At 70.4% G+C, this 55,194-nt stretch carries 51 protein-coding genes and 1 pseudogene (1 of these 52 cut by a window edge); 32 read left to right on the plus strand and 20 right to left on the minus strand.

Features of this window, described 5'->3' with window-relative positions:
- From YWY_RS0107140 to YWY_RS0107150, 3 genes are all read right to left on the minus strand, one after another.
- Positions 1–623, minus strand: partial view of an amidohydrolase family protein gene (locus YWY_RS0107140; RefSeq protein ID WP_038044676.1) — the start only. It extends 694 nt beyond the left edge of the window; the window shows 623 of its 1,317 coding nt (coding positions 1–623); the start codon lies at positions 621–623; the stop codon falls past the left edge of the window.
- 164 nt (positions 624–787) lie between these two features.
- Positions 788–1,582, minus strand: coding sequence for a tRNA (guanosine(46)-N7)-methyltransferase TrmB (trmB, locus tag YWY_RS20755; protein ID WP_425426118.1), 795 nt, complete (start codon positions 1,580–1,582; stop codon positions 788–790).
- Between the two features lie 247 nt (positions 1,583–1,829).
- Complete coding sequence (locus tag YWY_RS0107150) at positions 1,830–2,420, minus strand: hypothetical protein (protein WP_286899980.1); 591 nt, start codon at positions 2,418–2,420, stop codon at positions 1,830–1,832.
- Positions 2,421–2,638: 218 nt separating this feature from the next.
- Here YWY_RS0107150 and YWY_RS0107155 point away from each other — a divergent pair, with 218 nt between their 5' ends.
- The 7 genes and pseudogenes from YWY_RS0107155 (at position 2,639) to YWY_RS0107185 (ending at position 11,453) form a co-directional block, all read left to right on the plus strand.
- A complete protein-coding gene (locus YWY_RS0107155) occupies positions 2,639–4,207 on the plus strand; it encodes a dynamin family protein (RefSeq protein WP_038044679.1) in 1,569 nt (522 codons plus the stop codon).
- A gap of 388 nt (positions 4,208–4,595) precedes the next feature.
- Positions 4,596–4,886: pseudogene (locus YWY_RS24585) on the plus strand (nucleotide exchange factor GrpE); the annotation flags it as partial.
- Positions 4,883–6,757, plus strand: a complete 1,875-nt coding sequence (locus YWY_RS0107165; protein ID WP_051309981.1) for a dynamin family protein — start codon at positions 4,883–4,885, stop codon at positions 6,755–6,757. The pseudogene YWY_RS24585 and the gene YWY_RS0107165, both read left to right, overlap by 4 nt.
- A gap of 122 nt (positions 6,758–6,879) precedes the next feature.
- Positions 6,880–7,572: a DUF6802 family protein gene (locus YWY_RS0107170; RefSeq protein ID WP_245566587.1), complete on the plus strand. Its 693-nt coding sequence runs from the start codon at positions 6,880–6,882 to the stop codon at positions 7,570–7,572.
- A gap of 400 nt (positions 7,573–7,972) precedes the next feature.
- Positions 7,973–9,796, plus strand: coding sequence for a phosphoenolpyruvate carboxykinase (GTP) (locus YWY_RS0107175; RefSeq protein WP_028847050.1), 1,824 nt, complete (start codon positions 7,973–7,975; stop codon positions 9,794–9,796).
- Between the two features lie 301 nt (positions 9,797–10,097).
- The gene (locus tag YWY_RS0107180) at positions 10,098–10,283 is read left to right on the plus strand and encodes a hypothetical protein (RefSeq protein ID WP_028847051.1); all 186 of its coding nucleotides are present in this window, start codon (positions 10,098–10,100) and stop codon (positions 10,281–10,283) included.
- A gap of 270 nt (positions 10,284–10,553) precedes the next feature.
- On the plus strand, positions 10,554–11,453 hold the full coding sequence (locus YWY_RS0107185) for a hypothetical protein (protein WP_051309983.1): 900 nt from the start codon (positions 10,554–10,556) through the stop codon (positions 11,451–11,453).
- A gap of 338 nt (positions 11,454–11,791) precedes the next feature.
- On the opposite strand, the gene rplI is transcribed toward YWY_RS0107185, so the two are convergent.
- The 7 genes from rplI to YWY_RS0107225 form a co-directional block, all read right to left on the minus strand.
- Entirely contained in the window at positions 11,792–12,253 is a 462-nt protein-coding gene (rplI, locus tag YWY_RS0107195) for a 50S ribosomal protein L9 (protein ID WP_028847053.1), read from the minus strand.
- Between the two features lie 11 nt (positions 12,254–12,264).
- The gene (rpsR, locus tag YWY_RS0107200) at positions 12,265–12,513 is read right to left on the minus strand and encodes a 30S ribosomal protein S18 (protein ID WP_028847054.1); all 249 of its coding nucleotides are present in this window, start codon (positions 12,511–12,513) and stop codon (positions 12,265–12,267) included.
- Between the two features lie 47 nt (positions 12,514–12,560).
- Complete coding sequence (locus tag YWY_RS0107205) at positions 12,561–13,040, minus strand: single-stranded DNA-binding protein (protein ID WP_028847055.1); 480 nt, start codon at positions 13,038–13,040, stop codon at positions 12,561–12,563.
- 6 nt (positions 13,041–13,046) lie between these two features.
- Positions 13,047–13,373: a 30S ribosomal protein S6 gene (rpsF, locus tag YWY_RS0107210; RefSeq protein WP_084609082.1), complete on the minus strand. Its 327-nt coding sequence runs from the start codon at positions 13,371–13,373 to the stop codon at positions 13,047–13,049.
- Between the two features lie 581 nt (positions 13,374–13,954).
- Positions 13,955–14,908 (minus strand): hypothetical protein, encoded by a 954-nt coding sequence (locus tag YWY_RS0107215; RefSeq protein WP_156899134.1) that lies wholly within the window; start codon positions 14,906–14,908, stop codon positions 13,955–13,957.
- Positions 14,909–14,985: 77 nt separating this feature from the next.
- Entirely contained in the window at positions 14,986–15,882 is an 897-nt protein-coding gene (locus YWY_RS0107220) for a hypothetical protein (protein WP_028847058.1), read from the minus strand.
- Positions 15,883–16,007: 125 nt separating this feature from the next.
- On the minus strand, positions 16,008–16,454 hold the full coding sequence (locus YWY_RS0107225) for a hypothetical protein (RefSeq protein ID WP_028847059.1): 447 nt from the start codon (positions 16,452–16,454) through the stop codon (positions 16,008–16,010).
- 173 nt (positions 16,455–16,627) lie between these two features.
- On the opposite strand from YWY_RS0107225, the gene YWY_RS0107230 reads away from it, so the two are divergent.
- Positions 16,628–17,398: a deoxyribonuclease IV gene (locus YWY_RS0107230; RefSeq protein ID WP_028847060.1), complete on the plus strand. Its 771-nt coding sequence runs from the start codon at positions 16,628–16,630 to the stop codon at positions 17,396–17,398.
- Here the strand turns inward: YWY_RS0107230 and YWY_RS20760 are convergent.
- The 3 genes from YWY_RS20760 to YWY_RS0107245 all read right to left on the minus strand — a co-directional run bounded on the left by YWY_RS20760 (position 17,356) and on the right by YWY_RS0107245 (position 22,697).
- Positions 17,356–19,080, minus strand: coding sequence for a glycosyltransferase family 87 protein (locus tag YWY_RS20760; protein ID WP_425426120.1), 1,725 nt, complete (start codon positions 19,078–19,080; stop codon positions 17,356–17,358). The genes YWY_RS0107230 and YWY_RS20760 overlap by 43 nt on opposite strands.
- A 169-nt stretch (positions 19,081–19,249) precedes the next feature.
- Entirely contained in the window at positions 19,250–21,772 is a 2,523-nt protein-coding gene (locus YWY_RS20765; RefSeq protein WP_051309987.1) for a transglycosylase domain-containing protein, read from the minus strand.
- A gap of 505 nt (positions 21,773–22,277) precedes the next feature.
- The gene (locus tag YWY_RS0107245; protein ID WP_028847061.1) at positions 22,278–22,697 is read right to left on the minus strand and encodes a DUF5318 family protein; all 420 of its coding nucleotides are present in this window, start codon (positions 22,695–22,697) and stop codon (positions 22,278–22,280) included.
- Positions 22,698–22,912: 215 nt separating this feature from the next.
- On the opposite strand from YWY_RS0107245, the gene YWY_RS0107250 reads away from it, so the two are divergent.
- The 5 genes from YWY_RS0107250 to YWY_RS0107270 all read left to right on the plus strand — a co-directional run bounded on the left by YWY_RS0107250 (position 22,913) and on the right by YWY_RS0107270 (position 27,706).
- Entirely contained in the window at positions 22,913–23,461 is a 549-nt protein-coding gene (locus tag YWY_RS0107250; protein WP_028847062.1) for a PadR family transcriptional regulator, read from the plus strand.
- Positions 23,462–23,516: 55 nt separating this feature from the next.
- Positions 23,517–24,605 (plus strand): inositol-3-phosphate synthase, encoded by a 1,089-nt coding sequence (locus YWY_RS0107255; RefSeq protein ID WP_028847063.1) that lies wholly within the window; start codon positions 23,517–23,519, stop codon positions 24,603–24,605.
- A 148-nt stretch (positions 24,606–24,753) separates the two neighbouring features.
- Positions 24,754–24,957 carry a hypothetical protein gene (locus tag YWY_RS0107260; protein ID WP_028847064.1) on the plus strand — a complete coding sequence of 68 codons (204 nt, stop codon included), beginning with the start codon at positions 24,754–24,756 and terminating at the stop codon, positions 24,955–24,957.
- 146 nt (positions 24,958–25,103) lie between these two features.
- Positions 25,104–25,313: a hypothetical protein gene (locus tag YWY_RS0107265; RefSeq protein WP_028847065.1), complete on the plus strand. Its 210-nt coding sequence runs from the start codon at positions 25,104–25,106 to the stop codon at positions 25,311–25,313.
- Positions 25,314–25,600: 287 nt separating this feature from the next.
- A complete protein-coding gene (locus YWY_RS0107270) occupies positions 25,601–27,706 on the plus strand; it encodes a PhoX family protein (protein WP_028847066.1) in 2,106 nt (701 codons plus the stop codon).
- Positions 27,707–27,837: 131 nt separating this feature from the next.
- On the opposite strand, the gene YWY_RS0107275 is transcribed toward YWY_RS0107270, so the two are convergent.
- Positions 27,838–28,377 carry a hypothetical protein gene (locus YWY_RS0107275; protein ID WP_156899135.1) on the minus strand — a complete coding sequence of 180 codons (540 nt, stop codon included), beginning with the start codon at positions 28,375–28,377 and terminating at the stop codon, positions 27,838–27,840.
- A gap of 117 nt (positions 28,378–28,494) precedes the next feature.
- Here YWY_RS0107275 and purD point away from each other — a divergent pair, with 117 nt between their 5' ends.
- The 9 genes from purD (at position 28,495) to YWY_RS24015 (ending at position 36,741) form a co-directional block, all read left to right on the plus strand.
- The gene (purD, locus tag YWY_RS20770; RefSeq protein ID WP_038044680.1) at positions 28,495–29,784 is read left to right on the plus strand and encodes a phosphoribosylamine--glycine ligase; all 1,290 of its coding nucleotides are present in this window, start codon (positions 28,495–28,497) and stop codon (positions 29,782–29,784) included.
- A gap of 96 nt (positions 29,785–29,880) precedes the next feature.
- Positions 29,881–30,342 (plus strand): PE domain-containing protein, encoded by a 462-nt coding sequence (locus YWY_RS0107285; RefSeq protein ID WP_051309990.1) that lies wholly within the window; start codon positions 29,881–29,883, stop codon positions 30,340–30,342.
- 22 nt (positions 30,343–30,364) lie between these two features.
- Positions 30,365–30,997 carry a DUF3558 domain-containing protein gene (locus YWY_RS0107290; RefSeq protein WP_028847069.1) on the plus strand — a complete coding sequence of 211 codons (633 nt, stop codon included), beginning with the start codon at positions 30,365–30,367 and terminating at the stop codon, positions 30,995–30,997.
- 6 nt (positions 30,998–31,003) lie between these two features.
- Positions 31,004–32,848 carry a PPE domain-containing protein gene (locus YWY_RS23140; RefSeq protein ID WP_028847070.1) on the plus strand — a complete coding sequence of 615 codons (1,845 nt, stop codon included), beginning with the start codon at positions 31,004–31,006 and terminating at the stop codon, positions 32,846–32,848.
- Positions 32,845–33,615, plus strand: a complete 771-nt coding sequence (locus YWY_RS0107300) for an ESX secretion-associated protein EspG (protein ID WP_038044682.1) — start codon at positions 32,845–32,847, stop codon at positions 33,613–33,615. The genes YWY_RS23140 and YWY_RS0107300 overlap by 4 nt, the downstream gene beginning before the upstream one ends.
- Before the next feature lie 138 nt (positions 33,616–33,753).
- Positions 33,754–34,065, plus strand: coding sequence for a hypothetical protein (locus tag YWY_RS0107305; protein ID WP_028847072.1), 312 nt, complete (start codon positions 33,754–33,756; stop codon positions 34,063–34,065).
- A gap of 21 nt (positions 34,066–34,086) precedes the next feature.
- Complete coding sequence (locus YWY_RS0107310) at positions 34,087–35,250, plus strand: lytic transglycosylase domain-containing protein (RefSeq protein WP_028847073.1); 1,164 nt, start codon at positions 34,087–34,089, stop codon at positions 35,248–35,250.
- Positions 35,251–35,326: 76 nt separating this feature from the next.
- Positions 35,327–36,457, plus strand: coding sequence for a pyridoxal phosphate-dependent aminotransferase (locus tag YWY_RS0107315; protein WP_084609086.1), 1,131 nt, complete (start codon positions 35,327–35,329; stop codon positions 36,455–36,457).
- A 107-nt stretch (positions 36,458–36,564) separates the two neighbouring features.
- A complete protein-coding gene (locus tag YWY_RS24015) occupies positions 36,565–36,741 on the plus strand; it encodes a hypothetical protein (RefSeq protein WP_156899136.1) in 177 nt (58 codons plus the stop codon).
- Positions 36,742–36,880: 139 nt separating this feature from the next.
- Here the strand turns inward: YWY_RS24015 and YWY_RS20780 are convergent, their stop codons facing one another.
- Positions 36,881–37,957, minus strand: coding sequence for a threonine aldolase family protein (locus YWY_RS20780; RefSeq protein WP_051309991.1), 1,077 nt, complete (start codon positions 37,955–37,957; stop codon positions 36,881–36,883).
- Between the two features lie 136 nt (positions 37,958–38,093).
- On the opposite strand from YWY_RS20780, the gene YWY_RS0107330 reads away from it, so the two are divergent.
- The 4 genes from YWY_RS0107330 to YWY_RS0107345 all read left to right on the plus strand — a co-directional run bounded on the left by YWY_RS0107330 (position 38,094) and on the right by YWY_RS0107345 (position 42,054).
- Positions 38,094–38,618, plus strand: a complete 525-nt coding sequence (locus tag YWY_RS0107330; protein ID WP_028847076.1) for a SigE family RNA polymerase sigma factor — start codon at positions 38,094–38,096, stop codon at positions 38,616–38,618.
- Positions 38,605–39,363, plus strand: a complete 759-nt coding sequence (locus YWY_RS23145; RefSeq protein WP_051309993.1) for a hypothetical protein — start codon at positions 38,605–38,607, stop codon at positions 39,361–39,363. The genes YWY_RS0107330 and YWY_RS23145 overlap by 14 nt, the downstream gene beginning before the upstream one ends.
- A 46-nt stretch (positions 39,364–39,409) precedes the next feature.
- A complete protein-coding gene (locus YWY_RS0107340) occupies positions 39,410–40,021 on the plus strand; it encodes a TetR/AcrR family transcriptional regulator (protein WP_028847077.1) in 612 nt (203 codons plus the stop codon).
- A gap of 173 nt (positions 40,022–40,194) precedes the next feature.
- Positions 40,195–42,054, plus strand: coding sequence for a long-chain-acyl-CoA synthetase (locus YWY_RS0107345; protein ID WP_211227491.1), 1,860 nt, complete (start codon positions 40,195–40,197; stop codon positions 42,052–42,054).
- 5 nt (positions 42,055–42,059) lie between these two features.
- On the opposite strand, the gene YWY_RS0107350 is transcribed toward YWY_RS0107345, so the two are convergent.
- Positions 42,060–43,268: a hypothetical protein gene (locus tag YWY_RS0107350; protein ID WP_028847079.1), complete on the minus strand. Its 1,209-nt coding sequence runs from the start codon at positions 43,266–43,268 to the stop codon at positions 42,060–42,062.
- 30 nt (positions 43,269–43,298) lie between these two features.
- On the opposite strand from YWY_RS0107350, the gene YWY_RS0107355 reads away from it, so the two are divergent.
- On the plus strand, positions 43,299–44,333 hold the full coding sequence (locus YWY_RS0107355; RefSeq protein WP_028847080.1) for a DNA polymerase IV: 1,035 nt from the start codon (positions 43,299–43,301) through the stop codon (positions 44,331–44,333).
- On the opposite strand, the gene YWY_RS0107360 is transcribed toward YWY_RS0107355, so the two are convergent.
- Together YWY_RS0107360 and YWY_RS0107365 are read right to left on the minus strand one after the other, a co-directional pair.
- Positions 44,319–45,095 carry a hypothetical protein gene (locus tag YWY_RS0107360; protein WP_028847081.1) on the minus strand — a complete coding sequence of 259 codons (777 nt, stop codon included), beginning with the start codon at positions 45,093–45,095 and terminating at the stop codon, positions 44,319–44,321. The two genes, YWY_RS0107355 and YWY_RS0107360, sit on opposite strands and share 15 nt — an antisense overlap.
- Before the next feature lie 270 nt (positions 45,096–45,365).
- Complete coding sequence (locus YWY_RS0107365) at positions 45,366–45,569, minus strand: cold-shock protein (protein ID WP_028847082.1); 204 nt, start codon at positions 45,567–45,569, stop codon at positions 45,366–45,368.
- A gap of 126 nt (positions 45,570–45,695) precedes the next feature.
- On the opposite strand from YWY_RS0107365, the gene YWY_RS0107370 reads away from it, so the two are divergent.
- From YWY_RS0107370 to YWY_RS0107385, 4 genes are all read left to right on the plus strand, one after another.
- Positions 45,696–45,977: a metal-sensitive transcriptional regulator gene (locus tag YWY_RS0107370; protein WP_028847083.1), complete on the plus strand. Its 282-nt coding sequence runs from the start codon at positions 45,696–45,698 to the stop codon at positions 45,975–45,977.
- Positions 45,978–46,502: 525 nt separating this feature from the next.
- Positions 46,503–47,909 carry a hypothetical protein gene (locus YWY_RS0107375; RefSeq protein ID WP_028847084.1) on the plus strand — a complete coding sequence of 469 codons (1,407 nt, stop codon included), beginning with the start codon at positions 46,503–46,505 and terminating at the stop codon, positions 47,907–47,909.
- A complete protein-coding gene (locus YWY_RS0107380; protein WP_038044683.1) occupies positions 47,906–48,874 on the plus strand; it encodes a glutamate ABC transporter substrate-binding protein in 969 nt (322 codons plus the stop codon). The genes YWY_RS0107375 and YWY_RS0107380 overlap by 4 nt, the downstream gene beginning before the upstream one ends.
- A gap of 1,053 nt (positions 48,875–49,927) precedes the next feature.
- A complete protein-coding gene (locus YWY_RS0107385; protein ID WP_245566589.1) occupies positions 49,928–52,408 on the plus strand; it encodes a serine/threonine-protein kinase in 2,481 nt (826 codons plus the stop codon).
- A 750-nt stretch (positions 52,409–53,158) separates the two neighbouring features.
- Here the strand turns inward: YWY_RS0107385 and YWY_RS0107390 are convergent.
- Together YWY_RS0107390 and YWY_RS20790 are read right to left on the minus strand one after the other, a co-directional pair.
- Positions 53,159–53,740: a PaaI family thioesterase gene (locus YWY_RS0107390; protein WP_028847087.1), complete on the minus strand. Its 582-nt coding sequence runs from the start codon at positions 53,738–53,740 to the stop codon at positions 53,159–53,161.
- Between the two features lie 9 nt (positions 53,741–53,749).
- Positions 53,750–54,448: an Ig-like domain-containing protein gene (locus YWY_RS20790; RefSeq protein ID WP_156899137.1), complete on the minus strand. Its 699-nt coding sequence runs from the start codon at positions 54,446–54,448 to the stop codon at positions 53,750–53,752.
- A 404-nt stretch (positions 54,449–54,852) separates the two neighbouring features.
- Here YWY_RS20790 and YWY_RS0107400 point away from each other — a divergent pair, with 404 nt between their 5' ends.
- Positions 54,853–55,056: a cold-shock protein gene (locus YWY_RS0107400; protein WP_028847088.1), complete on the plus strand. Its 204-nt coding sequence runs from the start codon at positions 54,853–54,855 to the stop codon at positions 55,054–55,056.
- Positions 55,057–55,194 lie beyond the last annotated feature (138 nt).

Raw genomic sequence — 55,194 nt, forward strand, 5'->3', positions numbered from 1 at the left:
TGCCGCGCCGACTCGGTGACCAACCGCAGCGCCTCCTCCGGCAGCAGGTAGGCCGAGTGGGCGCCGTAGCTGAGCTCGACGCGGTCGTGCGGGCCGAACCGCAGCCCGTCGCTGTCGATCCACTTGCCGACCTCGTCCACCACCGGCCGCCACGGTAGGCCCGGCAGGTCGATGATCGACACCCCGAGCACCACGCGGGCTCCGGTGGCCAGCACGGCCTCGGCGATCTGTTCGGCGTGGAAGTACATCTCGGCGCTGGTCGTCACGCCGTACCGGAGCATCTCCACCGAGCCGAGCACCATGCCTGCCCGCACGTCCTCCGGCCGCATCCTGGCTTCGGCCGGGAAGATCACCTCGTGCAGCCAGCGCAGCAGCGGCAGGTCGCCGCCCATGCCGCGGAGCACGGTCATCGGGCTGTGCGCATGCGTGTTGATCAGCCCGGGCAGCAGGATCCCGCTGAGCCTGCTGACCGGCACACCGGGGTCGAGCGCGGGCGCATCGGCAGCAGGGCCGCAGTAGCCGATCCGGCCGTCCGCGGTGATGTCGACGGCGGCATCCCGCACGACGCTGCACTCCGGGTCACAGGGCAGCAGCACGGGCGCGGTGAGACGACGAGCAACCATGACCGCGATCCTAGGCCGCCCGCCGAGCGAGCCGGATTCCCGAGCCCGCCAGGTGTGGGCCGTCGCTCGTCACCGGGACCGATCGGCGGCAGTGGTCGATCGGTTCGCCGCATCGCCCGGGCATCCACCGGGGACGAACGAAGGATGCGGGCACCCGCCTGGCGTCAGTTCGACGCCTCGGCGCGCACGTCGGCGGCGGCACCGCCATCACCGGCAGGTAGGCCGCCCCCTTCGGTTCCGGCCCGCTCCCCGCCGGCCGGCCCGTCGTCATCGGACGCCTCGGCGACCCGCTCGAAGATGAGGTCGCGGGACACCCGGCCTTCCCGCTCCGCCCGGGCTTCGAACTTGGTCACCGGCCGCCACTCCGGCCGCGGCGCCCACCCCTCGCCGGGATATCGGTTGCGCAGCAGCGGCTCGTTCGAGCAGACCTCGAGCATCTGCTCCGCGTAGTTCTCCCAGTCGGTGGCCAGGTGCAGCGTGCCGCCCGGCACGAGCCGTTCGGCCACCAGGCGCACGAACGGCGGTTGGATCAGCCGCCGCTTGTGGTGCCGCTTCTTCGGCCACGGGTCCGGGTAGAAGATGCGCACGCCGTGCAGCGAGCCGGGCGCGATGTGGTGCTTCAGCAGTTCGACCGCGTCACCGTGGATCAACCGGAGGTTGGTCAGCGCCAGCCGGTCCGCGCGCAGCATCAGCTGACCGAGGCCCGCCTCGTAGACCTCGACGGCGACGTAGTTCAGCTCCGGCGCGGCATGCGCCAGCTGCGCGGTGGTCTCCCCCATGCCGGAGCCGATCTCCAGCATCACCGGGGCCTCGCGGCCGAACCAGGCGGCGAAATCGAGCGGGCCCTCCGGCAGATCGTGCACCGAGCGGCCGTAGAACGGCCACCGTTCGTCCCATGCCCGTTGCTGGCCGACCGTCATCCGGCCGCCGCGCCGCACATAGCTGACCACGCTGCGCATGCGGGGTTGCTGCTCACTACGCACGGGAATCGACCCTACTGAGCGCGCCCGCCGCGGCGCTGACCAGGGCTTGCCGGCACCGTCGGCGGCTGGCACGGCGATGCCGCCCGGCCCGACCGTACGGCGGGTGCGGACGCGAGGGAAAGGGGATCCGCCTTCCGGGGGGGGCTCGCGCCGGACGCTGCTGCGGTGATCCCCTGGGAGGACGGTGCGCTGACCCTCGGTGCGAGGACAACCCGAGGGGTGCTCAGCGCAAAGCTTCGATGTTGCCCAGCTGGGCGCGCAGCCCGGCAAGGCCCTCGATGGCGATCGGTTCCGGGGTGGGGCCGCTGTGCGCAGGCAGCACGTCGATCCAGCCGTCGTGCCGGTCGGTCAGCAGCAACGTGGTGGGCACCCGGTAGCCGGACGGGCCGTGCTCGGACGGCACGAACTCCCAGTACCCGGATTCCCCGTCGGCCGCCCACGGCACGAACTCCCAGCCGGTGCGGGGCTGCAGCAGCTGCGCCACCCGGTCCTCGATGCGGAACGCGGTCACCCGGGAATCGATCGCCCCGCGGTGCAGCGCGCGCAGCCACCACGGCGCGGGCACGCTGCTTGCGGCATCCCCGGCCGCCCGGCACGCCTGCCGGTACAGCGCGAGCACCTCGGTCTGCGGGGCGCGGTGCAAGAAGGCGCGGCGGATTCCCGCTGGGGTCGTAGCACTGGCCGCACTGCTCGGTACTTCGACTGCCTGAAGCCATTGCAGTGCCGCGGTCGGCTCCACGTGCAGTCGTGGGTCGGAAAATTCTTTGCTGTCTGTCTCAGCAGGCGGCAATCGGGACACCTCCAGCGGGCTCATGTCACGCCCGTAAGTCCATTTGACCTGGTCAGAGGCGGTACAGCCGCACTTCGTGAGAGGTATCACAGACGCTTTACGCAGACTTAACACCACTCGCGCGCGGCGCGCCCCCCTACCGCTGTCGGGCCGACCCGTTAATCAGTTACCGGGACACATGGCATGCTGCTGTCTGGCAGGCGCCCAGCCACGGTCGAACGGGATGGGGGACACCACACGTGATGGAGCAGGGCACCCTCGCAGGGCCGCTGTCGACGTCGGTGGCGAACCTGTGCAGGCGGCTGCAGCCGCAGGTCGGGCCGCGCACTGCCGCCGGCTTCACCGAGGTGTTGCGCAGGCTGGGAGCTCCGCTGCAGGTCGCCGTGGCCGGCCGGATCAAGTCGGGCAAGTCGACGCTGGTCAACGCGCTGATCGGGCGCCGGGTGGCACCGACGGACGTAGGCGAGTGCACCCGTCTGGTCACCCGCTTCCAGTACGGCACGGTGGACCGCATCGAAGTGGTGATGCGGGACGGCAGCAAGGAGGTCCTGCCGTTCTCCTCCGACGGGATGATCCCGTCCACGTTGGGCATCGACGTCGAGAAGGTCTCGCACATCGAGGCGTACTTGACCAACGCCGTGCTCCAGGACATGACCGTCATCGACACCCCGGGGCTGGGGTCGCTCGATGCCGCGTCGGTGCGCAGGACGGAGAACCTGCTGGGAGCCACGGGCAAGCACCGCAGGCCCGGCGACGACGAGGACGATGCCGAGCCCGCCGTCACCGAGCTGGACGACGTGTCCCGGCACGCCGTCGCGGGAGCCGAGGCGGTGCTGTACGTGGTGACCCAGAGCGTGCGCGCCGACGACCAGCAGGCTTTGGCCGCCTTCACCGCGGCGACCGCATCCAGGGAGGCCGGGCCGGTGAACGCCATCGCGGTGTTGAACAAGGCCGACACCATCGCGGCCGAGTCCGTCGCAGGAGCCGACGGCGACGTGTGGAAGGCGGCGTCGATCCTGGCCGAGCGGCAGGCCGCCACGCTCAAGCCCCGGGTGGCCGACGTCCTGCCGGTGATCGGACTGCTCGCCGAATCGGCCGAAACGGGCGTGTTCACCTCCACCGACGCCGACGCCCTGCGCGAGCTGGCCGAGCTGCCCGACGACGTGCTCGAGACGATGCTGCTGTCGGCGGACATGTTCACGTCGTGGGAGTGCGACGTCTCGGCGAGCACCCGCGCGCGGCTGCTGGAACGGCTGGACCTGTACGGGATCCGGGCCAGTGTCCGGGCCATCCGGGCGAATCCGTCGATCACCGCAGGTGGACTGCGGCGCACGATCCTGGACGCGTCCGGGCTGGACGCGGTCCGGGCCCGGCTGAACACCGTGTTCGCCGCGCGCGCCGACGGCATCAAGGCGGCCGCCGCGCTGGCGTCGATCACCGCGCTCGCGCATGCCGCGGAGGACCCGACCGAGCGAGCGAAGGTGCGGGACGCGATCGAGGTGCTGCTGGCCAAACCGGAAGCCCACCAGCTCCGCCTGCTCGAGGCGCTGACGCTCATCACCAGCGGCGCCGTGGACCTGCCGCCCGATCTCACCGAGGAGGTGCTGCGCGTCGGCAGCAACGCGGACGTACGCCAGCAGCTGGGCATGCCGGACGCGGACCGGGCCGCGCTGGCCGAGCGTGCCCTGGAACGGGCGGGCTGGTGGCGGTCGTTCGCCTCGTTCGGCGCCACGCCCGCGCAGAGCCGAGTAGCGCACGTGGTGCATCGCGCGTACTTCCTGATTTGGCAGCAGCTGCGCGAAGGCAAGTGAGGAGGGGGCCATGGCCTGGTTCGGTAGGAAGCGCGACACCGTCGAACACGACGACGTAGCCGGAGACGACAGCCCGACCGGGCAGATCGCCGCGCAGGTGATCAGCAACGCCGATGCGGCTGCGCAAGCGGCCTCAGACGCGCCTGCCGGGCAAGCGGTGCCGGAGCATGCCACCCAGGTGACACCGGTGCCGAACGCGGCCGAGACGGCACCGGCCGAAAGCGCCGCGAACGTGGCACCGGCGGAACACGCCAGCCACGCCGCACCGGCGGAACACGCAGGCCACGCGGCATCGCCGGAACACGCCACCCACGCCGCGCCGGCGGAGCAAGGCACTCCGGCCGCCGACACCGCGCAGAACGCGGAGATCGACCGCCTCCGAGCGGAGCGAGCCGAGCTCATCAGGCTGTGCCTGTACGCGCTGGACCGGGCGCGCAGCGGCGGTGTGGTGGAACGGCTGGAGGAGGGCCTGGCCGGCGTCGGGGTGACCGCGCTGCGGCCGGACGGCGAGAAGTTCGATCCCGCCGTGCACGAAGCGGGCGGCACGGTCCCGACCACTGATCCGGACCTGGACGGCACCATCGCCGAGACCGAGCTGGTCGGCTTCCGCGACGGCGACAAGGTGCTGCGCGCCCCGATCGTCACGGTGTACTCGGTGAAAGCGGGAGAGACCGGATGACGATCCCGGATTTCCTGGCCGCCAAGGTCAAGGACGCGCTTCCGGACGCGCTGCGCAAGACCACCGACACGCTGCTGGGCAAGCTCAGGGAGATCGACCCGGAAGCCGCCACCTGGGTCGCCGGCGTGCGGAGCAAGCAGGAGACCAAGCCGTCCGTCGTGGTCGTCGGGGAGACCAAGCGGGGCAAGAGCTCCCTGATCAACGCGCTGCTCGCCATGCCGGGCCTGTCTCCGGTGGACGCCGACGTGGCGACCGCGACCTATCTGATCTTCGACCACGCCGACGACTGGCGGGCGCAGGCGTGCTACCCGGGACGGCAGCCGGTGCCGTTCGAGCTTGCCGAGCTGCCCATGTGGACCTCGGCCGCCCACGAGCTCCCGGCGAGCCAGACCCCACCGCGCTACGTGGAGGTCGCCGGCCCGTGCCCGTTGTTGCAGCGCATCTGCGTGGTGGACACCCCGGGGGTCGGCGGCCTGGATTCCCAGCATGGTGAGCTCGCCCTGGAGGCGGCGTCGTCGGCCACCGCGCTGCTGTTCGTCGTCGACGCCTCGGCGCCGCTGACCTCCAGCGAGCTGCACTTCCTGACAAAGATGAGTGACAGCGTGGAGACGGTGCTGTTCGCGCTGTCCAAGGTGGACGCCTTCCGCGGCTGGGAGCAGATCAGGGACGCCAATCGCGAGCTGTTGCGGCAGCACGCGCCCCGGTTCGCCGACGCGGAGTTCCACCCCGTCTCGGCGCGCCTGTTCGAGATGGCGGGCAAGGCGCCCAACGAGCAGGCGGCGGCCATGCTGCGGGAGAAGTCCGGGATCATCGCGTTGCAGGAAGTGCTGCAGGAGCAGCTGATCGGCAAGGCGGAACTGCTCACCGGCGCCAACACCATGCGCACGCTGATCACGGCGTTCGACGAGCAGGAAGCGAAGCTGCAGGCCGAGCGGCGCACGCTCACCTCCGGCGAGTCCGAAGCCGATGCGCTGCGCGCCAGGCGGGACGAGCTGAACGCGGAACGCAAGTCCTCCACCCGCGGCTGGGTGCTGAAGCTGCGCAGCGAGGTGCAGCACGCCCGGGTCGACCTCAACCACGAGGTCGCCCGGCAGATGCGGGACGTGCAGGCCTGGTTCCGGCATCAGATCGACGGGGCCGACGCGGACCGCCTCGAGCAGCTGCCCGCCGAGGTCGACTCGGCGCTGCAGGTGGTCTCGGCCCGGCTGACCGCGCTGCTGTCGCAGCGGCTGAACGAGGTGGCGGGCAACGTGCTCGCCGAACTGTTCACACCGGAGGAGCTGCAGCAGTTCCGGGCTCAGGTGGCTCGCACCGGCCGCCCGCACGTGGTCATCCGGCCCCCGGACCGCAAACCGTCCACGGCCGAGGACAAGCTGATGATCGGCATGGGCGCCTACATGGGGATCGGCGCCAGCAGCATGGGGCTGAGCCTGGCCACGGGTGGCGCGGTCACCCTCGCCACGGCGGGCCTGGTGGCCGCGCCGGTGCTGGCGATCGGCCTCGGGGCCGGCTGGTGGATCGGCCGGACCCGCAGACACGCGGCGAACAAACAGCACGTCAAGACGTGGCTGGCCGACGCCATCGCCGACGCCCGCTCCACGATGGATCAGCTGGTGCAGGAACAGATCATCGAGGCGGAACACCAGCTGCACATGGCGCTGGACGAGGCGCTGAGCAAACGGGTGGAGGCGATCGAGGCCGAGCTGGCCAAGGTCGACGAGGCGCTGAAGATGACTGCGGTGGAGAAGTCCAAGAAGCTCGGCGCCGTCGGCAAGAAGCTGACGCTGGCCGGTGACGGACGGGCTCAGGCGGCGGCGATGCTGGAGAAAGTCCGTGCCCGGCTGGGGGGAAGCAGGGCGAGCAAGTTGTGATGGGGAACCGAACCGGCCTACGGTGAGTCAGATCTGGTGTTGACACCGAGCGGACGGATGCGCCGGCACTAAGGGGATTGAGGGCTATGTACGTCGATGAGACTGGCGGTACCGAACCGACCGTGACCAGCAACGAGGAGATGACGGTCACCGTCGACGGCACCGAGTACGCCACCGAGATGAACATCGACCTCGACCATGACGGGACCCCGGACGCTGCGGTCGTCAACAACGCGGACGGTTCCAAGAGCGTCTACGTCGACACCGACGGCGACCGGGTGGCGGACGAGTACGCCGAGGTCAGCGCGACGGGTGAGCTGGTGGCCGAGGCCCGGTTCGACGAGACCACCGGCGAATGGGTGGCGGTCGACCCCAGCTTGCCAGGACCCGCACCGGAGCCGACGGACGGTGCCGAGCCCGCGCCCGCCCCGGAGCCCGCCGACGAGACGTCGACGGTGGGCGGCGGCGTCTTGAAGGCCGAGCTGCCCGACGGGCAAGAAGTCGAGGTCGGCACGCCGACGATCGACACCAACTCCGACGGCGTCAACGACACCGCGGTGAGCGAGGACCAGGCGGGCAACACCTACTACTTCACCGACGTGGACAACGACGGCGAAGCCGACTACGTGGTGATCGTCGGCCAGGACGGCAGCACGCAGGCGCTGGAGCACCAGGGCGGCGGCCAGTGGACGAAGGTCGACGGCGTGGACGGCACGCCGGGCGGGGCACCGGCCGACACGGGCGGGCCCAGCGGCTTCACCGAAGGCGTGGTCAAGATCGACGCGAACACCGGCCTGTGGGTGAACATGAACTGACGCTCCTGGTGAGCACGAGGCCCGGCACGGTTGGGGGAGGTGTCGGGCCTCGTTACGTTCTCCCGCCGGGCGCACCGGCCGAGCGATCGATCGCAAGAGGCTTCCGCCGGGTACGACAGGCCCTGCGCAGCACCGAAAATCCTCCACCGAAGAGGGGATTTCGACCCAACTGAATCGATTCCCTGATCGTTCTTGTGAGAGATCCGACAGGTCGGCCCGCTCGCCTGCGCGCGCGTCGCGGTTACTCTCGAGGCAACCCCACACCGCAGCCGCTGGCGGCAGCGTCGCCGTCAGCGGCATTGAGTTTTTCGGTCACCGGCAAACCGCGAGCCCGCCGAGGGGGGGGTCCGTGCTTGTTCCGCGCGCGGACCGCCCGGTTGGAGTCAGGAGATACGAAGAGATGACCGCAGTAGCCATCCCTGGACTGGACGCCGCGCCGACAACGCACAGCAAGGTGCTTGCCTGGGTGCGGGAGGTCGCCGAGCTGACGACGCCGGACCGAGTGGTATGGGTCGACGGCTCCGAGGAGGAGTCGGCACGCATCAACCAGAAGCTCGTCGAGGCGGGGACGTTCGTGCCGCTGAAGTCCAAGCCCAACTCCTACTGGGCGGCCTCCGACCCCAACGACGTCGCTCGCGTCGAGGAGCGGACGTTCATCTGCTCCCAGCGCGAGGAGGACGCCGGCCCCACCAACAACTGGATGCACCCGGACGAAATGAAGGCCACGCTGACCGAGCTGTTCCGCGGCTCGATGCGCGGCCGCACCATGTACGTCATCCCGTTCTGCATGGGGCCGCTGGGGTCCGACGACCCGAAGCTGGGCATCGAGATCACCGACTCCGAGTACGTGGTGGCCTCGATGCGGATCATGACCAGGATGGGCAAGGCGGCGCTGGACAAGTTCATCGCTCCCGACGGCACCGAGCGGGAGTTCGTGCCGGCACTGCACTCGGTCGGCGCGCCGCTCGAGCCCGGCCAGAAGGACGTGCCGTGGCCGTGCAACGAGACCAAGTACATCTCGCACTTCCCGGAGGAGCGGGCGATCTGGAGCTACGGCTCCGGCTACGGCGGCAACGCGCTGCTCGGCAAGAAGTGCTACTCGCTGCGCATCGCCTCGGTGATCGCGCGCGACGAGGGCTGGCTCGCCGAGCACATGCTGATCCTGAAGCTGATCAGCCCCGAGGACAAGGTCTACTACATCGCGGCCGCGTTCCCGAGCGCGTGCGGCAAGACCAACCTGGCCATGCTGCGGCCGACCATCCCCGGCTGGCGGGTGCAGACCCTGGGCGACGACATCGCGTGGATGCGGTTCGGTGAGGACGGCAGGCTGTACGCGGTCAACCCGGAGGCCGGGTTCTTCGGCGTGGCGCCCGGCACCAACCGCAAGACCAACCCGCACGCGATGGAGACGATCGACCAGGGCAACTCGATCTTCACCAACGTCGCGCTGACCGACGACGGCGACGTCTGGTGGGAAGGCCTGGAGAACACGCCCGCGCACGCCACGTCGTGGAAGGGCAAGGACTGGACGCCGGATTCCGACGAGCCGGCCGCGCACCCGAACTCGCGGTACTGCACGCCGATGTCGCAGTGCCCGATCCTGGCTCCCGAGTGGGACGACCCGAAGGGGGTGCCGATCTCGGCGATCTTCTTCGGCGGCCGCCGCAAGACCACGGTTCCGTTGGTCGCCGAGGCGCGCGACTGGCAGCACGGCACGTTCCTGGGTGCGACGCTGTCGTCGGAGAAGACCGCCGCGGCCGCGGGCAAGGTCGGCGAAGTGCGGCGTGACCCGATGGCCATGCTGCCGTTCCTCGGCTACCACGTCGGTGACTACTTCCAGCACTGGCTGGACACCGGCAAGCGGGCCGACGCGGGCAAGCTGCCGCGCATCTTCTACGTGAACTGGTTCCGCCGGGGCGAGGACGGCCGGTTCCTGTGGCCGGGCTTCGGCGAGAACTCGCGCGTGCTGAAGTGGGCCATCGAGCGGATCGAAGGCAAGGCCGCGGCGCACGAGACCCCGATCGGCTGGGTGCCCAGCGCGGACGACCTGGACCTGGACGGCCTGGACGTGTCGCGCGAGGACGTCGAGGCGGCACTGCGCGTCGACCCCGAGGAATGGAAGGCCGAGATCCCGCTCATCGAGGAGTGGTTCGCCAAGATCGGTGACAAGCTGCCGTCGGCGCTGCGCGACGAGCTGGAGGCGCTCAAGCAGCGGCTCGGCTGACGGTGACGAGGCCTGTCAGGACCTGACAGGACCTGGCTGCGGCGAAGCCCGGGAGTGCGTGGCGCTCCCGGGCTTCTTGGCGTGTCCGGCCATGCACCCACGGTTGCGCATGGGTTGCGGAAAGTTACCCTCAGCTGGGGACAACCCTGTGGATAACCTGTGGAGGCAATGCTCCGTTCGGTGGATTACTGGTGGCGGATGCCGGGTAGGGCCCCAACCACTGCAACGGGTACGCGGTCTTGGTCGTCGAAAGTGTGATCGGCTGCACAGCCGGTGATCCGAGGGAAGAAGGTGAGACGCCATGACCGCAGGTGTCGTGATGTTGTTGCTCGCCCTCGGGGTCCTGGTCGTCGTTCTCATCGTCGGGTTCGAGGACGACGACACTGGGGGTAACGGAGCCGGCGGCTCCGCGGACGGTCGGACCGACAACGACATGACGGACCTCGACATCGTCACCACCAGGATTGGCGCGAGCGACCAAGTGTGAACGGTGTGCCGCGCGCGGCACGCCGGGTCGTTCGCGTTCCCGGATGATTCGGCCCGCGGCCTCGAGGCCGCGGGCTTCTTCTTGGTCGTGACCAGTCAGCGCGAACGAGCCTCTACCTGGTCGCGACCAGTCAGCCCGAACAAACCCCTTCCAGGTCGCGACCAGCCAGCCCGAACAAAGCCGACGGCATGGCCTGGGGCGCGGCGGATTCGTCCGAGCGCCCGTTGTGTCCGGCCTGCCAAGGGGTCTCTACGCTGGTCGTTCGTGGGGATGACGACTGTCGCAGACCTGTCGGTGCTGCCGGCCGAGCGGTGGCGGGAACGCGCCGCCGCCCACGCCGCGCGCGTCGACCGCTACCTGCAACCCCACCTGGCCAGGCGCAAGGCGGGCGTGAAGCACCCGGTCTACGACTTCCTCTTCACCTACTACTCCTACCGGCCGGGACAGCTGCGCCGCTGGCACCCGGGGTTCGGCGTCGCGCTCGCCGAGGCCAAGGAATACACCGGGCTGAAGGGGTACGCGCCGGTCGCGGCGGGCTCTTCGGTTCCGAGGCACACGGTCACCATCTCGCGCGACTACGTCACCTCCCAACGACCGCTCGTCGAGTCGCTGCACCGGCTGCTGACCGCAACGGCCCGGCGGCCTGGCAACTTCGGCTGCTTCGGCCTGCACGAGTGGGCGATGGTCTACCGGCTGTCCGAAGACCAGACCCGGCACTCCGCCTGGCCGCTGCGGCTTGGCTCGGCAGGCACCGACGCGGTCGTCGAGCAGCACCGCATCGCCTGCTCCCACTTCGACGCCTACCGCTTCTTCACCCCGGCCGCGCGTCCGTTGAACACCCTCTCCCCGGGCCGCGACGACCGTGCCGAGTTCGAGCAGCCCGGCTGCCTGCACGCCGGCATGGACCTGTACAAGCACGCCTTCCGGCTGTCCCCGATGGTCTCGTCGGACCTGGTCGCCGACTGCTTCGAGCTGGCCTGGGACATTCGCGTGCTGGACATGCGGGCGTCACCGTACGACCTCAGCGACCTCGGGTTCGAACCGGTCCGCATCGAGACCCCGGAGGGCAAGCGGGAGTACGTCCAGGCCCAGCGGACTTTCACCGAACGCGCCGCTCCGCTCCGGCAGCGGCTGATCGCCGAATGCGAGCGGCTACTGGACGTGGCCTGACCGTTCGCAGTCCGTGTCACTACGGCTTCTTCTGCAATTCAGCCGGCCTCGGCTTCTTGGCACGCCGGTGATCGCGCAGGTAGGCCTTGGTGTGTGCGCTCAGCAGCCCAAGCGCGAAGCCGTACCGGTAATCGTGCACGTACGCCTTGGCACGCTCAGCAGCCCGAGCGGGAAACAAAATCGATGTCCCGGCCTGCTGCCCGGCGGATCCGCTCCACGATGGCCTTGACTTCGCTCCGCAAGCAAGTCGTGGCAACCTCGACCTCGGCGCGGGCTCGAAACGACGAAGGCTCCCTCCCGAGGGAGAGAGCCTTCGATCGTGAGCCGAAGCGTGGGCGTCACTGCGCCTGTCCGGTCACCTCGACCTTGATGTTCGCCGTGACCTCCGGGTGCAGCCGGATGGTCACCGGGTGCTTGCCGACGGTCTTGATGTGGCCGCCGAGGTCGATCGTGCGCTTGTCCAGCACCGGACCGCCCGCCTGCTTGATCGCGGCGGCGACGTCGGCAGCCTTCACCGAGCCGAACAGCTTCTTCGACCCTTCGGCCGCCTTGGCGGTCAGCGTGACGGTGCCGAGCTTCTCCAGCGTCTCCTTGACCTCCTTGGCGTGGTCGAGGTCGCGGATGCGGCGCAGCTCCTGCGAGCGGCGGATCGTGGCGATGTTCTTCTCCGCACCCTTGGTGGCACGGATGGCGTACCCGCGCGGCAGCAGGTAGTTGCGGGCGTAGCCGTCCTTGACCTCGACGATCTCGCCGGGGCCGCCCAGGTTCGCCACGTCGGTGGTCAGGATTACCTTGGCCATGACGTCTCCTCTTAGCGGGCGGTGGAGGTGTAGGGCAGCAGGGCCATCTCGCGGGAGTTCTTCACCGCGGTGGCCACGTCACGCTGGTGCTGGCTGCAGTTGCCGGTGACGCGGCGGGCGCGGATCTTGCCCCGGTCCGAGATGAACTTGCGCAGCAGGGCGGTGTCCTTGTAGTCGATCGGCTCCGGGCGGCCTTGCTTCTCCGCCTTGCAGAACACGCAGACCTTCTTCTTCGGTTTGCGAACAGGTGGCTTGGCCACGATGAATCTCCTGATGTGTGTGAAGTCAACCGGTCACGAGGGGTTGGCTAGAACGGGGGCTCGTCGGAGTAGCCGCCGCCTCCAGCCGGGGGCGCGGAACCCCACGGGTCGTCCGGGGGAGGACCGGCCGGTGCACCGCCGTAGCCGCCGCCACCCGAGCCGCGACTGACCTTGTTCACCTTCGCGGTGGCGTAGCGCAGCGACGGCCCGATCTCGTCCACCTCGAGCTCGTACACCGTGCGCTTCTCGCCTTCCTTGGTCTCGTAGGAGCGCTGCTTGAGCCTCCCCTGGACCAGCACGCGGGTGCCACGGGTCAGCGACTCCGCGACGTTCTCCGCCGCCTGACGCCAGATGTTGCAGCGCAGGAAGAGCGCTTCGCCGTCCTTCCACTCGCCGGTCTGCCGGTCGAACACGCGCGGCGTCGACGCGACGGTGAAGTTGGCGACCGCGGCACCGGACGGGGTGAACCGCAGTTCCGGGTCGGCGGTCAGGTTGCCGACTACGGTGATGATGGTGTCACCGGCCATGGGGCATCACGCCTTTGCTTTTGCTCTGACGGCTGCGATGAACTTCTCGTCGCGCCGCAGCACCTTGGTGCGCAGCACGCTCTCCTGCAGCGACAGCTGGCGGTCCAGCTCCTTGACCGCCTCCGGCTCGCAGAAGAGCTCCAGCACCGCGTAGATCCCCTCGCTGTGCTTGGCGATCTCGTAGGCCAGCCGACGGCGACCCCAGACGTCGACGTTCTCCACCTCGCCGCCGGAGTCCCGGACGACCTTGAGGAAGTTGTCCAGCGTCGGCGCGACGGTGCGCTCGTCCAATCTGGGATCGAGGATGATCATGACCTCGTAATGACGTGCCACAACCACTCACCTCCTGTGGTCTCGAGCGGCCACGGACCATCCGTGGCAGGAGGGTTGTCAGCTACCACAGGCTACCTGGCCGGGCCGACAAGCTCAGCGCGGCCCTCCGCAAAGCCGCTGGAAATCCCCCTGCGCGGCGGTCGAAGATCACGTGCCCGGCCCCGGCGGCCGGGCGCACGGGCGGTTCGGGCGGGGCGGTCTCGGGAAGCAACGCAGGCCTCCACCAATCCACACCCGCCCGGCAGATTCGACGGACACACCCCGCCCGCCCGGCGCATCAGCGGCAGGAATCCTCCCCAGGCAACCACCGCAGGCCGCCCGGACAGGAACACCCGGAAACCACCACCAAGCCTCGACCAATCCACACCCGCCCGCCGGAATCGACGGACACACCCCGCCCGCCCGGCGCATCAGCGGCGGAACCGTACCTCGGCGACCGAGTCCGGCTGATCACGGCAATGGACCCGGATGCCGGCCTGGCAGCCCGCCGAACCGGCCACCCGCACGCAGTCAGGCCGGCGTCGGACCAGCGCGGCCAGGCAGCCAGCCGAGCACGGCATAGACCTGGCCCACCCGGTCACTCAAACGCGCCGCAGCACCCACGTGCGGACCAGCGCCGCCGCAACGCACGCCAGCGAGACCACGGCGAGCAGCATGGGCAGCTGGAGCGCCCGGTCGTGCCCCTCGGCCGCGTGAATCTGCTCGGCGTTGCCCGCGTTGCTCACCTCGGGCCCGTCACCGTCGGCGCCCAGGATGCCGATGTCGCCTGCCCCCGGTGCGGAGCCATACGGGGCGGCATCGGGAACGTCGGGCACCTTGTCCGAGCCGATACCGGGCAGCTGGTAGGGCACCTGCCCGTAATCACGCTGCGGGGCGCGCGCGGTGCCGCTTCCGGTGGCCGGAAGCGCGCCGTCCGGCTCCGCACCGGCGCCTTCGGACGCGCTGGACGAGGAACTCGAACCGCTGTCGGCTCCGGACGAATCCGGCCGGGCCGCACCGCTGCTGTTCTCCTTGCCCTGCGACTGCTCCCCGCTGCCGCCCTGCTTCGGCGGCACGTAGTCGGACGCCCGCACGGTCAGGTCCGAGCAGTGCGCCTCCACCGCCTTCAGCACCTCGGCCCGGTTGTTCTTCGCGTCGAGGATCTTCTTGCCGTTCTTGTCGGCGTCGATCGTCCGCACCACGGCCTCGGCGATCTTCTCGTCGCTGAACACACCGGCAGGCGCGTGCGGCACGGTGGTCAGGCTGATCGGCTCGAACCGACCTGCCTCGAACAGCTCGCGCAGCTTGGCCTTGTTGTTCTTGATGCCGAGCAGCGGCAAGTGGACACCCCCGCTGACGGCATCGACCGCCGCCTGTTGCACCGCGGAGGACTTCAGGGTGACGGTCTCGCCCATCTTGCCGGTCACCGTGCCCCCGCACGAGTCGGCGGCCGTGACCGCGACGGCGTCACCCATGCCGAGGAGAATCGTGCTGCCCGCCAGCACGCCGCCGACGGCGAACGCCGCCACCGTCCTGCGCGCAGTCCACCTAGCCACCAACGTCTCCTAACCTGAGTAGAGCGAGGCTACTCGGTAGTAACGAACAATCCTGCCACAGGGTACGCGACAGCTGGTTAGTATCCAGCCCCCGAAGCGGACCGGACGACCCAGGTCCGCACCAGGCCGGCGCTCACCCCGGCCAGCGCCAGCACCGCCAGCAGGACGGGCAGCCCGACCTCACCCTCGGCCGCTCCGAGCGCCCTGGCGCTCCCGGCGTTGCGGATGTCCGGGCCGCCCTGGTCGCCCAGCCCGTCATCACCGAGCTGCCCGAACTGCGGTGCGTATTCCGGCTCGTTGCCGTAGCGCAGCCCCGGGACGGCGAACGACGACGGATCGCCGCCGTGGAAACCCAGCGGGCTGGTGTAAGGCAGCGCGCTGCCCGGAACACCGCCACCGGTCCCCCGGGTCGCCTGCTCGGACGGCCGGACCGTCTGCACGGTTCCGGCACGTGCGGACTTCCCTCCGCCGGACGTGGCGGCTGGTCCGCTCGCCGGAGGCGCAGCCGGGTTCTCGGCCGGGCGCTGCGGAACGGTCGGGGACTCCGCCGACGGCGCCTGCCGGGCGCCGGCCGCCGTGCGCAACGTCTCGGTCGTCCCGGTCACCGCACCGGTCACCGGTTCGGTGACCCGCTTCAGCGGCTCCGGCGTCGCCTTGTCGACACCCTTGACCACCTCGTCGGCGGCCCCGGTCACGGTCACCGTCACGCGGCACAGCAACTTCTGCACCAGGCCGACCGTCTTGCTGAGCACGGTGGTGCCTTCCTGGATGACGCCCAGGTCGACGGTGCCCAGGTTGAGGCCGAGCACCGACGTGCTCGCCTTGACGGTGTCTCCGGGCTTGCCGGTGACCGATCCGCCGCAGTGCGTGCTGATCGTCTCCGCTGCCGCGACGGCAGGCATGCCGAAGGCCGCCGAGGCCGTCGCGATGGCCGTCGCCGCCCCGAGCGCTGCCGCTCTCCGCCAGACCCGCATCCGTCTCGCCCCTGCTCGCCGTCGAGTCCTCCCGCAAGGGAAGTCCCGGTCGTGTGCGTTGCCGTTACACCTGTGCCAACGATCCAACTCGCTGGTCGTGACGTGATTCGGACATTACGGCCTGGTCATGGCGCGAGCAACACGTTCCCAGCGAATGGCCGAGAGCCGGCAGGCACGGCCGCGCGGGTGGAACGGCCCACCGCGTTCACCGCCGCGGCAACGTCGTCGACCGCTGCGCAAAGGGCCGCCGACGGCGCGGCGAGGGGGCCTTCGTTCAGCCGGAGCAGCTCGACCGCGTCACCGACCGGCAGATACCGCGCCGGGGTGTCGCCCACGCGCACGGTGGACGACCCCAGCCGGGCGCTGGGCAGGCCGCCCTCCACCAGGAGCGCGTCCGCGTCGACCACCAGCGGCGCGCCGCGCCCGTTCAACAGGGTGGCCGCGCACCTGCCGTGGACCACGTCGGTGTTGCTGTGCCACGCCATCGGCTTCTCCTCGGCATGGGCGGTGCCCCCGATCATGACCACAGCCGACAGCACCGCCAGCGCCGTGCCGAAAAGTCGTCTCACCATGCCTTCCTCACTGACGGTGTACGCACGCGTACTTACCGTGCGTCGTCCTATTCGGCCGGGCCTGCGCCCCGCGGGCGGACCGGCCGGTGCCTGCCGAATTCACTCGAGCGTGTCGTGCCCGGTCCTTCGCATGCAGGTCTCGGACGGTCAGCTGCGAGGGCTAGCCTGCACACATGCGCATCGGTGCTCACGCCAAGGACGACGACCCGTTGAAGGCCATCCGCGAGCGCGGTGCCGAGGTGGTGCAGTTCTTCCTCGCCGACCCGCAGGGCTGGGCGGCCCCCAAGCCGCACCCGCAGGCGGACGAACTGCGCGCCTCGGATGCCGACGTGGTCATCCACGCGCGCTACCTGGTGAATGTCGCCTCGACGAACAACCGCATCCGCATCCCGTCACGCAAGCTCGTCGCGCAGGACGCCAAGATGGCCGCGGAACTCGGCGCTTTCGGGCTGGTCGTGCACGGCGGGCACGTGCCACGGGGTACCGACCCGCAAGTCGGCATCGACAACTGGCGCAAGCTGTTCGAGCGGGCCGCCGACGCGCCGTTCGAGGTGCCGATCCTGGTGGAGAACACCGCGGGCGGCGACGGCGCGCTGGCCAAGGACTTCGACATGCTGGCCAGGCTGTGGGATGCGATCGGGGAGTTCGGCGCCGGGTTCTGCCTGGACACCTGCCACGCGTACGCGGCGGGCTGGGACCTGGAGACCGCCGTCGACAAGGTCAAATCCATCACCGGCCGGATCGACCTGGTGCATCTGAACAACTCGCGCGACGAGTTCGGCTCCGGCCGCGACCGGCATGCCAACGTGGTCGGCGGCGACGGAACCATCGACCCCGAGGTGCTGGCCGGGGTGGCGAAGGAGGCGGGCGCCCCGGTCGTGGTCGAGACGCCAGCCGAGGGTCAGGCCGACGACATCGCGTTCCTGCGCGAGTCCCTGCGCTGACGGCGCCGACCGCCGCGCGGGCGCTCCCGCGAGTTCCCCACCGGCAGCACGCGCACGTCCCGCGCCCCGTCGAGCACACCACCCGCCGGGTCGTCGTCCCCGTTGCGGCGAACCAGATCCCGGTGCGGGTGGTAGATCTGGTAGACGATCACCGCACACAACCCCAGCACCGCCAGATCCCGCACCACCACGGCGCCGAGGAACCATTCCTGCGGCAGGCCCTTGTTGTCGGTGCCGAGGTAGTAGAACATGCGCGGTACCCACACCGCCGCGTCGATCGCCATCCACCCGAGCAGCAACCGCCAGTGCGGCACGGCCAGCGCGGCCAGCGGCACCAGCCACAACGAGTACTGCGGGCTCCACACCTTGGTGGTGAGCAGGAACGCCGCCACCACCAAGAAGCACAGCTGAGCCAGCCGTGGCCGCTTCGGTGCCGACAACGCCACGTAGGCGATCGCCGCGCAGCAGAGCACGAAGACGATCCCGGTGAAGGCGTTGAGCTTCACCGGCACCTCGCCGGCGGCCAGCTGCCCGTCGAACCCCGGCCAGCCGGTCAGCGAGCTGATCACGTTGTAGATCGAGTCGGGGTCCATGCCCCGTTCGATGTTGAGCCGCAGAAACTCGCGCCAGCCGCGCGGGTAGAGCAGCGCCAGCGGCAGGTTGATCAGCACCACGGTGAACGCGGCGGTCAGACCGGTCGCGCGCCAGGTGCGAAGCTTCCCGGTCCGGATGCACAGCACCAGCAGCGGCCCGAGCACAAGCAGCGGGTACAGCTTGATCGCCCCGCCCACGCCGATGAGCACCCCGGCCAGCATCGGACGCCGCCGCGACCAGGCCAGGATCGCCGCCGCGGTGGCCGCCGTGGCCAGCGCGTCGAAGCTCGTGTACGCGTGCACGAGCACCAGCGGCGAGATGGCCACCAGCACCGCGTCCCACGGTCGCCTCCGCGCGGTCTGCGCCACCGCCCACACCGTGGTCAGCCACGCGAACGCCAGGAACAGCGCGCTGATGTTGAAGTACACCGCGACCGGGATGGCCCCGGGCAGGAACCCGGCGTCGGCTCCGGACAGCCACAGGTCGGTGAGCTGGGCGTTGACCCACTGGAACAACCCGGTCAACGGCGGGTACTCCATGAACCGCAACTCGTCGCCCGGGCTCAAGCTCACCGTGCGCCCGCCGGGCAACCGCAGCTGGTCGTCCGGCAGCACCTGGATGCGCTCGCCCGGCTGGAGCTGGAACATCTCGCCCGCCGCATCCAGCGCGGTCACCGGACCGTCGGTGCCCGCGATCCGGTACGTGTCCGCACCGTCGGCCAGCAGGGTCAGGCTCGCCTGGCTGCCGCCCGGCGTGCTCAGCTCCAGCCAGCCGTCACGGTAGACGAAGAAGTCGTCCCGGTTGAGCCGCTCCGCCCCGTAGAGCGGAACGATGTCGGAGTAGCACATCGCCACGTAGGGCCTGCCGGACCGCCAGTCCAGCCCGAGCGTGCCGTCCTCGCGCTCCAGCTGCTGGATGCACGCGGCCTTGCCGAACCAGCCGAACATCAACGCCACCACGGCCAGCAGCAACGCCACCCGCAGCGGGCTGAAGAACCAGTGCGTGCCGACCGCGGCGTGCCTGCCGAGCGGGCCACCGATCGGCCTGCTCGCCTTCGCCGCCAGCGGATCGGTCCAGGTCGGTATCACCCGCCTGGTGCCTTCCAGCGACACCTGACGTGGTCGTTCCGGCGGTAAGCCCGCCGCCCTGGCGCGGGCACGCTGCCTCCGCTTGCTGCCGAGCCCCGACTCCTCGCGCACTCCCGCACCCTAAAGCCTGCGGGATCGACCTGCCGTCAACGTCCCGGCAACACCGGCGTCACGCGGCGTTCAGTCCCCGCTCGGATTCGGGGTTGTCCCCACCGGGCGGCGGCGGGTCGTCCGGCTGGCAGAACGGCGGGCACGGCACCGTGGGATCCGTCGGCGAGGGCTCCGGGCTGGAGGGCGGAGGCTCCTGCTGCGACGGCGGCCCCTGCGGCGGCCTCGGCCGCTCCGGACGGCTGTGCTCCGGCTTCTCCTGCTCCGGCTCTTCCTCTTCCTCCTCGTCCGGCGTGTTCTCCGGCTCCGGAGGAGGAGGCGCCGCCTCGCCGATCACCTCGACCTCGTCGAACGGCAGGTTCTCCAGCTTCTCGTGGTAGGCGTCCATGAACTTCTGCCAGATCTCGCCGGGCAGGCCCCGCCCGTAGATGATCCTGCCGTCCTTGTTCTTGATCGGGTTCAGCGCCGAGTCACCGACCCACACCGCGGTGGACAGCTGGCGCGAGTAGCCGACCATCCACGCCTGCGAGTTCTGGTCCGAGTACGGCTCCCTGGCCTCGTGGGTGCCGGTCTTGCCCGCGCACGCCCGGCCGTTGGCACACTCCAGGCCGGAGTAGGACAGCACCGGCTCCAGCGTCATGGTGACGTTGCCCGCGATCTGCTTGCTCTTCTCCTCGTTCGGGTCGAACGCGGGCTTGCCCTTGGACTTGTCGTGCGCCTGGTACACCACTTCGCCGTCCGGCGTGGTGATCTTCGAGACGAAGTGCGCGTCGCGCTGGATCCCCTGCGCGGCGAACGTCGCGTACGCGGCCGCCATGTCCTTCGGGCTGATCATGTTGTCCCCACCGCCGATGGCGATGTTGACCGACGTCTCGCTCAGCTTCGAGGTGTTCTGCACCCCGGCTTCCTTGAGCGCCTGGACCACCCCGGACGGCTTCACCTCGTTGACGACGATGTCGTAGAAGACCGTGTTGATCGACCTCTCCATCGCCTCCTTGACCGTGCACGGCATCGGGCACTGCACGTTCTCGGAGTTGCGGATCTCCACCCCGACGCCGGGGAAGGTCCGCGGCGAGCTGCCGTCGTAGGCGGCGTAGGGGCCCTTGCCCTGCTTCAGCAGCGGAACGAAGTCGAACGGCTTGATCGCCGACCCGGGGTTGCGCGGCGTGTTGGCCCAGTCCACCTGGTCGGACTTGTCGTTCTCACCGCCGTAGTAGGCCTTCACCCCGCCTGTGTTCGGGTCGATGGCCACCAGCGCTTCGCGCAGGTTCTTCGGCTGGTCCTTCATCACCTCGCGCACGGTCTGCTCGGCCAGCGCCTGCGCGCGCTTGTTGATCGTGGTGTAGATCTTGTAGCCCTCGAGCCGAACCTTGTCCTCGGTGAAGCCGAGCGCGTTCAGCTCCTGTCGGATGCGCTCCTTGATGAAGAACCGCGGGCCAGTGAAGCCCTTGATCCGCCGCTCGCCGGAGACGATCTTCGGGAACTCGGCCTCGGCCGCCTGCTCCGGCGTCAGCCAGCCGTTCTCCTTCATCTGGCCGATGACGTAGTTCCACCGCCGCTCGGCGTACTCCCGGTTGTCGCCCCGGCTGGGCGCCTGGATGATGCCCGCCAGGTACGCGGCCTGGGACGGATTGAGCTTGTCCACGTCCTTGCCGAAGTAGGCCTGGGCGGCCGCCTGGACGCCGTACGCACCGCGCCCGAAGTAGATCGTGTTCAGGTAGGCGGTGATGATCTCGGACTTGGAGAGCTCGTTGCTCATCTTGAAGGCCTTGACGAGCTCCGTCCATTTCCGGGTCAGCGAGTAGTCGTCGTACCCGGTGGCCTGCTTGATGTACTGCTGGGTGATCGTCGACCCGCCGCCGACACCGCCGGTCAGCTGGTTACGCACGGCGCGCAGGATGCCCATGATGTCGAAACCCGAGTTGGTCTCGAACGTCTCGTCCTCCGCGGCGTAGACGGCCTTCTTCACCACTTCCGGGATCTGCTCCGGCTTGAGGATGACCCGGTTGCCGTCCTGCGAGTCGCGGCCCAGCAACGTGGTGCCGTCGGAGAAGTAGTAGTTGACCGTCTTCGACTGCGCGGCGATGATCTCCGCCGGCTTCGGGATGTCCACCAGGAAATAGGTGATGGCGAACGCCACGATGGGCACCACGACGAACACGCCGACGAAGCCGAACGCGAGCCTTTTGATCAACCGCCGCCTGCGCTGCTTGCGGGTCAGCTGCGGCTTGCCGTCACCCTCGTCGGCGTCGTCGGCGTCCGGCTCTGCACCGGCGGACTCGGCGACCATGGCGTTGATTCTGTCCTCGCCCGCCGGATCGTGCTGCTCGAAACCGCTGTCGTGATAGCGGTGGGTGAGCAGTTCCGGCTCCCTGGACGGGGCGATCCGGTAGTCCGCCTCGTCGATCGGCAGCAGCGTCTCGGTGGGACCGTCCGGATGAGCAGGCGACGGCCTGCGGGACGCGGCGGCGTAACCGGCCGCGGCACCGGCGGCAGCCCCTGCGGCAGCGGGACCTGCTTGCCGCGCGGGCGCTCCTTGTGGCTTGCGCGTGGCGTCGTCACGGCGCGGCGGCCTGCGCCGCATCGCGTTCGGGTCACGCGGCCGCTCCTGCCGCGGCGCGCTCGGCTCTCCCGCACGCGGCCGCCGTGCAGCCCGAGGATCGCGGACGGCTCCTGCCCGGCCTGCGCCCGGCTGGCCCGCGGCGCCCGCACCCGGCGCGGCTCGGCGGGCCGTACCCGGGTCACGCGCGGTGCGGCCGCGCTGCGCGTCGCGGCCCGGCGTACGGCGGGGGTCCGGCTGACCGGCGCCGCCTGCCGGGGGCTGCGCGGCACGCCGCTGTACCGGCTGCTGGTGGCGGGGCTGGCCGGTCGCCGGGCGACGGCCGCCCGGGGCGCCCGATTGCCGTGGCTGGGGCCGCTGCCGTGCCGGGTCGCCGGACGACGGCCACTGCGGATCCCGGTCGGCGACCGGCCATCGGGGCTGCCTGGAGGAAGGCCACTCAGGGCGGCGATGGTCGCTCACAGCTCGACCTCCCGGGCGCAGACGTCAACGCGGGTGAGCCAACCCTGCGCGGAGCGGGTGGACAGTGTCACGGGGCGGCAGACTTTCGTGATCGGGGACGGGACCTGGGCGCGCCGGTTCCGGGCTCGCCCGTGCCCAGAACGTAAGACATGGCCAAATGGTTCCACCCGCACGCGTGGCACACCTCCACCACGTAGACGGTGAACTCGGCGAAGAGGTTCGCCATTCGCTCGAGTTCGGCCGAGTTCCGGGCCGAACCGGACGCCATTCCAAGCTCGTCACCATACACCCAGGCCACCAGCGCCAGCTGCGATTTGCCGCACACCGGGCAGTCGTGCTCGGCCGGCTCGCCGTGGAAGCGCGCCGCCTGCCGCAGGTACGGGCCGGCGTCGCAGACGTCCTCGCGGGTCAGGAACCCAGCGCGATAGCGCCGCAGCACGGCCAATCGCTGCAGCCCGTAGTCGACGATCTGACGCTGGTTTCGCACCGTCCTCCTCATTTCGGGCGGTTGTGCCCAGCGTAGAAGACAGTCTCCGTCCGGTCACAGCCCCAACCTCGTACTGCACCCTCGATCGCGCCGTTTGCCCAGTTCACACGTTCGATGGTGGCACTCGATGTATCGGACCGATATACTGGCCTGGCATATCCGGCCGAGACGTCCGTATCGATCGTCGCGGCGTTGAGTTCGTCGGGGAGGTGCTCGTGCTCGAGTTCGCGATCCTCGGGCTGTTGCACGAGGCACCGATGCACGGGTACGTGCTGCGCAAGCGGCTGCACGAGACCCTGGGCACGTTCCGCACCTTCTCCTACGGCTCGCTCTACCCCACGCTGCGCCGGATGCAGAAGGCCGGCTGGATCGTCGAGGAGGACGATCCGCCCGACAAGGACGGTCGGGCGTGGGGGCGCCGAGCGCGCCGGGTGTACAAGCTCACCGCGGAAGGCAAGGAGCGCTTTGCCGACCTGGTGGCCGATGCCGGCCCGCAGACCTGGGAAGACGAAGGGTTCGGCGTTCACCTGGCGTTTTTCTCGCGTACGCCGCGCGACGTGCGTATGCGGATCCTCGAAGGTCGGCGTCGCCGGGTCGAGGAACGGCGCGAAGGGTTACGAGCCGCGCTCAGTCGCGCCGAGGAGCGAATAGATCGATACACCCGGGAATTGCACCGGCTCGGCCTGGAGAGCACGGAACGAGAGGTGCGCTGGCTCAACGAGCTGATAGCGCACGAGCAAGCCGAGCAGCGCGACAGCGACTGACCCGGCTCGCTCCGAATTCCATTCGCTCACCCGATAGCACTAAGGAGATACCGGCATGGGCAAGAACCGAAGTGTGCGCGTGGCAATCGTGGGCGTTGGCAACTGTGCCGCGTCCTTGGTGCAGGGCGTGCACTACTACCGCGATGCGGACCCGGAGACCCGTGTCCCGGGCCTGATGCACGTGGACTTTGGTGGCTACCACGTCGGCGACGTCGAGTTCGTTGCGGCGTTCGACGTCGATGCGAAGAAGGTGGGCCGCGACTTGGCGGAAGCCATCGTCGCCAGCGAGAACAACACCATCAAGATCACCGACGTGCCGCCGCTGGACGTGCAGGTGCAGCGCGGTCACACGCTCGACGGCCTTGGCCAGTACTACCGGGACACCATCACCGAGTCCGACGAGGAACCGGTGGACGTGGTCAAGGTGCTGCGCGAGACCGAGGCGGACGTGCTGGTCTCCTACCTGCCGGTGGGCTCGGAGGACGCGGACCGCTACTACGCCCAGTGCGCCCTCGACGCCGGGGTGGCGTTCGTCAACGCGCTGCCGGTGTTCATCGCCTCCGACCCGGAGTGGGCGCAGAAGTTCACCGACGCGGGCGTGCCGATCGTGGGTGACGACATCAAGTCGCAGGTGGGCGCCACCATCACCCACCGGGTGCTGGCCAAGCTGTTCGAGGATCGCGGCGTCGAGCTGCAGCGCACCTACCAGCTGAACTTCGGCGGCAACATGGACTTCATGAACATGCTGGAGAGGTCCCGGTTGCAGTCGAAGAAGATCTCCAAGACGCAGTCGGTCACCTCGCAGATCCCGCACGAGATGGCCAAGGCGGACGTGCACATCGGTCCGTCCGACTACGTGCCGTGGCTGGACGACCGCAAGTGGGCCTACGTCCGGCTGGAGGGCCGTGCCTTCGGTGACGTGCCGCTGAACCTGGAGTACAAGCTCGAGGTGTGGGACTCGCCGAACTCGGCGGGCATCATCATCGACGCCATCCGTGCCGCCAAGATCGCCAAGGACCGCGGCATCGGCGGGCCGATCCTGTCCGCGTCCTCCTACTTCATGAAGTCGCCGCCGGTGCAGTACAGCGACGACGAGGCTCGCGAGGCCGTGGAGAAGTTCATCCGCGGCGAGATCGAGCGGTGACAGTTCGTCACCCTGGCCGCCCGGCGTGTGCCCCCGCGCACGCCGGGCGGTTCCTTTTCGACCGGCGATGTTCTTTTCTTGCGCTCTGCCTTCTCGTCCGGTGATCCGTTCATGCCCGCCACCGCGTGTGATGGTCATGACACGAAAAATGAACCCTCGCCCCAGCAAGCACATCGGCAAGGCGATCGCCCGGGTGGTACTGGCCGGCGCGGCCGCGCTGACCCTGGCAGGCGCCCTCGGGGCCGGGACGGCGGCCGCCGACATCCGGCCCCAGCACCCGGCCTGCCCGGACTACCCGGCCAGCCCGGTGCTGCCGCCCACCGGCGAGCACTGGGTCCGGCCACTGCCGTGATACGGAACTGATTCCTTGCCCAGCGGGCAGGCCGCGACGACCTCGCGCCCTGCCCGCTGCTTGGTTGCTGTGATCTTTCACGCACTCCTGCCATCCCCGGTGAACTGTTCACATGATCACACCGTGTCAGTGGCATGGCGCACTAGGTGAACACCAACCGCAGCAAGAAGATGATCGTCGGCGAGGCCGCCCGCGTCGTGCTGACCGGCGCGGCCGCACTCGCCCTGGCCGGAGCCTTCGGCGCCGGGACGGCCGCCGCCGCCCCGGCCGACTGGATTCCCGTGCAGCCGGTCAGCCCGGCGCTCCCGGTAGCGCCGAGCACCCCGGGCATTCCCTCGGTCCCGTCGCTGCCGTGAATCACAAGTGACTCCCTTGCCCAGCGGGCAGGCCGGCGTACCCCGCGCGGCCTGCCCGCTGTCTTTTCTCACCCCACCTCCTCACTCCGCCGCGCCGGCCCTCCCGGACGCTCGCGTGCCACTCCCGGCGGTGAACAAGCGGACGAAATTGTCATTCGAATGCCGGTTGCCGGAAATTCGCCGGTCGAGCAGACTGTTCGCGCGAAATTCACCAAAAGGTGGTCTGGACCATACGGTCAACGCATAGCGTCACGTCGTTCCCGTCCGACCTGCCAAGGGAGGCCCGGATGTCCACCCCATCTCAGCGACGCCTACTGCCCCTGCTGACCAGGTACCCGCTCGGCAGGCAGCGGGTGACCTGCACCTACCGGTGCGGTGACCAGTGCTTTCACCCGGCGCCGAACACCACGGACAACGAGTACTTCGGTGAGGTGCTGACCAAGGTGCTGTCCAGGCGTGGCGCGCTGCGCTCCGGCGCGGTGGTCGCGGCCGCGGGCACCGGGGCGGCGCTGCTGTCCGGCACCGCGGCCGCCGCACCCGCCGACCGGCACCGTCCCGGCAAGCCGGGAAAGCCCGGCAGGCCCGCCCCCGGCACCGACTTCGAACCGGTGGAGCCGAACACCCTTGACGAAGTGGTGGTGCCGAAGGGGTACCGCCAGCACGTGGTGATCCGCTGGGGCGACCCGGTGCTGGCGGGCGCGCCGGAGTTCGACTTCGACAACCAGACGGCCGCCGCGCAGGTCAAGCAGTTCGGCTTCAACTGCGACTACTGCACGCTGGTGCCGCTGCCCGGTGACCCGCACCGGTGGCTGATGGTCAACAACCACGAGTACACCACCGAGGAGTTCATGTTCACCGGGTACGACCCGGAGAACCCCACCGAGGAGCAGGTCAAGATCGGCTGGGCGGCGCACGGCATGTCCGTCGTGCTGCTCGAGACCGACAAGCGCACCGGCGCGCTGCGGCAGGCTCCGGTGTCGTCGCCGAAGGCCCGCAAGTACAACCGGCGCGTCACGCTGCACACGCCGTTCACCGTCCAGGGACCGGCCCGCGGGTCGAAGTACCTGCGGACCAACGCCGACCCGAGCGGCACCACGGTGTTCGGCACCATGAACAACTGCTCCGGCGGTCACACGCCGTGGGGCACGATCCTGTCCGGCGAGGAGAACATCCACCAGTACTTCGCCTACGCCGACCAGGCCCCCGACGACAAGACCAGGGAACGGTACGCGCGATACGGCATCAACACCGGCGCCAGCCACCGCAAGTGGGAGCGGTACGACGAGCGGTTCGACCTGACCAAGGAGCCGAACGAGCCCAACCGGTTCGGCTACATCGTGGAGATCGACCCGCTGGAGCCGGACTCGACGCCGATCAAGCACACCGCGCTGGGCCGGTTCAAGCACGAGGGCGCCAACCTCATCGTCACCCCGGACCGGCGGGTGGTCGCCTACATGGGCGACGACGAACGGTTCGAGTACCTGTACAAGTTCGTCTCCGACGGCCGGATGAAGCCGGGCATGAGCAAGCGGGCGCGCGAACACAACAAGCGGTTGCTCGACTCCGGCAAGCTCTACGTGGCCAAGTTCCGCGGGGACAGCCCGGCCGAGGAGATCGACGGCAGCGGCAAGCTGCCCTCCGACGGCGAGTTCGACGGCACCGGCGAGTGGATCCTGCTGGCGCACAACGACAAGTCGTACGTACCGGGGTTCACCGCCGATGAGGTCTACGTGTTCACGCGCATGGCGGCGGACGCCGTCGGCGCGACCAAGATGGACCGTCCCGAGGACGTCGAGCCGAATCTCAAGACGCGCCGGGTCTACGCCGCGCTGACCAACAACTCCGAGCGGGGCGCCGAGGGCAAGGCGGGCCCCGACGAAGTCAACCCGCGGGTGAAAAACAAGCACGGCCAGGTGCTCGAGCTGATGGAGGACCGCAACGACAACACCTCCACCACGTTCACCTGGCGGCTGCTGCTGGTCTGCGGCGACCCGAACGATCCGAGCACCTACTTCGCCGGCTACGACAAGTCGCAGGTCAGCCCGATCTCCTGCCCGGACAACGTGGCGTTCGACAGCTACGGGAACCTGTGGGTCACCACCGACGGCAACGCGCTGGGCAGCAACGACGGCCTGTTCGCCGTGCCGCTGGAAGGCAAGGAGCGCGGGCACGTCAAGCAGTTCCTGACCGTGCCGCCGGGAGCGGAGACCTGCGGTCCGGTGATCACCAAGGATTTCGTGCTGGTCTCGGTGCAACATCCCGGTGAGGTGGACGGCCACAGCGCGGACAACCCCGCGTCGCACTGGCCGGACGGCGGGTCGTCACAGCCGCGGCCTGCGGTGGTGGCCGTCTACAACCCGCACGGCAGCATCGGCAAACCACGCGGACGCTGACCGGCGGCCTCGAGCCCGGTACGGTCCTCGCACGACGAGGCCCCTTGGCATCCGGCACGACCCGGACGGCCAAGGGGCCCTCGTCTTGTCGTCGTCCTTGTCGTGGTCCCGTGCCGGGTGCGGGCAGGTGCTCAGCCGACGTAGTCGATCTTCCAGGTGCCGCCGCTGCGGACCAGGTTGTAGGAGTCGGTGGCCGAGGCCTTGGTGTGGTTGCGCTTGGCGATCAGTTTGTGGCTGACGATGGCTTCGCGGCCTTTGACCCGCACGTCTTCCGGCGCCACCTTCAGTGCGGACATCTTGGCGCCGTTCAGCTGCTCGTGCGTGTACTCCACGCCTTCGGCACAGTTCGACGCTCCGGGGTTCATCGCGTAGACGTCCCGCAGCGTGCTGGTCAGCAGGGCGCACGCCCGCTTGCCGTCGCCGCGGTCCACCGCCCGATGGAAGTCGTCGATGACGCGCACGACCTTCTCCCGGTCGCGCTGCTTACTGTCGACTGTCTTGTTCTGGACCTGTTTGACAGGATCGGCGGCCGCGGCGGCTTCTCCGGAGTCGGCCGCGGTCCGCGCACCATCCGGCTGTTCCGCCGCGCCACACGCGGTCAGCACGCCTGCGATCCCCGCCACGACGGCGAGCCCGATGGCTGGTCCGGTCCTTCGCTGTGAAGTAGACATCGCCAACCAGTGAACCACGACAACCGTTCTGACCTGGGCCGATCGTGACACGGGGCATACCGGCCGGTAACCATGCCCACGCCAGGGACCGGCCCGTCGCCCGCTACGCTGCACGTCGTGCGCGTATTGGTAATCGGCTCCGGAGCCCGCGAACACGCGTTGGTGTTGGCCGCATCGCACGATCCCGCCGTCACCGCTCTGGCATGTGCGCCGGGCAACGCCGGGACCGCCGCGATCTCCGAACAGCTCCCGGTGGATGCCACCGATCCCGCAGCGGTGACCGCACTTGCCAGGGAATGGCGGGCCGACCTGGTGGTCATCGGCCCGGAAGCACCGCTGGTCAACGGCGTCGCCGACGCGGTGCGCGCGGCCGGCATCGCATGCTTCGGGCCCAGCGCCGCAGCCGCCCGCATCGAGGGCTCGAAGGCCTTCGCCAAGGAGGTCATGCGCGCCGCGGGCGTTCCGACCGCCCACAGCGAAGTCGTCGACAACCCCGCGCACATCGACGCCGCGCTCGACCGGTTCGGCCCCATCTGGGTGGTCAAGGACGACGGGCTGGCCGCAGGCAAGGGCGTGGTCGTCACCGACGATCTGGCCAAAGCCCGTGCGTACGCGGTCACGCTGCTCGACGGCGGGCATCGTGTGGTGCTGGAGTCCTACCTGGACGGCCCGGAAGCCTCGCTGTTCTGCCTGGTCGACGGCACCACGGTGCGTCCGCTGCTGCCCGCGCAGGACTTCAAGCGGGTCGGCGACGGCGACACCGGGCCGAACACCGGCGGCATGGGCGCCTACGCGCCGCTGCCGTGGGCACCGGACGGGCTGGTCGACGACATCGTGGCGCGCATCGTCCAGCCCACGGTCGACGAGCTCGCCAACCGCGGCACCCCGTTCACCGGCCTGCTGTACGCCGGGCTGGCGCTGACCGCCGACGGGCCGCACGTGGTCGAGTTCAACTGCCGGTTCGGCGACCCGGAAACGCAGGCCGTGCTCGCGCTGCTGGAGTCCCCGCTGGCGACGTTGCTGCACGCCACGGCCACCGGGAAGCTGGCAGAGCAGCCCCCGTTGCAGTGGGCACCGGGAGCGGCCGTCACCGTCGTGCTGGCCGCCGAGGGCTACCCGGGCCGTCCCCGCGTGGACGACGTGATCACCGGCGCGGACGCCCCGGGCGTGCTGCACGCGGGCACCCGTCGTGCCGAGGACGGGTCGGTGCGGTCCTCCGGTGGCCGGGTCCTGTCGGTGGTGGGCACCGGGGAGGACCTGGAAGCCGCCAGGACAAACGCGTACCAGCTGCTACGTTCGGTGCATCTGCCCGGCGGCCACCACCGCACCGACATCGCGCTTGCTGCGGCCCGCGGCGAGGTCACCGTCCCCGGTGGCGACCAGGCACAGGCCGCGGCAAACGGATAGTTCCCGGCGAAACCGGACCGCTGAGCTTCCCCGAGTTGGTAGCCTGCCCAGAAGCGACTACTGACACGGACCGTGAGCACGGGGGTGCGAGCAGCAATGGTCAGCTCAGCGGGGGGAGCGACGAGCTCGGCAGGCGGCGCGACGGGCTCGGAGACCGGCCCGCCGGACACCACCGGTGACGCCGGTTCCGGTATCGGCAACGACGCTCGCTCGGTAGCCGTCGACGTAGCCGCCGGGGTGCGTATCACGGTCGAGCCCCAGCAGATCCTCGAGGCGGCCAAGCTCGTCGTCGAGCAGGCGGACGCACTGAGCGACGCCCTGCTGCGGCACGGCCCGCTGATGCGCGTCGGCCCGCCATCGGAGAACGCGGTGAGCAAAGCCGTCGCGGACGCCTGGAACAGCGTGATCGTCGACGGGGACGAGTCGTATCTGGCGCGGGTCAAGCAGTACCTCGCCGAGCTGCGTCAGCTGCAGAAGCAGCTGCGGGAAGCGGCCGAGCGGTACCAGCTCGACGACGACGAGATCGCCGCGGCGTTTGGTGAACGACGTGCCGACTAGGCAACGCGCAGCACGCTTCACCGTGCCCGGGTCGTTGCCGGCGCGCGCCGCCGCGCTGGCAGCCTTGGCGTGCGCAGCAGTGGCGTGCACGCCGACGGAAGGCACCGGATCCCCGCTGTCCGAGCCCAGCGAGGGCGCCGGACCACCGGCGGAGGCGCAATTGCCCGGCCGCCCCGCCGAGCTCCCGCTCGACACGGTGGATCCCTGCACGTTGTTCTCCAAGTCGGCGTTGCGCGGCCTGTCCATCGACCGTGACCCGCGAGCAGGCACGGCCGACGGCATGCGTACCTGCACGCTGCACCAGCAGAGCGAGCAACCGATGTACGACGTGCTGGTCACGGCTTACCCCGACGCCGGCGTGGAGACCTGGATCTCCGGCCGCACGGCCCGCCCGGGAGCGGCGGCGGTGCAGCAAAGGGTGATCGACGGGTTCCCCGCCGTGCGCATGACGCCGAGTGAGCAGGCGCCCGGCGAGTGCGATGTGGCCGTCGGCGTCGCGGAGAGCCAGTCGTTGCATGTCCGGGTCAGCGCCTACCCGAGCACACAGTCCTCCGAAGAGCGGTCCGAGGAACCGGACGCCGAGCACCCGCAAGCATGCGAGATCGCCGAGCAGGCAGCCGCCGCGGCGGTCGCCGCGCTACGCGAGAAGGGGTAAGAGGGGATGGACGCGGAGAAGATCCTCAAGATCACCGGCCACCGCTTCGAGGGCTACACCCTCGGGATGCTCGCCATCGAAGTGGAGCTGTTCAAGCAGGGCCCCGGCTCCGGAACCATCGCGGAAGCGGTCGACGCGCTCAAGTCGGTGGCCACCGCGCTCGGCGCGGTCGACGAGGCGCTGCGGGAGGGCTTGCGCAAGATCGGCGCCTCGTGGCAGAGCGCCGCGGGCGAGCAAGTCGCCGCCGTGTTCACCAAGGACGTGGACTTCGCCGCCGACGCCACGAAGAAGCTGAACGACAGTGCGCAGGCCGCGTTCGTCATCAGCGAAGCGTTCACCAGCATGGTCAACAAGCTGCCGGATCCGGAGACGCTGCGGGCCGGGGAAGAGGGCCTGAACCTCGGTGACGTGCTGGCCGGCCTGATCGGGCACGAGACCGACCATGCGGCACGGGTGCGGTCGGCGAAGGCCGCGCGGGATCAGACGGTGGACGCGATCAAGGAGTTCCAGCTCACCGCCGCGAACGAACTGGAGGGCATTCGGCCGCTGGACGAGCCGCAGCAGCTGCACCTGGACGACGGCACCGGCCCGCGCCCGCCAGTGGGCAGTGTGGGCGGTACGGCGACGACGACCTTGGCGAGCGTCAGTGTCCCGCCCGGGGCCGAGACGCAGATCCCGGCCAGTGCGGGTCCCGCGGGCGCGCCGGGTGCGGCGGGCTGGGCCAACGGCGGCCGCGGCACGGTCGGACCCGGCACCGTCCCGGACGGCGCTCCGGCACCGCCACCTCCGGTCACCGACCGGCGGTCCTCGCACGACAGTGGCACGAGCCCGCACGCCAGCGCGCCCGCGACGGACGTGCCGGCTGGCACCTCGCCGTCGCAGGCCGGGGCGACGGCGCCGAGCAGCGGCCACGGCAGCACCGTGATCGGCGCGGTGGGCGCCGTGCCCGTGCCCGGTGGGCAGTCCACCGGCAGCAGGCCCGCCCAGACCGTGCCCCCGGGTGGGCATGGTGTTCCCGGGGCATCAGGCGGGTCCGGTGGTACCGGCGGGTCCGGTGGTTCCGGCGGCTCCACGGGCGGAGCCGGACGGGGCGGAACGAGCACCGGGCCGGGCGCGAACACCGGCGAGCAACCCGGCGGGAAGGGCTCCGGCCCTGCGCCGCGCGGCGGCGCGCAGCAACCGGGTGGTGGCTCGGCGGGCGGGATCGCCGCGGGAACCGGTGGCAGGCCGGGCGGGGGTGCGGCGAGCGGTGGCCGCTTCGTGCCCGGCCCGGAAGGCTTCGCCGGACGGGGTCCCGGAGGCAGCCAGCACGGGTCGAACCAGCCGCCGGAGGGGCCGGGCGGCCGCGGACCGGGCGCCGCGCCGCCTCCGGACAAGCTGGCAGGCGGCAGGATCTCCGGCGTCACGCCGTTCGGCGGGCAGGCCGCCCCTGGTAGCGCCACCACCTACGTGGGCGGCACCCCGTCGGGGGTGTCACCGGCCGCTGCGGGTGCCGCCGCGAGCGGTGCGGCCGCGCTGGCGGCCGGTGGCGCGGTCGGCGCGGCAGGTACGGAAGAGGACAAGCAGCGCCGCGCGCAACAGCTCGGCAAGCACACGGTGGTCGACGGCAGGCAGCTGTACGACTTCGACGCCGGGGAAACCCCGGGTGAGGACGAAGCGCGAGCGGTGGAGAAGGTGGAGCCGGAGCAGGCCGCCGACCAGCCGCGCTACCTGGAGCAGGCCGCGATGCCGCCCCGTGTCACCGAACAGACCCGGGTCCGCACGCACGGAGTCGACGACGTCGACCTGTTCGCCGACCAGCGGCTGGTCGCCCCCGAGGTGATCGGGGACGAGCGGGGAGAGACCCGGTGAGCGAGCAGGCGGTGGTGCTCTCCACCGTCGAGTTCGACGTGCTGTGGGAGGAAGAGCGGCTCGGCACCCGGCACGTCGCGCTGGAAACCCCCAGCCCCGGTGCCACCTACGCGGAACGCGCCGAGATCGTGGAGAAGGCGTGGATGTCACTGGCCGAGCGCGGGCTGGCCAACGGCAGGCGAGCCGACAACGACCTGCTGGACGTGATGGGCTTGCTGGCCGCCCCGGAGATCAGCATCGACGTCTGGGTGTGGGCGCCGGAGCAGCGCGTCTCCGGCCTGGCCGCGTGCAGCGGGAACTACGCCGTGCTCGGCGTGGTGGACGGTGACGAGGTGTGGCTGGTGCCCGCGCAGCCGTCGACGCTGGCGGAGTCGGCCGTCTCGGTCATCGGGGAACTCGGGCCCGGTGTCGGCCAGACCGTGTCGATTCCGCACGACGTCCTGATCGAAGCGGCCGGCATCGCCCGCGGTGACGCACACGCGCTGGTCACCGCGCTCCAGGACCGCGGAGTTCCGCTGTACACCGCGCAGGAACTCGCCGGCATGCTGCTCGGCCAGCAAGCGCGCGGCCAGTGGGGCGCGCAGCGGCGCACCCCGGACGGTGTGACCCGGCGGTGCGAGTACGTGGTGGCGTTCCACGACACCGATGCCGGACGGTATCTGATGCAGGTCGAGCGCAACCCGGACGGCGTGGAGTGGTGCACGGTCACCCCGGCCGACAACGCGCTGCTTGCGCAGCGGGTGTGGGAGCTGCTCGAGCAGGTGTGACAAGCGCGTTCGCACCATGGGTGAAATCCGCGCAAGCTGAGCCGGGCCACAGTGGCCAGTTCCTACAGTTGGTCCCGGAACCACTGCCGGGTCAGCCTCGTCCCAGGCTGCAGGGCAGGCGTCGAGAGGGGTCGATCCGTGACGGACCGGGCGTACAACCCAGACGAGATCCGCGCCGTCGGGAAGAAGGTCAGCCAGCTGAGCCCGAAGATCAAGCAGGCGGGCACCGGCCTGGACGGGCTCGGCGGCGACAGCATGTTCGGAGAGCTGCCCAGCTCGGGCGCCATCTCGGCAGCGCTGAAGAAGTTCGTCTCCGGCGCGCGGAAGGAGTTCGACGCCGGTGCCGAGCAGGCGAGCAGCACCGGCGCGTCACTGGCCAAGATCGCCGGGCGGATGGACGCCGACGAGGAAGAGGGCGCGCGCACCTTCCGCGGCAGGCAGCCCGAGTGACGGTGGGGGGACAAGGAGCACATGGGACTGGGAATGCCGCCCAACTGGGGCGAGGTGACCGAGCGGGAAGCGAAGATCGCCACGGCCGACCCCGGCGCGGTGCGCGCGATCGAGGCCAAGCTGTCCACGGCCGCCGACAGCGCGGACGACCAGAGCAGCGCGTTCAAACGCCTGGCCGGTGAGCTGCGCGAGGCGTGGCAGAAGGGGTCCGATGCGGACGCGCTGATCGGCCACCTGACCAAGCTGAGCTCGGCGGGCGCCAAAGTCAACGGCAAGCTGGAGAAGGCGGCCAAGGCGCTCGACGCGCTGGCCGACGTGCTGGAGAACACCAAGAAGCAGGTGAAGCAGATCCGCGAGAACGCGGAGAAGCAGATCCAGAAGAACAACGCCGAGGCCGAGAAAGCCATGCGGCTCAACGACCCGTACGAGAAGGGCTTGGTGCCCGGCCCGTACGTCCCCGACGCACAGATCCAGGCCGACACCGTCAAGAAGAACGAGAAGGTCGCCCAGGACGCGGCCGAGGACATCCAGCGCAAGCTGGACGAGGCGGATTCGGCGATCGCCGACGCGATGAAGACGCTGGACGACATCGACGGCGGTTACACCAGCGTCGGCAAGCCGGGCGAGTCCGGGACCAGCCCCAGCTCCTCCGAGCCGGTGAAGCACCCGACCAAGAGCGGGCCGGACCTGGGCGGCAACGGCTCCGGTGGCTATTCCGGCGCCTACTCCGGCGGTGGCGGAGGAGGCGGTGGCTACTCCGGCGGTGGCGGCGGAGGGGGTGGCGGCTACGGTCCGTCCGGCCCGCCGCCGACCAGCGGGCCGCCGCCGGGCAACGTCGAGGCGTGGATCCGGGAGGCCATCAAGATCCTGCAGGAGCACGGCGTCCCGGTGACCGAGGAGCACATCGACGAGATCTGGACGATCATCCAGAAGGAGTCCGGCGGCAACCCGCACGCGATCAACAAGTGGGACTCGAACTGGGAGCGCGGCACGCCGTCCAAGGGCTTGATGCAATGCATCGACCCGACGTTCCAGCGGTACAAGCTGCCGGGCCACGACGACATCTGGAACCCGGTGGACAACATCATCGCAGGCGTGCGCTACATCTTCGACCGCTACGGCGGCTTCGAAGGCCACCCGGGCCTGAAGTCGATGGCCCGCGGGGGCGCCTACCAGGGCTACTGACGGGTACTAGCCTGGCGGCGTGACTGCTGCGTTTCCCGGTCCGGCGTCCCGCGCCGACGTCGCACCGTTCCACGTCATGGAGGTGCTCTCGGCCGCGGCCGCCCGGCAACGAACCCACGGCGACGTCGTCACCATGTGCGCGGGCCAGCCGACCGCCGGTGCGCCGAAACCGGTGCTCGCGGCCGCGGCGGAGGTGCTGGCCGGCGGCGACATCGGCTACACCGAACAACTCGGCATCCCCGAGCTGCGGAGCGCGATCGCCGGCCATTACCGGCGAAGCTACGGCGTCGCGGTGAGTCCGGACGACGTCATCGTGACCACCGGCTCGTCCGGCGGTTTCCTGCTGGCGTTCCTGGCGGCGTTCGACGCCGGGGCGCGGGTGGCGATGGCCCGCCCCGGCTACCCGGCGTACCGGAACCTGCTGTCCGCGCTGGGCTGCCAGGTGGTGGAGTTCCCCGTCGGCGCGGACACCCGGTTCCAGCCGACCGCGAGCATGCTGGACGAGCTGCACCGCGCGCAGCCGTTGGACGGGGTGATCGTGGCCAGCCCGAGCAACCCGACCGGGACGATGCTGTCGCCCGGCGAGCTGGCGGCGATCGCGGGCTGGTGCTCCTCCCACGGCGTGCAGCTGATCAGCGACGAGATCTACCACGGCATCTGCTACACCGAGCGGGCCGCCACCGCGTGGCAGACCAGCACCGAGGCGATCGTGCTCGGTTCGTTCTCCAAGTACTTCGCGATGACCGGCTGGCGGCTGGGCTGGATGCTGGTGCCGCACCGGCTACATCGCGCGGTGGACGTGCTGACCGGCAACTTCACCATCTGCCCGCCGACGCTGTCGCAGCGAGCGGCCGTGCACGCGTTCACCGAGGAGTCGTACGCCGAGCTGGACGGCCACGTGCAGCACTATCGGGAGAACCGGGACAAGCTGCTGAACGGGCTGCCCCGCGTCGGGATCGACAAGATCGCCCCGATCGACGGCGCGTTCTACGTGTACGCGGACGTGTCGGAATACACCACCGACAGCCTGAGCTGGTGCCAGCGGCTGCTGTCCGAGACCGGAGTGGCGATCACGCCCGGCATCGACTTCGACCCGGTGGACGGCGGGCGCTTCGTCCGGTTCAGCTTCGCCGGGCCCTCCTCCGACATCGACGAGTGCCTCGGCCGGCTGGGTCGCTGGCTCAGGGAAACCCGGAGAACACCCTGATCTCTCGCCGTCACGCGGCGACAGGTGGCTCGCGCACTGGCACGCTGGAGTCATCGGAGAGCGACGGCACTCGTGACCGCCGCGCTGCGACCACGAAGGACGGAGACATGGAGATGATCCTCAAGATCGCCGGTGCGCTGCTCATCCTCTGGCTGGCCTTCACCCTGATCGGGGTGCTGGTCAAGGGCCTGTTCTGGCTGGCGGTGATCGGCGGCGTGCTGTTCGTCTGCACCGCGGCGTACACCGCGCTCAAGCGCGGCGCCGACAAGCACATCCGCTCGTAGCGGGCCACCACGACCGCGACCAGGCGTTTCCCGCCGGCGGCCGGGCACGCGGGCCAGCGGGCTCGGCAGGCGCGGCCCGAAGGGCTGCCAGCCCTGCCAGGAGCCCCGGCCGAGGGCGCACGGTGACCGCGTGACGGCCTCAGCCGACCTGCGCGGACGGGCCGGGGTCGAGCACCTTGCGGCGCGAGGCGTCCGCCAGCCGGTCCAGCACCGAATCGATGTCGCCTTCCGACACGTCCCGGTGCGTGACGAACCGGATCCGCCCGCCGCCGGAGAGCACCAGGACGCCCAGCTCGGTGAGCACCTGCATGGTGCGCGGCACGTCCGGCACCCGCGCCATGACGATGTTGGTCTGCGGCTCGTCGACGTCCCAGCCCAGCTCGGCAAGCCCGGCGGCCAGCCGCCGGGCGTTGGCGTGATCCATCGCCAGCGCGTCGATGTTCTCCAGAGCGCACAGCCCCGCGGCCGCCAGCACGCCTCCCTGGCGCACGCCGCCACCCAGCATCTGCCGCATGCGGCGGGCCCGCGCCACGAACTCCTCCGAACCGGCGACCACCGAACCGACCGGAGCGCCGAGGCCCTTGGACAGGCACGCCGTCACGGTGTCCGTGCCCACGGTGAGTGCCGCGGGTGGCACCCCGAGCGCGACCGCGGCGTTCCACAGCCTGGCCCCGTCCAGGTGCACGGCCAGCCCGGCCTCCTGCGCCACCGCGACCAGCTGCGCATGCTCGTGCGGCGGCATGACCGCGCCACCGGCATTGGTGTGGGTGTTCTCCAGGCACAGCAGCCGGGTGCGCAGGGCGTAGTACGGCGGCGGATCGGCGGCACCTTCCACCGCCTTGGTCAGCGTCTGCACCGACGGCCTGCCCGGGCCCGCGTCGGTGGGCAGCGGGTGCGGCATGCCGCCGGCCAGCCACGCCCCCGACCCGAGCTCGTCGGTCAGCACGTGGGCCGCCTCCGGCGCCAGGTACCGGTCGCCCCGCTGCAGGTGCAGCGACAGCGCGATCAGGTTGGCCATGGTGCCGGACGGGATCCACAGTGCGGCCGGCTTGCCCAGCAGCTCCGCGGCCCGTTCCTCCAGCTCACGCATGGTCGGGTCGTGCTCGAGCACGTTGTCGCCGACCTTCGCCGTGGCCATCGCCGCGCGCATCTTCTCGTCCGGCTGGGTCACCGTGTCCGAACGCAGATCGACCGGTGTTGCTGCCGTGAAGGTCACGGTTCGATCACATCACACGTGACGGGAGCAGCGAAACCGGGGTGGGTGAACGGGGTTTCGCACTCACCGCACATCCGGCGTGCAACCCTAGGCGGCATCGATTCCGTCCCTGGTGCAGATGCGGAGTGTCCGGCGCGTGGATCAGCGCGATGAGCAGGAGTTCGCGGAGTACTTCGCACGACGTCTCGACGCCGTGCGGCGCACCGCGTACTTGTTGTGTGGTGACTGGCACCGTGCCGACGATCTGGCCCAGGTCGCGTTCGTCGCGTTGCATCGGCGGTGGCGCAAGGTGCGTGACCGGGGCGCGCTCGACGCCTACGTCCGCCGGACGTTGGTGCGGGCGGTGATCGACGAGTCGCGTCGCCCGTGGCGGCGGGAGCGCTTCGTGAACGACATGCCCGAACCGCCGGGGGCCGTACAGCCGGAGAAAGGACTGGACGACACCGTCGTGACGCGAGAGATGCTGCTGGAAGGACTGCGCAAGGTGCCGCCGCGGCAACGCGCGGTGCTGGTGCTGCGCTACTTCGAGGGGCTGGACGTGGCGGCCACGGCGGAGGCGTTGAAGTGTTCGGAGGGCACCGTCAAGAGCCAGGCGGCGCGTGGGCTGGCCGCGCTGCGCGCCGCCCTGGGGTCGGAGGTGAACGCTCATGGACGAGCGTGACCTGCGGCGGTTGTTCCAGGAAGCGCCGGGTGAGGTCCCGCCGCCGAGCTTCGGGCTGGCCGACGTGCAAGCCGCGTCCCGGCGCGCTGCGGCCCGCCAGCGGATGCGGATCGCCATGGCGTCGTCAGCGGCCGCGTTGGTGCTCGTCGGCGGAGGCCTGTTCGCCGCTGTGGGGCCGCTGTCCGGCGGCGGTAACTCCGGCGGCGCAGGCGGCGACATAGCTGCCGAGGCACCACAGATGGGCGTACGGACGAACAAGCAACCTTCCGGCGCGCCGGAACGTCCTTCAGACGGTGGCTTCCCCTCGGGGGGCGAGGCATCGTCCAAGCAGGGGGGCGGTACCTTTTCCGCCCCCGAGGGGAACGCCGCTCGCACCGAAAGGTGCGCAGTGGTCGACCGGAAGCTCGCCACTGCCCTCGCTGGCGAGCTTCCGGTCGACCCTTCCTCCGAGCCGATTCCCGGCGACCTGTCCTGTCCCGCAGGCGTGACGTCGGCCGCCTACCGGGTCAGCGACGGCCCTCGGCGCGGCGTCGTTTCGGTCGCCAGGGTCTCTGCGCGGCTGGCCGCCTCACCCGCCGCGGTCGACCAGCTCAACGCGGACGATCTCCCGGACGCGAGCGCGGAGGCCGCTGACGGGTCGGTGATCGTCGTGGTGTCGCGCGGGGAAGGCAGCAGCGAACCGCCGTACGCATCCCGGTTGCTCCAGATCGCCGAGGGAATCGCCGCGGCGTGGCCAGGGCGGTGATCGACGTGCCCAGCAGACCGGCCGGAAAAAGGCAGAATACGCAGTCGTGACCACGGGCAGCACACCGAAAGGCGAGCGCCGCCGGGCAGCGTTGGTGGAAGCCGGTGCACAGCTGCTGGTGGAGGCCGGCTTCGACGCGGTGCGGCACCGCGCGGTCGCCGAGCGGGCCGGCTTGCCGCTGGCCTCGACGACGTACTACTTCTCCTCGCTCGACGACCTGGTGACCGCGGTGGTGGAACACCATTCCCGGCGCGAGCTGGAACGTGGCTGGCGCAAGCTGGCCGAGCTGGCCAACCGGCAGCGGGGCGTGGCCACCATCGTCGAGCTGATGCTGGACAACCTGCTGGGGCCGCGGCAGCCGACCCCCGAGGCCGACGCGGAGTATGTGCTGCTGCGCTACGAGCGGCTGGTGGCCACCGGCCGCCGCCCCTACCTGCGGCCGCTCATGCGTGAGCTGGGCAGGGAGCTGCGCGAGCTGCTGTCGGAGGTGTTCGCCCGGTCCGGCAGGCCGGTGACGCCGGACGAGCTGGAGCGCTACATCGCGCTGGTCGACGGTGCGGTGGTGAACGCACTGATCGAAGCGGACCCGGATCCTCGCGCGGTGGCAGGCCGGATGCTCACCGCGGTGCTGCAGGACAGCGACCGAGACCCTGCGTAGCCCACGGCGACGGCCTGGCGGCCCGATCCGGCAGCCGCCGCCGACGGTCCCCGGAGCACGGAGAGGGTGCGCCGAACCACATCAGGCGCTGTCCATGTCACCTTTCGGTTGCGCAACCTACCCTACTGGCTAGTAGGGTCGCCGCTGGGGCAGCGAGGGAGGCGGTGATCGGGATGGCTTCGATCGACGCGACTGCGGCGCAGGGGAGCATGCCGCGCGATCGCAGAGTGCGCCTGTTCGACGTGCTCAAGGCGGCGCCGTCGCTGATCCCGGACGCGCCGCGCATGGCATCCAGCGCGGTCCGGCTGCTCACCATGAAACCGAGCACCGTCGCCTCGGTCGGCCTGGTGTTCCAACGCGCCGCGCACAAGCACCCGGAGCGGGTCTTCCTGCGCTTCGTCGAGCCGGACGGCACGGTCCGCGAGCTGACCTACGGAGACGCCAACGAGCTGGTCAACCGGTACGCGTCGGTGCTGTCCGCGCACGGGGTCGGCGACGGCGAGGTGGTCGGCATCCTGGCCACCAACCGGCCGGAAACCCTGCTGGTCGCGCTGGCCACGGTCAAGCTCGGCGGCATCGCGGGCATGCTGAACCACCACCAGCGCGGCGAGGTGCTCAACCACAGCCAGCGGCTGCTGAACAGCCGGGTGCTCGTCGTCGGCACCGAGTGCGCCGAGGCCTTGCACAGCCTGCCGAAGCAGGACCTGCGCGGCACGGTGCTCCGGCTCCCGGACGACCAGGTGCGGTCGGACACGCTGGCCGAGTATCCGAGCCTGGCCGAGCTGGCCAGGTACGCCCGCGACAGCGACCCGCCGCAGTGCGCGCAGGTGCGCGCCGCCGACAAGGCGTTCTACATCTTCACGTCCGGCACCACCGGCCTGCCGAAGGCCAGCACGATGTCGCACCTGCGCTGGCTGAAGTCGATGACCGGGATCGGCGGGCTCGGCGTGCGGCTGCGGCCGTCGGACACGCTGTACTGCTGCCTGCCGCTGTATCACAACAACGCCTTGACGGTGTCGCTGTCGTCGGTGCTGTCCGCCGGGGCGACGCTGGCGCTCGGCCGGTCGTTCTCGGTCAGCCGGTTCTGGAGCGAGGTGGTGCGCACCGAAGCGACGGCGTTCGTCTACATCGGCGAGCTGTGCCGGTACCTGCTGAACGCGCCGGAGAAGCCGGCCGAACGGGAGCACCAGGTGCGGGTGGTGGTCGGCAACGGCCTGCGACCGGAGATCTGGACCGAGCTCACCCGGCGCTTCGGGATCCGCCGGGTCGCGGAGTTCTACGGCGCGAGCGAGTGCAACCTGGCGTTCATCAACGCCCTCAACCTGGACCGCACGGCGGGCATCACGCCGCTACCGTTCGCGGTGGTGGCCTACGACCCGGTGACCGAGCAGCCGGTGCGCACCCCGGCGGGGCGGCTGCGCAAGGTCAAGACCGGCGAGATCGGCCTGCTGCTGACCAAGATCACCCATCGTTCGCCGTTCGACGGCTACACCGACCCGGACGCCACCGAGCAGAAGGTGATCCGGGACGCCTTCAAGCCCGGCGACGCCTGGTTCAACACCGGCGACCTGGTGCGCAAGCAGGGCTGGAACCACGTGGCGTTCGCCGACCGGCTGGGCGACACGTTCCGCTGGAAGGGCGAGAACGTGGCCACCACCGAGGTCGAAGCCGCGCTGACCGAGCACCCGGACATCGAGCAGGCGGTAGTGTACGGGGTGACGGTGCCGGGCACCGACGGCAAAGCGGGCATGGCCGCGGTGAAACTCGTCGACGGGGCCAAGTTCGACCCGGCGGGCGTGGCCGCGCACCTGGTACGACGGCTGCCCGGGTACGCGGTGCCGTTGTTCATCCGGATCATCGACGAGGTGCAGCAGACGTCCACGTTCAAAAGCCGCAAGGTGGAGCTGCGCAACGAGGGCTTCGACGCCGGCAAAGTGTCCGATCCGCTCTACGTGCTGCCGAGCCGGGAAACCTACGTGGAGTTCTATCCCGAGTACCCCGGCGACGTCGCGTCGGGCAAAGTGCGGATCTGATCCGCTCAGCCGCGCTCGGCAGGCCAGCGAGCCAGGTAGGCCGCGCGCGCTGCCAGGCTGACCCGGATGTCCGCCACCAGCGGGTCGAAGAACTTGTCCCGGTACACCGGGTCGGTGGCCGCGGCCCCGGCGAAGTACAGGCCGGAGAAGGCCGCCAGGAAGATCGACACGTGGATCAGTTCGTTGGGCACCGGGATGGACAGCCCGAACAGCCTGCCACCCGCCGGGTCCGGCGGATGCGTCAGCCACGCCTCGATCAGCGGATCGGTGACCGCGATGGTGCCGAAGACCACGAAGAAGCCGAACACCAGCAGGGAGAAGAACACCACCTGCACCGCCTGGGCCAGGAAGAACACCAGGGCGATGTTGAATCGCTCGGAGCGGGACAGCGGGTACGCGCCGATGTCGACGTCGCCGCGCACGTGCGCGGCCAGCGGCGTTCCGGCCAGGCGCTCGCGGAGCTCGTCGACGGTGCCCGCCGCCTGCTGCCGCTCGAGTTCCCGCATCTCGTCGGAGACCACCGCGCGCAGGAACAGCGCGCCGAGCAGCACCAGGAACCCCACCACTCCCCACAGCCGGGCACGGTCCATGTGGCGGGGATCGACCAGCTGCCACACCTCGGCGGCGATGAACGACAGCAGGATGACCACCATCAGCAGCGGCAGCGCCTTGGAGGCGAGCGTGCCGACCGCGTTGACCTGTTTGACCGCGACCCGGGCCGCCCAGGCCAGGATCGAGCCCGCGCCGAGGTAGGTCAGCAGCAGCAACAACGCCACGCTGCTTGCGGTCACCGTCGCGGACACCCAGAACGGCTGCTCGTGCAGGCCGGTGACCTGCTCGACCACCAGCACCGCCACGGTCACCGCCAGCACCCCGACGGCGACGAGCATCTGCCCGCGGTCGCCGAGGCGGCGCATCGACCGGGACACCAGCCAGCCACCCAGCGGCGGCACCACCAGCGCACCGACCGTCAGGCCCAGCACCACCAGGGCGAACCCGGTCGACTCCCGGCCCTCCCCCGGCCACAGCGCGCCGACCCGGTCGACGACGTAGGCGAGGATCTGCAGGATCGGCTCGACCAGCAGGAAGAACACCAGGGACGGGGTGGCCCGCGGGAGCAGGTCGACGCCGCGGTCCCGGCGGCGCACCACCAGGGGCAGGCCGCGCCTGCGGAACCAGGCCTCGGCCCGCTCGACCTCGCTCAGCTGATCCACACCGACAACCTAGCGGGGCAGACTGGGGTCATGCGCTGGGTTCTGCACGTCGACCTCGACCAGTTCCTCGCGGCGGTCGAGATGCTGCGGCGGCCCGAGCTGCGCGGCAAACCGGTCATCGTGGGCGGGCGGGGCGATCCCACCGAGCGGGCGGTCGTGGCCACGGCGTCCTACCCGGCCCGCGCGTTCGGGGTCCGCTCCGGGATGCCCATGCACACCGCCGCCAAGCGCTGCCCGGACGCGATCTTCCTGCCGACCGACCCGGACACCTACAACGCGGTCTCCGAGCAGGTCATGGACGTGCTCCGGTCGTTCGACGTGCCGGTCGAGGTGCTCGGCTGGGACGAGGCGTTCCTCGGCGTGACCACCGACGACCCGGAGGCGTTCGCACGGCGCATCCAGCAGCGGGTGCGGGAGGAAACCGAGCTGGACTGCACCGTGGGCATCGGCGACAACCGGCTGCGGGCCAAGATCGCCACCGATTTCGGCAAGCCCGCGGGGATCTTCCGGCTCACCGCCGAGAACTGGTTCGCGGTGATGGGCGAGCGGCCCACGGACGCGTTGCACGGCGTCGGGTCGAAGACCAAGGCGAAGCTGGCCGCGCTGGGCATTCACACCGTCGATCAGCTCGCCGCCGCCGACCGCGACATGCTGGCCGCGCGTTTCGGTCCGGTGATGGGCCCGTGGTACCGGCACCTGGCGCACGGCCGCGGCGAGACCGAGGTGGCCGCGACGCCGTACATGGCACGTTCGCGGAGCCGGGAGACCACCTTCCAGCAGAACCTGACCGAGTGGGCCGACGTCGAAGCGGCCACCGCCGAGCTCGCCCGGCGGGTCAGCGAGGACGTCGCGGCCGAGGGCCGCCCGGCGGTGCGGATCGCCGTCAAGGTGCGCTTCGCACCGTTCTTCACCCGCACCAAGAGCGCGAAGCTGCCGACGCCGACCAGCGACCCGGCCGAGCTGGAGCGAGCCGCGCTCGCCGTGCTGCGGGAGTTCCCGCGGGACCGCCCGATCCGGCTGCTCGGGGTGCGGGCGGAGTTCGCGAGGGATTCACACGCCGGGTAGCCGCTTGGGCAGCAGCACCGAGCTGGCGCACAGCCCGTAGCCGAGCACGGGAGCGAACGCACCGAGATCCAGCGACAGGAAGTCCGAGGTCCCGGTCAGGTCGGTCACCGCGTAGACGTGCACGGCACCGGCCACCAGCAGGACGAGGACGGCCACCCGGCGGAACATCGACACCGCGACCTTGAGCATGAAGGCCACCACGACGATGGCCACCACCGCGACCCCACCGATGATCAGATCGACCTGGCTCGGCTCGGCGCTGTCGCCGTCGACGAGGCCGAACAGCGGCCGTGCACCGTGCCACACCGTCAGGTAGGCGAGCCCGAGCAGGGTCAGGCCTGCCCAGACGACCTTCATCGCGACGGATTCGAACAGCGCGGCCAGCGTCAGGACCACGCTCAGCGCGGCCAGTGGATAGGTGAGCAGGAACAGGTACCACTCGCCGAAGCCGCTCGGCTCGCCGAGGTCGATCGCCTCCCACGCCTGAAGCGCGGTGAGGTCGCCGTCGCCGGTGGTCACCCAGGGCAGCAGGAACAGGCTGATCGCGTGCACGGCGACGCCGGCCACGGCGAGGATCAGCCCGAGTCCGGGCAGCCGCAGCCCGGGGCCGGGTTCCGGTGCCTGGTACGCCGGAGCCTGCTCCGGGCGATACCGGTCCGCGTAGCCGTCGCGGTGCGGGGCCTGCTGGTACTCCTGGTGCGGGGCCGGTGAGTAGTAGTCACCGCCCGCCTGTGGTGCGTGCCCGTACGGCTCGTCGGTCATGCGCTGCGGGTTGCCGTACCCCGGAGGGCGACGGCGCTGAAACGGCGGTTGAGACACGCCGCGCACAGTAGCGGTTCGGGCTGGTCGTCGGAAACCCGTTGCCCGGATGTTCGCCGAGGTTCGCCCCGCTTGGTGGAAAGCGGCGCGCGGACCAGCACCGCCACGACCGGGGAAGTCGGCAACAACGCGGGGGCCGACGTGCTCGCCGAGCGCCAGCACCGCCGCGACCGGGGAAGTCGGGCTGTTCGCGGGCTCGCGGTCCGCCGACGGCTAGAGCACCCGTACGTTGGTCGCCTGGGGCCCTTTCGCCCCGTTGCCGATTTCGAACTCGACTCGCTGGTTCTCCTCCAGGGTGCGGAATCCGGTGCCCTGAATCGCGGTGAAATGCACGAACACGTCGCGACCGCCGTCATCGGGCTGGATGAATCCGTAGCCCTTTTCCGAGTTGAACCACGCCACGGTGCCCTGAGCCATGTCAATCCTCTCGACGCGCGGGGAGTCAAACACGCGCCCGAACACGGTGTCAAGAAACCGGCAGGACGCTCACCGGCCGCCCGGCGAGCACCGGATTTTCATACCCCCTCCGGGTATCCTGGGCGCATGCACGGATACACCGAGGACAAAGACCGCTACCTGAAGCGGCTGCGGCGCATCGAGGGTCAGGTCCGGGGCATCGCCCGCATGGTGGAGAAGGACGAGTACTGCATCGACATCCTGACCCAGGTCTCCGCGGTCACCAAGGCGCTGCAGGCGGTCTCCCTCGGCCTGCTGGACGAGCACCTGAAGCACTGCGTGGCCGGCGCGATCGCCAACGGCGGCGCGGACGCGGACGCGAAAGTGGCCGAGGCCAGCGCTGCGATCGCGCGGCTGGTCCGTTCTTGACCCGCGCCGCGGCGTCCGATCCTTTCTCGCTCGGTCAATTGGCAGGTCGCATCGGGAACAATTCACGATCTCCTGCGCCGATGCGGTGATCTTGTCACCGGCCATAGCCCCGCGCGGCACATTCGTGAGCTCGTCGAGCCCCGCGGTTGCCGCCTGGAAAGCCTGGTACTTGGCGTCGAATCGCGACGCGGCGCCCGTCGGCCGTCGCCCCGCAAGGCTCAGCGCCGCTCGGCGGGCGTCCCGCGGAACACCGAGGTCACCCGGCCCTCGTGGCCACCGCGAAGCGCCCTCGCCCGGTTCGCTCGTTCGTGTCACGGCGCGGCGCACCATACTCACCATTGGTGACGCGATTCGTCTCTGCGTTGACACCAAAGTGACGAACACCGCGTCGATTGATCCGATTGATACCGCCGGACCCTGCAGATTGGACTACGTTGCTCAAGCGGGGCGCATCTCGCCGGTCTGGGGGCCGCGCGCGCTCGCTGGAGGGTTCGTAGGCATTTGGCGCGGAGGACGATCTTGCCGATCACCACTACGGCCCAACCCCGCCCGCCCGGGCAGCTGACGTCGCCGGGGCAGATGCCGCCGGACAACCGGGGCAGGTCCGGGCTGCGCGGTGTGGTGGGGTTGGCCCGTGCAGGCGTGCGCACGGTGGTGCGCTCGTGGACCACCACGCCGGGACGGCTCACGCTCATCGCCACCGGCCTGGTCATTCTGACGCTGCTCACCGGCCTGACCGCGGCCGTCATGGCACAGCAGAAGACGGACGCGGTCAGCGAGCTGACCAACCGCCGTGAGCCGCTGACCGCCGCGGCAGGGCAGGTCTACCGGGCGCTGTCGGACGCGGACGCCACGGCGTCCAGCTCGTTCCTGTCCACCGGGGACGAGCCACCGGCGCTGCGGGTGCGGTTCATCAACGACATCGCCCAGGCAGGCGTCTTCTTGGCCCGTGCGGCCTCCGACCCGGAGGCGGGCCCGGAGATCTCCCGGCAGATCGACATCATCGGCGAGTACCTGCCGATCTACGCCGAGCTGGTCGGCACGGCCCGGGCCAACAACCAGCAGGGCTTCCCGGCGGGCGCGGCGTATCTGCGCGAGGCGTCGCAGCTGATGCAGTCGACCATCCTGCCCGCTGCCGAGGCGCTGTACGAGGCGGACACCCGGGCGCTGGCCGACCGGCAGGCCGAGGCCCGCGGGTTTCCGTGGCTGACCGCGCTGCTGGTGACCGGGCTGCTGGCCGCGTTGATCGCCACCCAGCTGTATCTGAAGCGGCGCACCAAGCGGGTGTTCAACATCGGCCTGGTCGTGGCCACCGCGGCGATCGTGGTCGGTGTGCTGTGGAGCTCGGCGGCGCTGATCACCCAGAGCGTGCTGATCAGCAGCAGCGAGACCAACGGCTCCGAACAGGTGGACCGCCTGGTGCGGGCGCGCATCGCCGGCCTGAAGGCAAGGGTGGACGAGACGCTGCTGCTCGTCTCGCGCGGTGAGGGCCAGCAGTACGCGGAAGAGTTCACGCGGATGTCGGAGGAGATGGCGGGCAAGGACGGCCGCGGCGGCCTGCTGGCCGAGGCGCGGGCAGCCGCCGAGGGGCACGACGCGTTGGCCGCCACGCTGGACAAGGCGCAGGAACACGCCGCAGCGTGGCTGAAGGCACACGCCAAGGTCCGCGATCTGGACGACGAGGGCGAGTACCTGGAGGCGGCCAGCGTCGCGATCGACGACACCCGCGAGGACAGCAGCGCGCGGGCGTTCAACAAGCTGGACATCGAGCTGAACACCGCGATCCAGCACGGCAGGCAGAACTTCTTCGACGACGCCTCCGACGCGGGGGCCGCGCTCACCTTGCTGCCCTGGGGCTGGATCGTGCTGGGATTCGTCGCCGCAGGCGGCGTCGCGGTGGGCATCCAGGAACGGCTGAGGGAGTACCGATGAGGAGGCTGAAAGCGGCGGCGCCGCTGGCCGCACTGCTGACCGTGTTCGCCGTGATCAGTGCCTGCGCCTCCGGCGGGCCGCGGGACCTCTCGCCGATGGTGTCGGTCGAGCCGCCGATGCCGGCCAACGTCACGATCAATCCGGAGATCGAGACCACGTCGTCGAGCGGGGACGACTGCGGCGACCCGACGGTGAGCCTGCGGCCGCAGGGCCTGGACATCCCGCCCGGGTCGACGATGGACAAGATCCGCAAGCGCCGCAAGCTCGTCGTCGGCGTGGACCAGAACACGTTCCTGTTCGGCTTCCGCAACCCGGCCACCGGCCAGCTGGAGGGCTTCGACATCGACATCGCCAAGGCGATCGCGGAGAAGCTGCTCGGCCACCCGGCGGCGGCCAAGTTCCGCGCGATCACCTCCGACCAGCGCATCGAAGCGCTGAAGTCGGGCAAGGTGGACATCGTGGTGCGCACCATGACCATCAACTGCGAGCGCCGGAAGGACATCGAGTTCTCCAGCGTGTACTACGTCGCCGGGCAGCGGGTGCTGGTGAAGAAGGCGTCCGAGTACAAGGGCCTGGAGGATCTCGGCGGCAAGCGGGTGTGCGCCACCAGCGGGTCCACCTCGCTGCGCAACATCGCGGCGTCGCCCGCCAAGCCGATCCCGGTCGCGGTGGACAACTGGTCGGACTGCCTGGTGATGATGCAGCAGGGACAGGTCGAGGCCATCTCGACCGACGACACCATCCTGGCCGGGATGGCCCAGCAGGACCCGACGCTGCACGTGGTCGGCGATCGGTTCACCGAGGAGCCGTACGGCATCGGGATCCCGAAAGAGAACAAGGACATGGTCCGCTACGTCAACGCGGTTCTGGAGGAGATCCGCAACGGGCTGTGGCAGCAGAGCTACAACAAGTGGCTCAAGCCCGCGCTCGGATCGAACTCGCCGCCCAGGCCGAAGTACCGCTAGGGGGAAGTCAACCCGATGACGTCACCGGAGGAGCCCACCAACACCGGTCGCGGGCGGGGCGAGCCCGCGCAGCCCGCGCGCGAGGCCGGTCAGCCGTCCCCGGCCAGGCCGAGCGCGCCCGGTTCGCGCCCGGAGGACGCGCCGCCGCACTACCAGCCGACGTCCTCGGAGCCGGGCAGGCAGGCAGCGGATTCCGACGCCGGCGGTGAGCCCCCGCTCCACCAGCGGGGCGCATCGGAGCCGCTGCGCCCGCAGCCGGGACCGCAGCACGCCCCGGTGCCGCATCGGCCGGGGCAGCCGCCACGGCGGTCCGGGCCTCCCGGCGCTGAGGCGCCGACGAAGCCGAACATGCGGCCGGTGTCGCCACCAACGCCGGGAGCACGTGAGGGGGCGCAGCGGGAGTCCGCCGGGCCGGAACTGTCCCAGCCGAGCGGGCGGCACGCGGCGTCGCCGGAGCCGTCGCATGGCAGTGGTCATCCGTTGGCTTCGCAACCGCCATCACAACCCAGCGGACACCCGCTGGCCGCACAGCCGCCGTCACAGTCCGGCGGACACCCCTTGGCCCCTCAGCCAGCCTCGCAGTCCGGCAGGCATCCGCTGGCTTCGCACCCCCCGTCACAACCCAGCGGACATCCGCTGGCGTCACAGCCCGGCGAACACCCGCTGGCCGCACAGCCACCATCACAGCCCAGCGAACACCCGCTGGCCGCACAGCCACCGTCACAGCCCAGCGAACACCCGCCGACATCGCAGCCCTCGTCCCAGCACAGCGGACATCCCTCGGCGCCCGGTGAGGCATCGCGACCGGGGCGGCCCGCCGGGGAACAATCGCACGCTTCCCGGCCCGCCGAGTCGCCGCGGCAAGCGCCGGCCCCCGCGCAGCCGGAATCCGCGGAGCGGTCACAGCCCAGCGGCCGCCACGCCGCATCTCCGGAGTCGTCGGAATCCGCCGCGCCACAGCCGGGCAGTGCGGACCAGGCGCCGCAGCCCTCCGGAAGCGCAGCGACCGACCAGGAAGGCGACGCCCAGCCGGAGTCCGGACAGGACGAGGCGATGCCGCCGGCTTCCGCCTTCGAGCACATGAGCCTGGCCGAGGCGACCCGGTTCGTCACCATCCAGCCCGAGTCGGCCAAGCAGTGGCAGCCGCCGCCCGCGAACGCCCCGGACGTCACCAGCGTGCTGCAGCAGGCGCCGCAGACCCGGCTGGTCGCGCCCCCTCCGGAGGCACGGCAGGCCCGTCCGGACACGCCTGAGATGTCCGTCCCGAGCACCGGCAGCCTGCGGCCCATCGACGGCGAACCGTCGAGCTCCAGCGAGCCGTCGGCTGGTACGGGGACCGGCAGCGCACCGGGCACCGGCACCGGAACGGGCAGCTCCGGCATCGGCCGCACCGCGTTCACCGGCACCGGGACGGGCACCGGCAGCCGCCCGTTCACTCGCCGTCGCACGTCCACCCAGCGCACGTCCCGCCGCGGCGGGCTGGGCGCCGGCCTGGTCGAGGTGCCGCCGGTGCCGTATCGGGAGCCGTCGTCCGCCGTGATGAAGGACCCGGTGGTCGCCGAGCACAAGCGGTTCTGCAGCAACTGCGGCGCCAAGGTCGGCCGCGGCAAGGACGGCAAGCCGGGCCCCACCGAGGGCACCTGCCCGAAGTGCGGCACGCCGTTCTACTTCAAACCCAAGCTGCAGCCCGGTGAGCTGGTCGGCGGCCAGTACGAGGTGCTCGGCGCGCTCGCCTACGGCGGCCTCGGCTGGATCTACCTGGCACAGGACCACAAGGTGGCCGACCGCTGGGTGGTGCTCAAGGGCCTGATCAACGCGGGCGACGAGAACGCCATCCAGGCCGCCAGGAGCGAGACCCGCTACCTGGCCGAGGTCGAGCACCCGAACATCGTCAAGATCTACAACTTCGTCGAGCACCCGGACCCGCAGACCGGCACCACGGTCGGTTACATCGTGATGGAGTACGTGGGCGGCCAGTCGCTGCGGCAGATCGCGCTGGACCACCACAAGCGCACCGGCCGGGCGGAAGGCCTGCCGATCGGCCAGGTGATCGCCTACGGCCTGGAGATCCTGCCGGCGCTCGGCTACCTGCACAGCCAGGGCCTGCTGTACTGCGACCTGAAGCCGGACAACGTCATCCAGACCAACGAGCAGCTGAAGCTGATCGACATGGGCGCGGTCCGGCGGATGGACGACTACGAAAGCCCGCTGTTCTTCACCTCCGGCTACAGCGCGCCGGAGCTGGCCACGCACGGCGCCAGCGTGCAGTCCGACCTGTTCACCGTGGGCCGCACCATGGCGGTGCTGTCGTTCGAGTTCTCCGGCTACTCGTCGAAGTACAAGACGACGCTGCCGCCGCGGGAAGAAGTCCCGCTGTTCATGCTGTTCGACAGCTACTACCGGTTCCTCAAGCGGGCCACCCACGCCGACCCGGAGCGGCGGTTCGCCTCGGCGGCCGAGATGGCCGAGCAGCTCAAGGGCGTGTTGCGCGAGGTCATGGCGCTGGGCACCGGCGAGCCGCGGCCCGGCACGTCAACCTTGTTCAGCCCGGAGACGCACACGTTCGGCGTCGATGCGGTCGTGCCGGAGGAGGGCAGCCACACCCCGCCGAAGCCTGATCCGCAGGACGTGGTGGAAGGGCTGCCGGTGCCGATGGTGGACACCGAGGACGCGGCGGCCGCGTTGCTGGCCACCACCACGGCGGCGGAGCCGCGGGCGGTGATCGAGGCGCTGAAGAACGCCCCGCACGATTCGATCGAGGTGCGGCTGCGCGTGGTCCGGGCCCGCGTCGCACTCGGCGAGCTGGCGGAGGCGCACCGTCAGCTGCAAGCCGCCCAGTACATCGCGGTCAAGTCCGGCTTCCCGCACGACTGGCGGCTGGAGTGGTACCGAGGACTGATCGAACTGGTCGCCGGACGACCCAAGCTGGCGCACGCGGCGTTCGATGCGGTGTACGACGAGCTGCCCGGGGAGATGGCGCCGAAGCTGGCCCGCGCGGTGGCGGCCGAGCTGCTGGGTGACTACTTCACCGCGGCCCGCGGCTACGAGCAGGTGTGGCGCACCGACCGCTCGTACGTGAGCGCGGCATTCGGCCTGGCGCGCGTCTACCTGGCACAAGGGGCACGGGAGAGCGCCATCCAGGCGCTGGAGTCGATCCCGGCGGCGTCGACGCACTACACGGCGGCCCAGGTGGCCGCGATCAAGATCAAGATGCGCGGCGGTGCGGCCGGGACCGGGTCGCTCGACGAACGCGACTTGGTCGACGCGGCCGGCTGGCTGGAGCGGCTGAGCCTGGACGCCGAGCGCCGGGCGAAGTTGTCGGCTGAGGTGCTCGAGGCGGCGTTCGCCCTCGTTCAGCGGCGCAACGGGCAGCCGTCCCATGCGACGGTGCTGGGCTGCCAGCTGAACGAGCGGGACATCCGCTTCGGGTTGGAGCGGTGCTATCGCGCGCTGGCCAGGCTGGCGCAGACGAAGGAAGAGCGCATCGCGTTGGTCGACAAGGCGAACGACGTCCGCCCGCTGACCAGGACGTGACAAGCAGGGTCGGGTAACTCGCGCGAACGCCGCTCCCGCCGCCTTCGCCGACCGCACTCGGTGCAGGCGGCGGTCCTTGGCCCGCTCGCGCCCTTTTCGCCGACCTTGCAGCCAGGCACGGTCATCTGCCCGGCGGAAGGCTGCGCCACACCGGTTTCGCAGACGGCGCTCGGCCGCTTCGGCCGTCCACGGCCACGCGCGCGCTCGTAGACGTGGTCACCGGGCGCTCGGGAAGCCCGGATTCGCGTGGTCTGCGCCCCGGTCATGCGCTGCCAAGCCGCCCGGCAAGCCGCACACTCACCGCGGCCGCAGCCCCGCCCAGTGACCCGACGTGGCCGGCAACCCACGATCGCCTAGCCCCTCGAAGCGCGGTTCACTGCGCCCTCGCGGCTGCCTGAATTCGCCTCGGCAACCCTCCACCCGGGTCACGCGACTCCCAGCGAGGCGCGCACGCGCACCCACCCCAGGCAGGCCGCGGCGCACCGCCGCACTCGGTGTAGGCGGCGTTCCCAAGCCCCGGCCACGACGCTCCCGCAGGCCGCGCTCCTTCGGCCGCACCACCCCCCATCCCGCCGACGACCTCGCTCGCCACCCGGCCCTGTCGAAGTCACGCTCACCGGCGCACACGGTCGCTTCGTGTGCTCGTCGCCGCACCCCGGCACGTCGGTGACCAGGTCGGCGCGCGCAGCCCCGGCGTAGGTGTGCCCGGCGCACAACTCGCACGCGGCCGCTCACGGTTCCGTCGAGCCGCTAGGGATTGACGTCCCAGCCTTCGCGTTCCCGCTCGGACATCGAGGCGCCGAGCTTGCGCAACGCGTCGGCATCGCCGTGCTTGATGAAATGGTCGAGGCCCACGCTGATGAACAGGGCGCGCGCTTGCACCGCGATCGGCCCGTCCTCGGCGTCGAGATGGCCGTCGGCGCTGGCATAGATCTTCCGCCCGGCCACGCCGTCCACCTTCGCGGCGATGTGCAGCACCGACCCCACCGGCACCGGACGGCGGAAGTCGGTCTCCAGGCGCCCCGTCACCGCCGGGCGGCGCAGCATCTGGCCGACGACCACGCCAAGCGCCTCGTCGAACGCGCAAGCCAGCAATCCGCCGTGGGCCAGGCCGGGGGCGCCCTGATGGTTCTTGGTCACCTCGAAGCGGGCGCGCACCATGTTGTTCTCGGCGGCCTCGGTCTCGATGCGCAGCCCACCGGGCTGCTCGGGACCGCACCCGAAGCACTCCGCGTAGTGCGACGACAGCTTCTCGCCCGGCTCGGGCGCGTGGCGGTGAATCGTCGGCGGCTCGGTCTCGACCGGCGGCCAGGTACGCATTCTTTCTCCCACGCCCCCACGTTACTGATCGGTAATCCGGAACCCCAGCTTCTTGTCGGCTGCGCCATAGTGGCCCGGGGCGAGCATCACGCCGTACAGCTCGGCGTCGAGCTCCACCTTGGTGCCCGGTCGCCAGCTGCCGCGCGGCTGCCACGTGGCAACGCGGCCGTCCTCCGACCATTGCCACGAGCCACGCGTGCGCGGCGACGTGGTGATCTGCATGAGGTTCGCCACCATGTCGCGCTTCTGCACCGGCGCGCTGAATGTGACGGCGATGCGCAGATCAGCCGGATAGATTCCCCCATCCACCACGTTGGTGGTCGTGGTGACCAGAACGTCCGGGTCGATCGTCTGGAACGACCCGGAGATCGGATAGCGCTTGCCGTTCTTGTCGACCGCCACGCCCTGCCACTGGTACTGCGTGGCGAAGGCCGGCTTGCCGTCCGCCGTCCAGCTGCGCTTGTCGGAGGAGAGCGAGCCGTCGACCCGGTTGCCCGCGGCGTCGGTCAGCTCGACGGACTTCAAGGAACCGGACGTCACGGTGATGCTCGCCGGCCTGCGCGGCACCACGTTCTGCGCGCCGAATGCAGGGTCCGGCAGGATCCGGAACACGGTCCGCTCGGTCGCGTCGGTGACCGGGTTCTGTCGTTCGGTCGCCGACGAGCCAGCACACCCCGCGGCACCAACGGTCAGGACGGCAGCCAGCACAACTGCTGCCACGGAGTAGGTCCGCACTGCTTTGCCCTCTCGCTGAGCTGATCGCCCCGCCTACCGCCGGAGTCGAACGTCACACCGGCGGCGTGCCGCCGGTGGTTCGCCGACCGCGGCGGGCGAAGCATGCACATTCAACCACCTTTCACCCGCCGGATCTCGCACTGAGTGCCCGGTTCGGCACACGCGGTGAGTAGCCCGAACGGGGTGAGATGCGCTCGGGTCTTTCGAATTGGCAAGTTCCGGGTACGCTACCTGAAGGCCGTCGTTTTGCGTTGTCGTGGCTTCACACTCGCGGAACTTCTGACGTGAGCTGTGCCGTTGCGCACCTGCTCTCTCGTTGGAACCGCCCGGGACGGTCGCGGGGATCCGCACACGGGTTCCCGAAGCGGAGTAAACGAGGAGTAAAAGCGGTGGCGCAAGGCACTGTGAAGTGGTTCAACGCCGAAAAGGGTTTCGGCTTCATCGCCCAGGACGGCGGCGAGGGTGACGTGTTCGTGCACTACTCGGAGATCGTGGGCAAGGGTTTCCGGACCCTCGAGGAGAACCAGCGCGTGGAGTTCGAGATCGGCCAGGGACAGAAGGGGCCGCAGGCCCAGCAGGTCCGGGCCATCTGACGACTCGCCTGACCAGCAAGCCCCCGGTGGACGTGTCTGCCGGGGGCTTGTTGTGTGTCCGGGGCGTTCCGGCCCCACATCGTGCGCAGCCCAGCGGCTCCGGCACACCGGCCGGGCACGACTCGGCCGGGGGGGGGG

It is taken from the genome of Thermocrispum agreste DSM 44070 (assembly GCF_000427905.1).
GTDB lineage: Bacteria > Actinomycetota > Actinomycetes > Mycobacteriales > Pseudonocardiaceae > Thermocrispum > Thermocrispum agreste.

Bases quoted from the DNA above. Each gene is read 5' to 3' on its own strand.
- YWY_RS0107365 (WP_028847082.1), bottom strand. From the start codon at position 45,569: ATGGCTCAGGGCACCGTGGCGTGGTTCAACTCGGAAAAGGGCTACGGA.
- YWY_RS0107345 (WP_211227491.1), top strand. From the start codon at position 40,195: ATGGCTTCGATCGACGCGACTGCGGCGCAGGGGAGCATGCCGCGCGAT.
- YWY_RS0107230 (WP_028847060.1), top strand. From the start codon at position 16,628: ATGCGCATCGGTGCTCACGCCAAGGACGACGACCCGTTGAAGGCCATC.
- rplI (WP_028847053.1), bottom strand. From the start codon at position 12,253: ATGGCCAAGGTAATCCTGACCACCGACGTGGCGAACCTGGGCGGCCCC.
- YWY_RS24015 (WP_156899136.1), top strand. From the start codon at position 36,565: ATGGAGATGATCCTCAAGATCGCCGGTGCGCTGCTCATCCTCTGGCTG.
- YWY_RS0107270 (WP_028847066.1), top strand. From the start codon at position 25,601: ATGTCCACCCCATCTCAGCGACGCCTACTGCCCCTGCTGACCAGGTAC.
- YWY_RS0107285 (WP_051309990.1), top strand. From the start codon at position 29,881: ATGGTCAGCTCAGCGGGGGGAGCGACGAGCTCGGCAGGCGGCGCGACG.
- YWY_RS0107380 (WP_038044683.1), top strand. From the start codon at position 47,906: ATGAGGAGGCTGAAAGCGGCGGCGCCGCTGGCCGCACTGCTGACCGTG.
- YWY_RS0107155 (WP_038044679.1), top strand. From the start codon at position 2,639: ATGGAGCAGGGCACCCTCGCAGGGCCGCTGTCGACGTCGGTGGCGAAC.
- YWY_RS0107315 (WP_084609086.1), top strand. From the start codon at position 35,327: ATGGAGGTGCTCTCGGCCGCGGCCGCCCGGCAACGAACCCACGGCGAC.
- YWY_RS0107180 (WP_028847051.1), top strand. From the start codon at position 10,098: ATGACCGCAGGTGTCGTGATGTTGTTGCTCGCCCTCGGGGTCCTGGTC.
- YWY_RS0107165 (WP_051309981.1), top strand. From the start codon at position 4,883: ATGACGATCCCGGATTTCCTGGCCGCCAAGGTCAAGGACGCGCTTCCG.
- YWY_RS0107150 (WP_286899980.1), bottom strand. From the start codon at position 2,420: ATGAGCCCGCTGGAGGTGTCCCGATTGCCGCCTGCTGAGACAGACAGC.
- YWY_RS0107260 (WP_028847064.1), top strand. From the start codon at position 24,754: ATGAACCCTCGCCCCAGCAAGCACATCGGCAAGGCGATCGCCCGGGTG.
- YWY_RS0107275 (WP_156899135.1), bottom strand. From the start codon at position 28,377: ATGTCTACTTCACAGCGAAGGACCGGACCAGCCATCGGGCTCGCCGTC.
- YWY_RS0107360 (WP_028847081.1), bottom strand. From the start codon at position 45,095: ATGACCGACGAGCCGTACGGGCACGCACCACAGGCGGGCGGTGACTAC.
- YWY_RS0107355 (WP_028847080.1), top strand. From the start codon at position 43,299: ATGCGCTGGGTTCTGCACGTCGACCTCGACCAGTTCCTCGCGGCGGTC.
- YWY_RS0107255 (WP_028847063.1), top strand. From the start codon at position 23,517: ATGGGCAAGAACCGAAGTGTGCGCGTGGCAATCGTGGGCGTTGGCAAC.
- YWY_RS20765 (WP_051309987.1), bottom strand. From the start codon at position 21,772: ATGCGGCGCAGGCCGCCGCGCCGTGACGACGCCACGCGCAAGCCACAA.
- YWY_RS0107225 (WP_028847059.1), bottom strand. From the start codon at position 16,454: ATGGTGAGACGACTTTTCGGCACGGCGCTGGCGGTGCTGTCGGCTGTG.
- YWY_RS0107175 (WP_028847050.1), top strand. From the start codon at position 7,973: ATGACCGCAGTAGCCATCCCTGGACTGGACGCCGCGCCGACAACGCAC.
- YWY_RS0107205 (WP_028847055.1), bottom strand. From the start codon at position 13,040: ATGGCCGGTGACACCATCATCACCGTAGTCGGCAACCTGACCGCCGAC.
- trmB (WP_425426118.1), bottom strand. From the start codon at position 1,582: ATGCGCAGCGTGGTCAGCTATGTGCGGCGCGGCGGCCGGATGACGGTC.
- YWY_RS0107220 (WP_028847058.1), bottom strand. From the start codon at position 15,882: ATGCGGGTCTGGCGGAGAGCGGCAGCGCTCGGGGCGGCGACGGCCATC.
- YWY_RS0107370 (WP_028847083.1), top strand. From the start codon at position 45,696: ATGCACGGATACACCGAGGACAAAGACCGCTACCTGAAGCGGCTGCGG.
- YWY_RS23140 (WP_028847070.1), top strand. From the start codon at position 31,004: ATGGACGCGGAGAAGATCCTCAAGATCACCGGCCACCGCTTCGAGGGC.
- YWY_RS0107385 (WP_245566589.1), top strand. From the start codon at position 49,928: ATGCCGCCGGCTTCCGCCTTCGAGCACATGAGCCTGGCCGAGGCGACC.
- YWY_RS23145 (WP_051309993.1), top strand. From the start codon at position 38,605: ATGGACGAGCGTGACCTGCGGCGGTTGTTCCAGGAAGCGCCGGGTGAG.
- YWY_RS0107310 (WP_028847073.1), top strand. From the start codon at position 34,087: ATGGGACTGGGAATGCCGCCCAACTGGGGCGAGGTGACCGAGCGGGAA.
- YWY_RS0107185 (WP_051309983.1), top strand. From the start codon at position 10,554: ATGACGACTGTCGCAGACCTGTCGGTGCTGCCGGCCGAGCGGTGGCGG.